This is a genomic window from Bacillus sp. GbtcB14 (assembly GCF_019091205.1).
In the GTDB taxonomy this organism is placed as follows: Bacteria; Bacillota; Bacilli; order Bacillales; family Bacillaceae_G; genus Bacillus_A; species Bacillus_A cereus_AG.
In genome coordinates, this window is sequence record NZ_JAGXJT010000009.1 from 1 (window position 1) to 57671 (window position 57671).

Genomic DNA, 57671 nt, shown 5'->3' on the forward strand with positions numbered 1-57671 from the left:
TCCGCAGTAGCTCAGTGGTAGAGCTATCGGCTGTTAACCGATCGGTCGTAGGTTCGAGTCCTACCTGCGGAGCCATATTATAGAGAAGTACCCAAGTGGCTCAAGGGGCTCCCCTGCTAAGGGAGTAGATCGCGAACGCGGTGCGAGGGTTCGAATCCCTTCTTCTCTGCCAGAACTGGCCCGTTGGTCAAGTGGTTAAGACACCGCCCTTTCACGGCGGTAACACGGGTTCGAATCCCGTACGGGTCATACTAAAAGAGATAGCATAATCTGCTATCTCTTTTTTGTTGTGTATAGATATAGAAGAAGCTATAACAGATTATAAATAATAAATTTTAAAAAGTTATATTAATTTAAATAGGATTACCTCTTCTTATGTATAAGAAGAGGTAATCCTATTTTTTGAATATGTTTTAACTCTCTGCTGAATGCCCATCCGGTTTCATAACAGCATGACTATATGCGGATTGAAGAGTTTTGTATCCTAAAAGTGCAATAGTTAAGGCAAGGCCTCCTGCTATAATAGCCACACTAAATCCTGCCCGAGCTCCAAAGGTATCAATAACTAAACCAGCTATCGCTGACCCTAGGGAGACTCCAATACCAAGTCCTGTAATTGCCCAAGTCATTCCTTCGGTTATTTTTGATTCAGGTACGATTTTTTCCACAAGCCCCATAGTAATGATCATAGTAGGAGCGACAGATAACCCTGCAAAGAAAACAATGACTACTAGCCAAGTAATAGTGTTTACGAAAACTAGTGGCAGCATTGTTATCATGGAAAGTGTGACCGCTATTAAAAATTGATTATATGGTGGAGTACGGAGTTTAAGAGTACCGAAAGTTAGACCTGCCAGGCAGGAACCAATTGCATAGATGGAAAGCACAAAGCTAGCAGCTACTGTGTTTCCTTGATGTTCAGCAAAAGCTACACTAACGACATCTATTGTGCCAAATATAGTACCTATGGCGATGAGTGTGAATACAAGCACTCGTAATGTACCAATTTTAAATACTGTTCCTTTGTTTGTAATGTCGTGAGGGTGTACAGGTGGTTCTGTGCTTTTTTGCATGGTGAATAGGCATACCCCGATTGTAAGAAAAACAGATGATAAAAGTGGTCCTGCTTCTGGGAAGAACATAACACTTAAACTGACGGATAATACAGGACCAATGATGAAGCAAATTTCATCGACGACCGATTCGAAGGAAAATGCTGCATGCAATTTATGGGATCCACGGTATAGTTTAGCCCAACGTGCACGCACCATGGCCGACATGTTTGGCATACAACCTGCACATAAGGCGGATAGAAATAGGGTCCAATAAGGAGCCTCATATTTCGTACATAGAAGTAAGAGGATTGTAAAGAAAATACTGATACCTGTAGCTGGAAGAAGTATACGTGATTGCCCTAATTGATCAGCCATACGAGAAATATGAGGAGCTAGTAAAGCTGATGATAATGTGAAGGTGGCTGCAACGGCTCCGGCAAGCCAATAGTCACCACGTAACTGAGATAACATTGTAACAATACCAATGCCCATCATTGATATGGGCATCCGAGCTATAAATCCTGCTAATGAGAATCCTTTTGTACCAGGAGCATTGAAAATCTCACGGTAGGAATTAAACATAATAATCACCAAAGTATTTGACGTTTACATATACATTCTTCATGCTTTTAACTCCTCCTTTGTTCATTAATACCTTCTATAAAAATGGGCAGTGAGTCAATGTAGGATATAGGTAAGCAGTTATATTATCTTGTAAGCTAGAAATAATTGACATACGCACCGTATGCCAATATCATATTAACATACGGTGCGTATGTCAATGAGAAAGTTTTATCGTTGGATAGAGAGCTAACGATAAAAGGAGTTATTCTTTTACATAGAGAACGATACTATAATAGGATTCATTTTGAATAAAGGGAATGAATAGAAGTAGGAGGAAAAGATGGGTAGAAAAACAAGAGAAGAAATGATCATTGAAACACGTGCAAAATTGCTGAGTGCAGCAAGAGAGGCTTTTGGTACAGTTGGATATGTAAACACGTCTATGGATGATTTTACAGCATCTGTCGGTTTAACACGTGGTGCAATTTATCATCATTTTGGTGATAAAAAAGGATTGTTAGAAGCGGTTGTAAAAGAAATTGATATGGAAATGGATAATAAATTAAGAAAAGTATCAGATGAGGCGGAAGGAAAATGGGAAGGGTTTGTTGGGCGTTGTCGTGCGTATTTATCAATGGCACTTAATCCAGAAATTCAGCGAATTGTACTTCGTGATGCACCAGCAGTATTAGGGACTAGTTATTATCAATCATCACAGTCACAATGTTTAGTGACGATGGCGGAGATGCTTCAGCAACTAATGAAGGACTGTATTATTGAAAACACGGATTGTGAAGCATTAGCAAGATTCATAAATGGTGGACTAGTGGACCTTGCTTGTTGGATTGCGAATTCTGAAGATGCAGAGATGCATTTGTCTAAAGCTTTGCGTAGCCTATCACTTATATTGAATGGTTTATTACTAGAAAAGAATGCATGATTTTAACTGATATTTTTTATTAATATACGGTAATGGTTAAAAGGGAGGTGTTAAAGAATATGCTAATCGATTTATTTCACTGTATTCTATATAGGCCAACTAACATCCATTTTGTAAGGGGATAATGTGTTAGTTTAATCTTATAATACGATTTCTTTTTCGACTATTAGGATTTGGATTATAAAAAATGAATGTAGTTACAGGGAGTAATCGAATCACACTATTTTTATTCACAATCTAAAGAAAACGCCTCCATTGAAATTGATTCCACACCTATTCCAATAACTTTACACTTTATGTGAAAAAGTTCACAAATAGGTCATAATTTGTGAAGTAATTCACAATGATACATGCTACAATATGAGTGTAAAGAAGTTAAACAACATTAAATTAGTATTTTAATTAATTACTTAAACAATCATAAAAAATAGATGTGAACAATAGAGAGGGGAAATTAACATGAAAAAAGGTATCAATCGTGTAGTATTAGTAGGAACAGGAGCTGTAGGTTGTAGTTATGCTTACTCAATGATTAACCAAGGTGTAGCTGAAGAATTTGTACTTGTAGATGTTAATGAAGCAAAAGCAGAAGGAGAAGCAATGGACTTAAGCCATGCGGTACCATTTTCTCCAGCAGCAACAAAAGTTTGGAGCGGTAGCTATGCAGATTGTAAAGATGCAGATTTAGTTGTTATCACTGCTGGATTACCACAAAAGCCAGGTGAAACTCGTCTAGACTTAGTTGAGAAAAATACAAAGATCTTTAAACAAATCGTTCGCGGTATTATGGATAGCGGATTCGATGGAATCTTCTTAATCGCAACAAACCCAGTTGACATTTTAACTTACGTAACTTGGAAAGAATCTGGATTACCAAAAGAGCGCGTAATCGGTTCTGGTACTACTTTAGACTCTGCTCGTTTCCGTTACATGTTAGGTGACTACTTAGATGTAGATCCACGTAACGTTCATGCTTACATCGTTGGTGAGCACGGTGACACTGAACTTCCAGTATGGAGCCACGCTACTGTAGGTGTACAAAAACTAGAAACAATCTTAGCTAACAACGAGCAGTACAATCAAGAAGACTTAGATAAAATCTTCGAAAATGTTCGTGATGCAGCTTACCATATCATCGAGCGTAAAGGCGCAACTTACTACGGAATCGGTATGTCACTACTTCGTGTAACTAAAGCAATCTTAAGCAACGAGAACAGCGTATTAACTGTATCTGCATACCTTGAAGGTCAGTATGGTGAGAAAGATGCTTACGTAGGTGTTCCAGCTGTTATTAACCGCCAAGGTGTACGTGAAATCGTAGAACTTGAGCTAAATGAAGAAGAAAAAGTGAAATTCGCTCATTCTGTAAAAGTATTAAAAGAAACAATGGCACCAGTACTATAATAATCGCTAAATAATTCAGAGGCGGGAAACTGCTTCCTACCTCTGAGTTTTTATATAATTTAATATAAATTCCTTTTCCGGTTTCCCTTGTATATCCCCAATATACCCCTTTTGCTGGATAAGGGTCGTTTATAGAAAAGAGCACTCTACTTTATATAGAGTGCTCTTTATTATTATCATTTTTTAGGAGTTAATCCTAATTTCTTTAAAATATCTGCAAGTGTACCGCTTTTTGATTTTTCAACAGGTGTTTGTGATTTAGATGCATCAGGACCTTTCTTCAAGAAGTTCTTTTCAACGAAGCGAATATCTTTTTCGTCAACAATGCCATCTTTGTTAAGGTCGCCGTCTTTTACAGATAGTCCTTTTTTACCATAGTTGCTAGCAATAATTTCTGCATCTTTCATATCAATTACTTTATCACCATTTACATCACCTGCAAGGTTTTCATCAAAGCGTGCATAATAATATTGGCCAAGTAGCTTACCATCTTTCTCAGTACCTAATTTCGTTGTTAGTCGGCTTGTTAAATGTCCTGGAACCTCTACGTATAAGTTGTAGTCGCGTTTATTAACAGGTAGTCCATTTAGTTTAAAGTAACCGTATTTATCAAGTGAGCCTTCAAACTTATGACGGTAAGAATCAGTCGCATATACTTTTACGCCAAGCTTTGTATAATCGAACTTTTCATCTAAATATCCACGTTCATTTAAGAATGCACCAGGTTTAATATTTCCTTCTACTAGTGAGTTTAAGGACATTACTGAGAATGATTGATCTTGAAGGACACGCATTCTATTTGGCTCTGTTTCTCCTGGTTTCCAGTATACAAACACTGCTGACTCTAATTGAGCATTTGCTTCATAAAACTCATCGTTTTCTACTTTGAACGTTACATCAATGAACGGGAAATCACCATCTAATCCAGCAAAGTTTTTGTCATCGATAGCACCGCCAACCGTAACAGAGCCTGCTTCTAGTTTCGGTTCATTTACTTTTGCCGTTATCCCTTTTTCAGAAAGGAGCTTTTCAAAAGTAGGATTCAATTTCGCATTTGCAAATTTGAAGTTCTTCTCTAGGAATTTCACGTTAAATTCCCCAGCAACAAATTGTTTCACATGTTTGGCGTTTAGCGTCACAGTGAATTCATCACCTTTATATACTTCTTTTTTATCATAACTAGTTTTCGCATATTGAGCTCCTTGCGGGATAAACCAATAGTTATTTACACCACTTGGATAGTCAGCTCCTGCAGTTGCATAATCGAAAATATATACGCCTGTGTTCATTGGGCCTTCCACTTTAAAGGATTCAGGAGTAATGCCAACCTTAAAGTCACCATTTGCATTAATAGGTAAAAACTTATGCAAGTATGGAGAATAGTCATAATACATAACTCCATTCGCTTCTTGCGTAATATTTAGCCCTTTTCCTTTTAAGTAGTCAACGTTCGAATCATACACATTTCCTTTAATCCATAACGCTTTTTTACCATCTTCTACTGTATAATTTTCTTCATTTAATTCATAAATGCCAGGTTTTAATCCAGTTAATTTCACTTCTGGCGGTGTATTATCAATTACGACATAATCACCTTTCACACGTGCTTTCCCAGCTTTATCATAGCCAACAAACTCAATTGTGTAGTCTCCTTCTGGTAAGTTGATTTTCTCATCACCGATTGGTTTCGCAGGATCATTTGTGAAAGGATACACTCTGCCGTTAAAGAATGAATCTAAGTAGTAATACACATCCGTTTTTAGGCCACTTGTGTTTAACGTTCCAATGAAGCCGAGTGCTTTATTTGTTTTGGAATCTTTCACGATAAGATCTAACGTTTCAAGTTCGCTATTTAATTGGAATGCCCCGTGAACATATGATTCACCGTATGGATTAAATTTCGATGTATCAGTTGAAATTGCTTTTCTTGATAATATCGCATTTTCAATACCAGGCTCTGATACGCGAATAGAGAACGGAATTTGATACGTTTCCTCTTTGTTTTTCGTATTTGTAATATGAATATATCCTTCATATGGGCCTTGCTTTGCACCGGCTGGAACATTAATTTTTGCTTCAATTTCATCCGCTTTGCCAGCATCAAGCGTAATTGTTTCTGGAACAGAAACTTTTACACCGTTTGCGGTAGCATCGTTAATAGCAGAAGATGCTGGTGTATAAGAAATTTCTGTTTTAAATTCTTTTTTCTCTTGTTTATTATGATTTTCCACTTTTATATTTCGTTTTTGTTCAAGAGCTTCACCGTCTTTTTGATAAAACTTCCCGAATGCAATGGATCCAGTTTCTTCTGGTACTTCAATTACTTCATCATTCACAACTGTTTTTGTTGTATCTAGCACTTTAAAACTTGCTTCTGTATGAACAGCGTTGTACGCATCTACTCGTCCAGCTCCAACTTCATATACAGAATACTTTTCTTTTAAATCATCAGCTGTGTTCATTAGAGATGCTTTTACATCGAACGGAGAGTATTCTGGATGTTCTTGTAAAATAAGTGCAGCAACACCCGCGATATGAGGGGATGCCATAGATGTTCCTTGCATACGCTCATAGGAAACGTCATAGTTTTCGCCTTCTTGTGGATCGTTAATATATTCAGGTACTGTTGAAAGGACAGCAACACCAGGCGCTGTAATATCAGGTTTAATATCATCATTTGATGTAACAGGGCCGCGTGAGCTAAAGTCTGCAAGATGGTCGCCTTCTGTTTGAATGTAGCTGATTTCATCGAAAGTTAAAGAGGTACTGCCTTGTTCAATTTGAGCTTTTAGTTTTTCCCCGTCTTCTTTCGTTAGGCGGAATGCTGGAATGTATTTTGTGCTTTCGCCAACGTAGAAAGGAATTTCTCCATCCACATTGTTATAAATAATAACGGCTTTTGCACCTGCTTGTTTTGCGTTAGCAATTTTTTCATCAAATGAGAGTGTACCACGTGCAACGAGAGCGATTTTTCCTTTTACATCTTTTTTACTAAACTCGTCAGGAGTACCGATTCCTACAGATTCAATAGGTAAAGATTGTCCTTTGAAATCCTCTATTTTATCAGTGAAGTTTTTTCCGAATAAAATTAGGTTAGGGAATTGTAATTGTCCAGCATGACCTGATAGTTTCGGTAAGGAAATAGAGCTGTCACTTGCTCCAACTGTAATAGCAAAGGGAGAAGCACCTGGTGATCCGAGTGTCGCTGGATTTGGACCAGAGTTTCCAGCAGCAACGACTGTAACAACACCGGAAAGCATCGCGTTATTGACAGCGATAGACGTTGGATCAAGCGGATTGTTGCTATCGTCACCTAGCGATAAGTTAATGACGTTCATACCGTCAGAAATAGATTTATCGATCGCAGCGATAATACCAGAACTATCTCCGCTTCCATAAGGACCGAGTACACGATAGTTATACAGTTCAATGTCAGGTGCAACACCTTTTACTGCAGAATCTGATTTGTTTTTCTTTTGAGCAGAAACGATACCTGCTACGTGAGTACCATGTGCCGTGTAGAAGGAAGAACCACGATCATCAAATTCAGGAGCACCAGATTGTTGCCATTCTGAATAAGTAGTCTCCATCGGATCGGCATCGTTATTAATAAAGTCCCAACCTTTTACTGAGTTTGGATCTACCTTACTAGAATCTTCGCCAGATTTTGCGCGATAGCCTTTATATACGTCTTTTAAGTCAGGATGATTGTAATCAATACCTGTATCTAATACACCAACTTTGATTCCTTTTCCAGTAATGCCTTCGCTATGTAACTTATCTACTCCAATTTGCGGAATGCTATCTGTTAGTTTTTGAGGTGCTTTTTGCTCCGCTTGTTTTGGTAAATTTAATTTCACTTCGTAATCTTTCCAAATACGTTTTACAACGCCAATTCGTAACAATTCTTCCACTGTATTTGCAGGTAACGTTAGAGCAACCCCATTTATAGCATGTTTATAAGAACGTTTAATTTGTACAGACTGGAAATTCCCTGATTTTACTGATGGGCTGAATTGGTGAAGACGTTTTAATCCTTCTTGGAATTCTTTATGCTCTTGATCAATACGTGCTTTTATATTTTCAGGAGCAGCCTGCAATCCTTTTTCTTTTTGTTTCAATTCATTAATTTTTACTGGTGCAGTTTGAAATTCTACAATGATATTTACTGGCGCAGAACTACTCGTATTAATATCTGGCGAAATAGTAAAACCAGGATTGGCATCTAACGTTTGTAATGCCTGACGCTGTTCTTTAGAGAGCTTTGATAGTAAAGATTGAGCGTTTGATGAGTCAATTTGATTAATAGGATTTTCAGCAAGTACATTGAACGGAAGGGCAGTTGAAAATAGAACGCCAGCCGTTACAATTCCGGTAACAAAACGATTTTTCTTTTTCATATATAGGCCTCCGATAATTTATATTTTAAATTTTATTTCTCCACGCCTGGTGTTTGCTCTGCGTGGAATGTCCAGTTTAGCTGTAAGGAATCACCCTGGAATTTATTTTGATCTTGGTCGTTATCTTTAAAGGAGAAGAGAACGTGTAAGTAATCTGTTTCACCAGATTTAATGCCATCAATTAAGTTATGACGTTCTAGAGAAGTAGCTACATCCTCAGGTTTCATAGTTTTTAATTCTGATAGTTTTGTTTCCCACAAAATTTCGTGATCATCGTTTGGATTAGATGGCTTTCCATCATTCACTAAAAATTTGACGATGATGTGATCGCCTAAATCTTCACCATCATTATTTTGCTTTGCATCTGTAACTTCATAGGATGTTTCAAGTGCTACTTTTGCAATATCCAATGTCCCTTTGTTTTCAAGCTTGAAGTTTCTTTCAATAAAGTCACCTGGCTTTAAATCTTTCACATTAACGATTACACTTGGATTAATAGAAAGATCTAGTGTACCAGCTTGAAAGGAGTTACTAGATGTTTCAGAATCACTGAAATAGGCGAATACACCGCCGAATGTAAGGGATAAGCCAAGTGAAGCTGTGACAACTCCCATCCCAACCTTTTGTTTTAATGACATAAGAAAGCCCCCTAATTTAATTTTTATCAAACGTTCGCCTAGAGTATGGATAGAGTAAACATAGTGTTTCAGTATGAATTATATTTGCGAAGGTTCGGTGTTCTTTATTGAGAACAAGTATATGCTTATGAATTTTCCATTTCAATAAAATTATGACAAAAAATGTTGAGAAACATTTTTTTATGACAGATTATTTTGTTGCGCTTTTAAGTGATAAATAGCGAGTAAAATAGGATAGATCTAATGAAATAAAGGTTGAGAAATAAATAATAGGATGAAAGACTAGTAGGAAATGAAGCGTTTGCAATGAATATTCGTCAAAATTCGATATTTTACACAGTAAATTTGAATATTTTAAGAGAAAATAAAGAAAAAAACGAATATTTTTTAAAATATAACAAGGATATTTCAGTTTTTCGCAGAAATGATAAAGAGTAAAAAATTTCTGTCATCTTAGTGAGGTGAACATATTGGATGTAATAAATTGTGAAGAAGTGAAACGAGATGAGTTTCATACAGAAAAGTACTATGACAGTTATAACATCTTTGGGGCACATATTGTGACGGAAGATGGGATGCGAGGTGTACGATTCACAGTATGGGCTCCTCATGCGAAAGCAATGAGTGTTGTTGGAGATTTTAATGAATGGGATTATGAGCAACATAAGATGCTACAAGTGACAGAAGAGGGGATTTGGTCCTTGTTTGTACCGCATATTGAAGAGAATGAGATATATAAGTATGCGATTGAAACGATGGACGGTGATGTGATTTTAAAAGCAGATCCTTACGCAGTATATGCAGAAATAAGACCAAATACGGCATCGGTAGTTTTTGATATAGAGGGATATGAATGGAATGATAAAAACTGGATTCGTAAGAGAAAGAAAAAATCGATCTATAAAGAAGCGATGACAGTTTATGAATTACATTTCGGTTCTTGGAAAAAGAAAGAAGATGGCGCTCTGTATTCTTACAGAGAAATGGCCGAGGAGCTCATTCCGTATGTGGTGGAACATCAATTTACACATATTGAAATTATGCCGCTTGTTGAGCATCCATATGATCGTTCTTGGGGATATCAAGGAACGGGATATTATGCAGCGACAAGTAGATTCGGCACGCCACATGATTTGATGTATTTTGTCGATGAATGTCATAAATATGGAATCGGTGTCATTTTAGATTGGGTGCCGGGGCATTTTTGTAAAGATGCTCACGGTTTATATTTGTTTGATGGGACACCGACTTATGAATATAAAGATATAGATGTACAAGAAAACCTAGTATGGGGAACTGTTAATTTTGATTTAGGCAAGAGGGAAGTACGTAATTTTTTAATTTCAAATGCGTTATTTTGGATGAGATATTTCCATATTGATGGTTTTAGGGTGGATGCAGTTGCGAACATGCTGTACTGGAATAAAGAAGGACAGGAGCAAAGTAATGAGCACGCTGTTTCATTTTTACGAGAGTTAAATGAAGCGGTGTTTGCAGAAGATGAAGATTTTCTTATGACAGCAGAAGATTCAACAGCTTGGCCACTTGTAACAGCTCCAACGTATGAAGGTGGGCTTGGGTTCAATTACAAATGGAATATGGGCTGGATGAATGATGTGCTGAAATATATGGAGTGTGCGCCTGAGTACAGGAAGTATATTCATGAGAAAATGACGTTCTCTTTAATATATGCTTACTCTGAAAATTTCATATTACCGCTTTCTCATGATGAAGTCGTTCATGGGAAAAAGTCGTTATTAAATAAAATGCCAGGAGATTACTGGGATAAGTTTGCTCAACTTCGTTTATTATATGGATATTTCTTTACTCACCCAGGAAAGAAATTACTTTTCATGGGAGGAGAATTTGGGCAGTTTGATGAGTGGAAAGACCTTGAAGATTTGGATTGGAATTTACATGACTTTGAAATGCATCGTTATATGCATGATTACTTTAAAGAGCTCATAGCATTGTATAAGCGCTCCAAACCACTTTGGCAGCTTGACCATTCACCTGAAGGATTTCAGTGGATAGATGCTAATAATCATGAGCAAAGTATTTTCTCGTTTATCCGTCAAGGGGATAAAAAAGAGGATGCGTTAGTTGTCGTATGTAATTTTACGAAAGCTACATATGAAAACTATAAAGTAGGTTTGCCAGATTTCGAGTATTATAACGAGGTTTTAAACAGTGACGCTGAGCAATATGGCGGATCGGGTCAAGTGAATAAGAAACGTCTCAAGACGATTCAAGAACCGTATCATAATCAAGCGGCACATGTAGAAATTACAATTCCACCATTTGGCGTATCCATATTACGACCAGTGAAGACGAGAAAGGGGAGCAAAAAACAAGATGGCTCAAAAACAAAAGTGCGTAGCAATGTTACTAGCAGGGGGAAAAGGTAGTCGATTAAGTGCATTAACAAAAAATTTAGCCAAGCCAGCTGTTCCATTTGGTGGTAAATATCGCATTATTGATTTTACGCTAAGCAACTGTGCGAATTCTGGTATTGAAACGGTGGGGATTTTAACGCAATACCAACCACTCGAACTTCATAATTATATCGGAATCGGCAATGCTTGGGATTTAGACCGAGTAAGCGGTGGAGTCACAGTATTACCTCCTTATGCGGAGTCTTCAGGTGTGAAGTGGTACACAGGTACGGCAAGTGCCATTTATCAAAACTTAAACTATTTAAGTCAATATGAACCAGAGTATGTCCTGATTTTATCTGGCGACCATATTTATAAAATGGATTACAGTAAAATGCTAGATTACCATATTGAGAAAGAAGCAGACGTTTCGATTTCTGTTATTGAAGTGCCTTGGGATGAAGCGAGTCGTTTCGGTATTATGAATACGAACGAAGAGATGGAAATTGTTGAATTTGAAGAGAAACCGCAATTTCCGAGAAGTAATCTTGCATCAATGGGAATTTATATTTTTAACTGGGCAATTTTGAAAGAGTATTTAGAGATGGATGCAAGAAATCCTGAATCTAGTAATGATTTCGGAAAAGATGTACTTCCGCTTTTATTAGATGAAGGGAAAAAGCTAATGGCGTATCCATTTGAAGGATATTGGAAAGATGTTGGAACGGTGAAAAGCTTATGGGAAGCGAATATGGATTTACTTCGTGATGAAACATCGCTGAATTTAAACGATCGTAATTGGCGTATTTATTCTGTAAATCCAAATGAGCCACCTCAATATATTGCTGAAAAGGCAAAAGTAGAAGAATCACTTATTAACGAAGGATGCGTCATTGAAGGGGACGTGAAGCATTCTGTATTATTCCAAGGGGTGACGGTGGAAGAAGGTAGTATGGTTATTGATTCTGTCGTTATGCCAGGAGCGAAGATTGGTAAAAATGTTGTGATTGAAAGGGCGATTGTTGGATCGGAAATGGTTATTGAAGATGGAACAATTATTCGTCCAGAAAAAAATGTCGACGATGTAGTACTAATTGCTGAAGGGAAATAGAAAAGGGGGATGAAATGAATGGGAGAAAAAATGTTAGGAATTATTAATGCAACGGGAAGTTTTCCTTCCTTAAAGAAAGTAACAGGGCATCGCTCACTAGCGGCGTTACCGTTTGGGGGCCGTTATCGACTCATTGATTTCATGCTTTCAAATATGGTGAATTCTAATATTCATAGTGTAGCGGTTTTTACAAGTCATAAAAACCGTTCGCTAATGGACCATGTTGGTTCAGGAAAACAGTGGGATTTAGATAGAAAAAGAGATGGACTGTTTTTATTCCCACCAAATTGCCAATGTGACCAAGATGAATTTGGGTCTTTTGCACATTTTAGAAGACATATTGATTATTTTCTAAGAGCCAGAGAAGAGTATGTCGTTATTACGAATAGCCATCTCGTAACAGCATTAAATTTTCAAGCGGTGTTAGAGCGACATATACATACGGAAGCTGATATTACTGAAGTTTGTCATGAAGGGGTTTCGCTTCAAACATACGTGTTAAAGAAACAATTATTGTTAGATTTATTCGAGACATATAAAGATGTGGAACAATACAGTTTATTTGATGTAGTGAGAGAAAAGCGCGGAAAATCACTGCATATTGCTACGTATGAGCATACAGGATATGTAGCTATTATTGATTCGATTGAAAGTTACTATAAACATAGCTTAGAAATTTTGCAGCCTGCTATTTGGAAGCAATTATTTAAGAAAGAAGCACCAATCTTTACGAAAGTAAAAGATGAACCACCAACTCGTTACCTGAAGGGTGCAGCCGTGAAAAATACAATGATTGCAAACGGCAGTATTATCGAAGGTGAAGTAGAAAATAGTGTTGTCTCCCGTTCTGTTAAAATTGGGAAAGGTTCAATTGTCCGTAATAGCATTATTATGCAAAAGAGCAAAATTGGAGATAACTGTATAATAGACGGTGTTATTATTGATAAAGACGTGAACATTGGTGATGGTGTTGTCTTAAAAGGAAACGTGGATGAGCCATACGTTGTAGAAAAAGGTAGCATTCAAAACAGTACGATTAATAGTTATTCTTAAAAGAATCAGTGGGGGTTTTTCCTCCACTGATTAAAGCATTCATTCAAATGAAAACTCGAAGGGAGGAAGCTGCAAGGGAAGTCGTATAAGCTTTTCGTGCAGTGGGACAACAAGTGAATATTTTATTTGCAGTATCAGAATGTGTACCATTTGTTAAATCGGGAGGATTAGCTGATGTAGCAGGTGCGCTCCCAAAAGAGCTGAAAAAATTAGGTGTGGACGTTCGCATTATACTCCCAAATTATAGTCTTATTCCGCAAAAATTAAGGGATGGATGTACGTTACATAAAGTAATTAACGTCCCGCTTGGGTGGAGAAATCAATATTGCGGAATTTTAAAAGGTGAGCAAGACGGGATTACGTATTACTTAATAGATAATGAATATTATTTTAAGAGAGATTCTCTATATGGTCATTATGATGATGGAGAGCGTTTTTCTTATTTTTCGAAAGCAGTTTTAGAGTGTATTCCTCATCTTGATTTCGAAGTGGATGTTCTTCATAGCCATGATTGGCATACAGCTATGGTGAATTTCTTACTGCGTGAAAAGTATCAAGATAATCCATTATATGAGCATATTAAAACGGTGTATACGATTCATAACTTGCAGTTCCAAGGTGTATTTCCTCCTGAAGTGATGTACGACTTATTAGAACTTGGTGATGAATATTTTCATAGTGAGCAGCTAGAGTTTTATGGAAATGTGAACTTTATGAAGGGTGGTATTATCGCTTCTGATCAAATTACAGCGGTTAGCCCTACATACAAAGAGGAAATTCAATATGAGTTTTTCGGTGAGAAGTTGGATGGGTTGTTACGCAAATATAATGGGAAGCTTAGCGGCATCGTAAATGGAATTGATACAAGCGTATATAATCCAGAAACGGATTCGTATATTACTGCTCAGTATGATGCAGAGTCATTAGAGGAAAAGAATGAAAATAAACGTGCATTGCAGCGTTATTTTGGTTTGCCTGAAAAAGAAGATACACCAATTATTTCGATGGTAACGAGATTAACGAAGCAAAAAGGTCTTGATTTAGTACGTACTGTATTCCGTGAAATAATGGAGAAAGATGTACAATGTATTATTTTAGGGTCAGGTGATTCGGAATATGAACAATTCTTTGAGTGGATGGCATACGAATATCCTGAGAAGGTAAAAGTGTATATCGGATTTAATGAAGAGTTAGCTCACCAAGTGTATGCGGGAAGTGATTTATTCTTAATGCCATCACTATTTGAACCGTGTGGACTGGGACAACTTATCGCATTAGCGTACGGTACAATTCCGATTGTAAGAGAGACAGGCGGATTAAATGATACTGTACAATCTTATGACGAAGAAACTGGAGAAGGAAATGGTTTCAGTTTTACGAACTTTAATGCACATGACATGTTGCACACAGTTCATCGTGCAATTGAATTTTATCATGATAAACCGGTATGGGAGCAGCTTGTAAAGCAAGCGATGACTGAAGATTATAGCTGGGAGAAATCAGCTCTTGCCTATAAGAAATTGTATAAAAGTCTCATGGAATAACATGTAGGTGGTGAAGAAATGTTTACTCATGTTGAAAGCTTCAAATCAGCTTTTCTAGAAAAGTTAGAGACGATGTATGGGAAAAGTTTCAAAGATTCTACAACTCGTGATCAATACAATACGCTTGGATACATGGTACGTGAGTATATGAATAGTCAATGGATTACAACGAACGAAAGCTATCGATCTGGAGAGCGAAAGCAAATGTATTACTTATCCATTGAGTTTTTACTTGGACGTTTGCTTGGAAGTAATATATTAAATTTAGGCATCAGGGATGTATGTGAGCAAGGACTTTCTGAGCTTGGTATTTCGTTGCAACAACTAGAAGAGGTGGAAGCAGATGCAGGTCTTGGAAATGGTGGACTTGGACGATTAGCAGCCTGTTTCCTTGATTCGCTTGCATCTTTAAACTTGCCAGGTCATGGCTGTGGAATTCGCTACAAGCACGGCTTATTTGATCAAAAAATTGTTGATGGTTATCAAGTCGAATTTCCAGAACAGTGGCTTCTTCATGAAAACGTATGGGAAGTAAGAAGGCATGATCAAGCTGTAGAAGTAAGTTATTTCGGCAATGTTGAATCGCTATACATTGATGGACGTTTAGAGTTCAGGCATACGAATGCAGAAGTGATTATGGCAGTACCATATGACGTTCCAGTAGTAGGTTATGAGACGAATACTGTAAATACACTCAGACTTTGGAATGCTGAACCAGTTCCTTTCCCGCAAAATTGCAAAGATATTTTGAAATATAAGCGTGAAACAGAGGCGGTATCGGAGTTTTTATATCCAGATGATACGCATGATGAGGGGAAAATACTTCGTTTGAAACAACAGTATTTCCTCGTATCAGCAAGTTTGCAAAATATCGTTCGTCTGCATAGAGACAGATATGGTGACCTTCGCCAATTGCATGAGAAAATTGCGATTCATATTAATGATACACATCCAGTTTTGGCGATTCCAGAACTGATGCGTATTTTATTAGATGAAGAAAAACTAGCATGGGAAGAAGCTTGGTACATAACGACGCAAACGATTTCTTATACGAATCATACGACGTTATCAGAAGCACTTGAGAAGTGGCCAATTCACATTTTTAAACCGTTATTACCGAGAATTTATATGATTATTGAAGAGATTAATGAACGTTTCTGTCATGAACTTTGGGAACGTTATCCATATGAATGGCATCGTATTGAGGAGATGGCGATTATTGCGCATGATCTTGTGAAAATGGCTCATTTAGCAATTGTCGGTAGCCATAGTGTTAATGGTGTAGCGAAAATTCATACGGAAATTTTAAAGCAACGTGAAATGCGATTGTTTTATGAGTTTTATCCAGATAAGTTTAATAATAAAACGAATGGAATTGCTCATAGACGCTGGTTAATGAAGGCGAATCCGCAGCTGACGAACCTTATTTCAGAGGCGATTGGAACAGAGTGGAAGAAAGAACCGATTAAGCTTCAAGCGCTACAATTAGTTCAACACGATGCGAGTTTCCAAGAGAAATTTGCAGAGGTAAAACAAGAGCGTAAAGAGATTTTAGCGGAGCGTATTCATAATAAAATGGGGATTACAATTGATCCTAATTCTATTTTTGATGTGCAAGTAAAAAGATTGCATGCTTACAAGCGACAATTATTAAATGTTCTTCATATTTTATATTTGTATAATCGTTTGAAAGAGGATGCTAGTTTTACATTTTATCCGCGTACTTTTATTTTTGGAGCGAAAGCATCACCTGGCTATTACTATGCGAAAAAAATTATTAAATTAATCAATGAACTCGCAAGGAAAGTGAATAATGATCCGTACGTAAGCCAATATATGAAAGTTATCTTTCTAGAAAACTATCGAGTGTCTCTAGCGGAAGATATATTCCCAGCGGCCGATGTAAGTGAACAAATTTCAACTGCGAGTAAAGAAGCATCAGGAACAGGTAATATGAAATTTATGATGAATGGTGCGATTACACTCGGCACGTTAGACGGAGCTAATATTGAAATAAAAGACAGAGTCGGTGATGATAACTGTTTCATTTTCGGTTTAACGGCGGAAGAGGTTCTTCATTACTATCAAAATGGTGGATATCGTGCAAGTGATTATTATCATCATAATATGCATATTAAAAAAGTAGTAGATCAGTTAACGAATGGTTTCTTTGCACAGTCGGGAGCTGAATTTGAAGCGATTTACGATTCTCTCGTTATTCAAAATGATGAATACTTCGTTCTGCGAGATTTTGGTCCATATGCGGAAAGGCAAGAAGCTGTTGGTAGAGCTTATGAGAACCGAACGAAGTGGCTAGAAATGTCGATTTTAAATATTGCACAATCTGGTCATTTTGCGAGCGATCGAACAATTTTACAGTATAGTGATGAAATTTGGGGTATTGGTAATGCGGTTACACAGTATTAAGTGAAAGTCCCTTTTGAAGGGGCTTTTATTCATGAATACAAAGTGTATTCACTTTTAAAAGAGGAATATAATTGCTTAAAAAACCGAGCTTAATTTCATTAAGCTCGGTTTTCTTTTTTTGCTTAAGAAAGAAATGGGATGGCAGTATACATGATACCTGTTCCACCATATTCTCCTGTCGCAAAGTATGAAAATGTAAAGAAACCCGTAAACGTAAAAATTACAATGAGAAAAAGTGCAAAGATAAATTTTAGCATGTAAGGTCCCCTCATCCAAAAATAATTTCATATATTATTATAGTATAAGGATATGTAATTTCCAAATGTTTACTGGTTAAAAATGAGAAGTCAGACATGTTTTGTATGTTGTAATGGAATGATTATTTATAACGGATTTTGTATTTTTCGTAAAGGTCATGTTGTGATGAACGTGTGCATATTCCCAATCACGATCATTAAAATTTATGTTTCGGGGAGGGAGAAGTGGAACGACATCGAATAAGTTGACGAAACGAAAGCTACTAGCTACTTGTAGTTTATAATAATTTCGAAAGGCGATATCTCCAACTTTTGGAGAGGCAAATGTATAAAGACCGTACTGTGAGAAGGCAGTATTTATACGTGCATCTAGTATGTGTAATGTAGCGAGTGCCCCTCCTAAGCTATGACCTGTTGCAAGAAGTTTTTTATGGGCTGGTAGTGATACGAGCATATCCATAATAGAATCCCGGCAAGATTCATAAATAGAAAGAAAGCCGTTATGGACATTTCCACTGTTTAAAGCATATGGATATGGTTTTTGATTGACGAGTGAGTCGATAATCCAGTCTGTATCTGTTTGTGTCCCGCGAAAAGCTACAATAATTGTATCCTCAGATTCTAGTATGAATCCGAACCATTCTGTCGTTTGAATGGTTTTTCCTTGAAAGCCTTGTACATATTGAAAACCATCTGGTATTTCGAAAATCCCATTTTGTTTATATTGTTCATACGTTAACTCACAACAAGAAGCTAACAATATGGCAGTATCTTTATCGAAGGATAAAGGAGTACGCATTAAGGAAGCCCTCCTTAAGAAAAGGTATAGTTCAATATATGCAGTGAGGGACTTGATTCATTCTTTTGAGAAAGTTTGAAAAGTAGGCTTGAACCTTTATAAATATGAATTTGAAGCGCGGCTAAATGAGGTTATGGAATCCAATATGATTCCAAGTGGTTTATACAGTCAAAAAAAAGATAGTTCCCTATGAAGGGAACTATCTTTTTTTGTTTTATCCCGCTTTAATGGGCAGTAAGACCCCCACCTCAAAATTCAGCGAAAGCAAAGAAGTTAGGTGGGGGATCAATTGCCCATAAAAGTCCGATTGGTTCAACTAATAATCAGTGGGGGATGAAGAAAACCCCCACTGATTAAAGTTTCACTTTATTCTTTCCCATCTAAAAGACGTCCAAGGCCGCCTAAAACGCTGCCTTCACCGCTGTTTTGAGCTGCTGGGCTTGTAAGACGTGCTGCTAAACGGCTAAGTGTTAAGGACTGAATCCAAACCGTTCCAGGACCTTCTAACGTTGCGAAGAATAAACCTTCGCCGCCGAATAGGGCTGTTTTTACTTTTCCAACGAATTGAATATCGTAGTTAACGTCTTTTGTCATGGCAACGAGACAACCTGTATCGATGCGAAGTCTTTCGCCAGGTTTTAATTCACGCTTATATACAGTTCCTCCTGCATGCATGAAAGCGAGCCCATCACCTTCAAGTTTCTGCATGATGAAACCTTCACCACCGAAGAAACCAGTTCCAATTTTTTTCGTAAACTCAATCCCGATAGAAACGCCCTTTGCTGCACAAAGAAACGCGTCTTTTTGACAAACTACTTTCCCTTGATATTCTGTTAAATCAACAGGAATAATTTTTCCGGGATAAGGAGCGGCGAACGATACGTGGCGCTTGCCATGACCTGTATTTGTAAAGACAGTCATAAACATACTTTCACCTGTAACAAGACGCTTACCTGCGCCCATTAATTTACCGAATAGACCACTAGATTGGCCAGAACCATCACCGAAAATGGTTTCCATTTCGATATGATCTTCCATCATCATCATTGCGCCAGCTTCTGCGATAACGCTTTCTTCTGGATCTAATTCAATTTCAACAAACTGCATATCATCGCCATATAATTTATACTCGATTTCATGTGCTTGCATTTTTTCACCTCATCATATGTAGTAATTATATTGTACAGAAATCAAAGAAATTAGAATACTGTAGATTTGTTAATTTTTGAATAAAAATAGAATGAAAATTTAAGGTTATACTAGAATTATAAAAAACGATGGGTTGAAAGTGTTCTCATTTGACGTTTTTGATATAGCATGATATAGTGAAAACACTATTGAGCTACATAATGTGGTACGGAAATAAAGCACGTTGTATTAAAGGCTGTAAGCTTGTTATACATTCATGTCCTTTATATCCACCTTTTCATGTGGATTCATAGTTTCATTTTTATTTAGGAGGTACATGACATGCAAACAGGTAAAGTTAAATGGTTTAACGGCGAAAAAGGTTTTGGCTTCATCGAAGTTGAAGGCGGAGAAGACGTATTCGTACATTTCTCAGCTATCCAAGGCGACGGCTTCAAAACTTTAGAAGAAGGTCAAGAAGTTTCTTTCGAAATCGTTGAAGGAAACCGCGGACCACAAGCAGCTAACGTTACAAAAAACTAATTAGCTAGCGAAAAAAAGCATTCCGAATTTCGGAATGCTTTTTTTATTCTTTGGAGCTAGATTCATTTGAAGATAACTCGCCTTTGAAAGTACGCTCTTCAAAGTCATCAAGCATTTGTTCATACTCTTCATGTTCTTCTGTGGCGAAAACTTGCGGATTTTTGCCATACATGTCTGTTCCTATAAAGTTTTCGAAATCCTCTACATACCCAACATTTTCCTCACTATTTACGTACATGCCATTATAGTTTTTGGAATCCTGTCTTTCTAAATCAGACGGTGTTTCTGATGTCCCGTAATTTGCGACATCTTGCCATGCATCTTCAGCATCGTATTCTACAGAATGATCTTCGTCGTTCTTTTGAAAAGAAGGAGCCAACACTTCTTCTTCAACTGGTCGCGTGTTCATATTTAATTTATTTGTCGTGTGCTGAATACACGTTGTAGCAGTCGGCATTGCTTCTAATCTTTCAAGCGGAATTTCTTCACCAGATACTTCGCAAATTCCATACGTACCTGCTTCAATTTTTTGCAGGGCATGTTGCGTATCTTCTAGCTGCTTATGCCAAAATTCGATGAGCCCGAAATCTTTCTCACGTTCGTACAATTCTGTAGCCATATCACCTGGATGATTGTCATAGCTAGATAATTCTCCAACAGAATCGCGTTCAGAAGCGCGATCTGTATTCTCATGAGTTTGTATTGTTTGTTCAACTTCTTGCTGTTGTTTTTCTAAAATAGATTTAAATTGATTTATTTGTTGTGGAGTTAACATAGTCGTCCACCTTCCTACAATTCAGTTTCTTTACATAGTATGAGCGTTGCGGGTAGGAATTATGAGATGAAATTGGTATATGAAAAAGGAGCCGCGTCAGCAGCTCCTTTTTATCCCGCATTAACGGGCAGTTGATTAAAGTTTCACTTTATAGGAAATATCCAAGTAATAATCCGATTCCCATGAGGAGACCGAAGATTGTATTTGTTTTTGCTGTGGCAATCATTGCAGGTACCATTTCCATTGGAATGCTTTTGCCGATAAAGCCTTTCGTCGCTTTCAATGCTTTCGGTGCACTTAAAAATACGATAAGCATCCATGGTGATACGATGTTAACGATAATTAGAGCGATTGTCCAAATATAAGAAACGATGAACATAGAAGCGAGTACACCAACGGCTCTTTCGCGTCCGACGAGAATTGCTAACGTTTTACGGCCGTTTTCTTTATCGCCATCCAAGTCGCGAATGTTATTAGCTAATAAAATGGCACCAATTAAAATGGAGCTTGGAATAGATAATAAAATGACTTCTGATGTTACAGTTCCAGTTTGAATAAAGAATGAAATCCCAATAATAATGACACCCATAAATAATCCGGCTGTTAACTCTCCGAATGGTGTATAGGCAATTGGAAGTGGACCACCTGTATAAAGGTAAGCAACAGTCATACAAACAAGACCGATTGCAGCAAGCCACCAGCTAGAATTCATACAAATATAAACACCTAATAGTATTGCGATGCCGAAAAATCCAAATGCTAAGTTAAGCACTGTTTTTGGCTGAATGCCATCACGAACGATAGCGCCACCGATACCAACTGACCCTTCGTGATCGAGTCCTCTTTTATAATCAAAGTATTCATTAAACATGTTTGTTGCTGCTTGAATGAGAAGACAAGCAAGAAGCATCATAAGAAAAAGAGGGAGATGTATTTGATTTATACCTCCGACCTGCATTGCATAGGCTGTTCCGATAAAAACAGGAACGAAAGCTGCTGTTAATGTATGGGGACGTAGTAAACTCCACCAAATGCGCCAGCCTGTTTGCTTACTTGGCTTTGGCGCCGTAGGAGAGGAATTCGTTTCGACGTTCATTTCCATGTTGAATCCTCCTTTGGTCACATATTGTACACAACTAAGTGTAGAAAAAGCATCATTTAGTGTCAACGTTTATTTTCTAGGAAGAGAAGGTGAATTTCTCAGAATTGCTAAACGTTGACAGGCCTTTCGTTTGAGGTGTATCTTAAAATCAAGCGTAATTATGACTATTTTTCGCCCATAGGGGGGAGACAATTGTGATTCAAACGAAACAAATAGGCTTGCAAGAAGTTCTTGCTGCAGCCATTAAGCGTGCAACTGATGAAAAAATATTGGTTAGCTTCGTAAAACAAATAGACTGGATGGATCCGCTTCTGTTTTATGCAGCAGGAAAAAGGATTGCATTCGAAAATAGATGTTATTTTGCAGACCCAGCTCAGCATGTAATATTTGCTGGAATTGGCTCTGTTTTCACTATAGCAACTTCTTCTCACAAACGCTTTCAAATGGCTCGTGACGAGTGGGATAAAGTAAAAGAGAAAGCATTGGTACAAAGAGAAAGATACGAATTTGGAACAGGTCCTCTTTTATTTGGTGGATTTTCATTTGACCAAGAAAAAGAGAAAACGGACTTATGGAAAGAATTTGATGATACTACATTTTCACTACCGGCATTTTTATTAACTGTAAAAAATGAAAAAGCATGGTTAACAATGAATACATTCGTTTCAGCAACAGATTGTGCAGAAACTCTTTATAACGAAATTGTTTCTTTAGAAGAGAAAATTTTTGAGGAGAGTAAATGTGCACTAGAAGGATCGAAATTAACAATTACTTCTAAAGTAGAAGTAGATCCAAAAGGCTGGATGAAGGCTATTGAGAAAGTGCAAGATGAGATGAAGCAGGGGAACGTGCAGAAGGTTGTATTAGCGAGGGAGTTAAAAGTAGAAATGGATCATCATATTGATTCTGCTCTTGTTTTAGAAGCACTTCGCATTGGACAACCGGATTGTTACGTATTTTCTTTTGATTATAAAGGAGCATGCTTCTTAGGAGCGACGCCAGAGAGATTAATTCGCAAAGAAGATGAGAAGTTTACTTCGATGTGTCTTGCTGGCTCAACTGGTCATGGTCAATCTATAGAAGAAAGTAAACGAAATAGTAATACGCTTCTTCATGATGAAAAGAATTTAGCTGAACACGGTTATGTTGTGAACATGATTCGTGGAGTACTAAATGAGCACTGCGAATCTGTTAATATTCCGGAAAGTCCGGGCTTATTAACAACGAAGAACTTAATTCATTTATATACGCCTGTAGAGGCAAAAGGCGATGCGAGTCTTTTAACAATGGTAGAAGAATTACATCCAACACCAGCTCTTGGCGGGACACCTCGTTTGGAAGCGATGAAGCTGATTCGTGATGTTGAATTGTTAGACAGAGGATTATATGGTGCACCAATTGGCTGGATAGATGATAAAGGAAATGGTGAATTTGCGGTTGCACTTCGTTGCGGATTATTAAATGGCGAGAAAGCATCCTTATTTGCCGGCTGCGGGATTGTAATTGATTCAGTACCGCAACTTGAATATGAAGAAACAAGTTTGAAGTTTAGACCGATGCTTGGTGCTTTGGAGGAATTAATGAAATGAACAATCATATAGAAGCATTGTCATATTATTTAGGCGCGTTCGTGGATGAACTGACGCGTCTAAATGTATGTGATGTTGTCATTAGTCCAGGCTCACGGTCAACGCCGATTGCTCTACTAATGGAACAACATGAAGGAATGAACACATATTTACATGTAGATGAAAGGTCAGCAGGATTTTTTGCGCTCGGTATCGCAAAGGCGAAAAAACGTCCTGTTGCATTATTATGTACGTCAGGAACAGCAGCAGCGAACTACTATCCAGCTGTATGTGAAGCTTTTCATTCACGAGTGCCGCTTATCGTCTTAACGGCAGATAGACCGCATGAATTAAGAGATGTTGGTGCACCACAAGCAATGAATCAATTCAATTTATACGGTACATTTGTGAAGCAATTTACAGAGATGGCACTTCCAGAAGCGAGTGAAGCGATGTATCATTATGCCCGCATGACGACGCAGCGCACGATAGCAAGCGCACTTCTAGCGCCGCAAGGACCTGTTCATCTTAATTTTCCAGTTCGTGAGCCGCTTATTCCAGATTTCTCATTAGAAAGTTTATGGGATAAAGGACGCGGGGAATATACAGGAGTAGTTCAGCAAGGGGACGTGATGATGCCGAGTGAATATGTAGATTCTCTTGTAGGGCGCCTTTCACATATGGAAAAGGGGCTTATTATTTGTGGAGATGATAGTCATTCGGAAATCGCAGCGTTTGCGGCAGAACTAGCTGAAAAAACGGGATATCCAATATTAGCGGATCCACTTTCTAACATTCGTAGCGGACATCACGATAAAACGATGGTAATCGACTGTTACGATACATTTTTACGAAATGAATTGTTAAAAGAAACGTGGAAGCCAGAAGTTATAATTCGCTTTGGTGGTATGCCTGTTTCGAAAGCATTAACGCAGTTCATCAAAAAACAAAAGAAAGCCGTTCATATCGTTGTTGAAGAATCTGGGCAATGGAGAGATCCAGCTCTCGTTGCGACAGAAGTTGTACAGGCAAATGATATTGTATTTTGTAGGGCATTATTAGAAAAAATGCCAGTTATGAAGAAGAATGATTGGTTCGGAATGTGGCAACATATAAACGAAAAAACGAAGGAAACGCTTCGTGAAATGGAAACATATGATACTGCATTTGAAGGGAAAGTTATTACGGATATTGTCCGTGTATTACCAGAAGGGGCAACGTTATTTGCGAGTAATAGTATGCCAATTCGTGATACAGATTCATTCTTCTTCACGTCGGATAAAAATATTCAAGTGATGGCAAACCGTGGTGTAAACGGGATTGATGGAATCATTTCAACAGCTTTAGGAGCGAGTATTATTTGCGATCCGCTCGTATTAGTTATTGGTGATTTATCATTTTATCACGATTTAAACGGATTATTAGCCGCAAAATTACATGAATTAAATATAACGATTGTCGTTGTAAACAATGATGGCGGCGGTATTTTCTCATTCTTACCACAATATGAGAAAAAGGAACATTTCGAATCATTATTTGGAACGCCAATTGGACTTGATTACGAGCATGTTGTCAAAATGTACGGCGGTTCATTTAGCCGTGTAAATGGTTGGGAGCAATTCCGAGAAGAGGTACAAAAAGGAACGACGACGGAAGGTTTATACGTTGTAGAAATTTGTACGAACCGTGATGAAAACTTAACGTTGCACCGTGAACTATGGGCAAAAACGCAGGACGTAATTACTACATCGTTGCAAGGTGAATCAAAATGAACGTAACCCTGCAAGGTGTATCGTATGAATATGAAGTAGTCGGAAGCGGGGAACCACTTCTACTTCTTCATGGTTTTACGGGAAGCATGGAAACATGGCGTTCTTTCGTTCCTTCTTGGAGCGAGCAATTTCAAGTCATTGTAGTAGACATTGTTGGGCACGGAAAAACGGAAAGTCCTGAAGACGTGACGCATTATGATATTCGAAATGCGGCATTGCAAATGAAAGAACTACTGGATTACCTTCATATTGAAAAAGCGCACATACTTGGCTATTCAATGGGCGGTAGACTGGCGATTACGATGGCATGTCTATATCCAGAATATGTACGTTCTCTTTTGTTAGAAAATTGTACAGCTGGACTTGAACGAGAAGAGGACAGAAAAGAACGTCGTGAAAAAGATGAGCGACTTGCTCAGAAAATTGAGCGAGAAGGCATTCGAAGTTTTGTATCGATGTGGGAAAATATTCCGCTGTTCGAAACGCAAAAAAGTCTAGTAAAAAACGTACAAGAAGCAGTGCGAAAAGAAAGGCTTGCTAACAATCCAAAAGGGCTCGCAAACAGCCTCCGTGGCATGGGAACAGGAGCTCAGCCTTCATGGTGGGATGAGCTGCAAAACTTAAAAATACCTGTTCTTTTAATGAACGGGGAGCATGATAAAAAGTTCTTTCGCATATTAAAAAACATCGAAAAATGCGTCTCTGGCGCGAAATTTGTCAAAATTGATGGTGCTGGCCATGCAATTCATGTGGAACAACCGGAAAAGTTTGATACAATAGTAAAGGGATTTCTAAAAACTATGCAGTGATGCTTTTTTCATCTAAGAAGGAAGACGCACTTATAGAGGAAATCAGAAATATACAAGGAGGTAGTTGTAATGGCTATTGAATGGGTAACAGAAGGCAATTACGAAGATATTATTTATTCAACATACAATGGTATCGCAAAGATTTCGATTAACCGCCCTGAAGTACATAACGCATTCCGTCCAAAAACGGTAATGGAGTTAATCAACGCTTTTGCACACGCTCGTGATGATGCAAATGTTGGCGTTATCATTTTAACAGGTGAAGGTGGACGTGCATTCTGTTCTGGCGGCGACCAAAAAGTTCGCGGTCATGGTGGATATGTAGGTGACGACCAAATCCCTCGTCTAAACGTATTAGACTTACAACGTCTAATTCGCGCAATTCCTAAACCAGTTATTGCAATGGTAGCAGGTTATGCAATCGGTGGAGGACACGTACTTCATATCGTATGTGACTTAACAATCGCTGCAGACAACGCTGTATTCGGACAAACAGGTCCTAAAGTAGGAAGCTTTGACGGTGGATACGGAGCTGGTTACTTAGCTCGTATGGTAGGCCACAAGAAAGCTCGTGAAATTTGGTACCTATGCCGTCAATACAACGCACAGGAAGCGCTTGATATGGGCTTAGTAAACACAGTAGTACCATTAGAAGAGCTTGAAGCAGAAACAGTACAATGGGCACAAGAAATTTTAGCAAACAGCCCAATGGCACTTCGTTTCCTAAAAGCTGCATTCAACGCAGACACAGACGGTCTAGCTGGTATTCAACAATTAGCTGGAGATGCAACGTTATTGTACTACACAACTGACGAAGCAAAAGAAGGTCGCGACGCGTTCAAAGAAAAACGCAGTCCGGACTTCGGTCAATTCCCTCGTTTCCCTTGATCAAAAGCGAAGCCGACTGTTTAGCCCCGTTGGCTAAGGTTCTTTCGCACAGAAAGTGTTTTTTACTTTCTCGTGCGGAAGGTTCTTAGACGGAAGGGGCTAGGAGGCGCAGCTAGATGAGATCAAAAGCGAAAGCAGCTCGTTCAGAATGTGAGGGGGATGGAGCTTCTGACGTAGAGGGGCTTTTTGCCTCGTAGGAAGAAGTGAAGCCACCGACTGTTCTAGCCGCTATAGCTAGATGAGATCAAACCGGAAACAACTAAGAGACTTGATGTCATATCAAGTCTCTTTCTTTCATGAAAGGAGAATGAGTTATGGAGACGATGCCGAATTGGTTAAAGCAGCGCGCATTTTTAACACCAGATCGCACTGCAATTGAAATAGAGGAAGAGAAAGTTACTTTTATGGAGCTGCATGAAAAAGTAGTATCTGTTTGTGAACAGCTTTCACATGTTGGAGTGAAGCAGGGGCAAAAGGTGGCTGTTCTGATGAAAAATGGTATGGAGATGATTTCAGTTATTCACGCCCTATCTTACGTAGGTGCAGTAGCTGTACTTTTAAATACGCGTCTTTCAAGAGAAGAGCTACTTTGGCAAATGGATGATGCTGAAGTTGTTTGTTTAGTGACGGATCAAGATTTTGAGGCTAAGGGTGTTCCTGTCTATTCGTTCACTGAAGTGATGAATGGGCCAAAGGCAGAAGCCTCTATACAAGAAGAATTCTCTTTAGAAGAAGCGATGACAATTATTTATACGTCTGGGACGACAGGGAAACCGAAAGGCGTTATTTTAACGTACGGTAATCACTGGGCAAGTGCAGTCGGTTCTTCGCTTAACTTAGGGCTTCGTGATGATGATTGTTGGTTAGCTTGTATGCCGATGTTCCACGTTGGCGGGCTATCTCTTTTAATGAAAAATATTATGTACGGAATGCGCATTTTACTCGTTCCGAAATATGATGCCGATTTTATTCATAAAGCACTTCAAACGAGAGGCGTAACGATTATTTCAGTCGTATCAAAAATGCTAACTGATTTATTAGAGAGACTTGGAGAAAGAACATATCCATCTTCTTTACGATGCATGTTACTTGGCGGAGGACCAGCGCCAAAACCGTTATTAGAAATATGTGTAGATAAAGGAATTCCTGTGTATCAAACGTACGGTATGACAGAGACGTCGTCGCAAATTTGTACGTTATCCGCAGATTACATGTTAACGAAAGTAGGATCAGCCGGGAAACCACTATTTCAGTGCCAACTTCGTATTGAAAAAGAGGGCGTCGTAGTACCACCGTTTGCGGAAGGAGAGATTGTAGTAAAAGGACCAAACGTAACAGGCGGTTACTTTAACCGTGAAGATGCGACACGCGAAACAATTCAAAACGGATGGCTTCACACTGGTGACCTAGGTTATTTAGATGAAGAAGGATTTTTATACGTATTAGATCGCCGCAGTGATTTAATTATTTCTGGCGGAGAAAATATATATCCGGCTCAAATTGAAGAAGTGTTGCTTTCTCATCCAATGGTAGCCGAAGCCGGTGTTGTCGGTATGACTGACGATAAATGGGGACAAGTACCCGCTGCTTTTATTGTAAAAAGCGGGGCGGTAACAGAAGAAGAAATTCTTCATTTTTGCGAGGAGAAATTAGCAAAATATAAAGTGCCGAAGAAAGCGTGTTTCTTAGAGGAATTACCACGAAATGCTTCGAAAAAATTGTTAAGACGAGAGTTAAGACAATTAGTGGAGGAGATGTAAGTGGAGATAAAAAAAGCGACACTTCATATAACGGAAATGCCACTCGTAATCCCGTTTGCTGCGAGCTACGGGACTTACGAAAAGCGTGAGAGTATCGTCATTGAATTAGAAGATACAGACGGGCACATTGGATTTGGCGAAGTCGTTGCATTCTCTGAGCCATGGTATACGGAAGAAACAGTGAAGACAGCGCTGCATGTACTACAAGATTTTTTATTACCTGATTTATTAAAGGCGGAGATTTCTCATCCGAATGAAGTGCCATGTTTGTTCCAGCATATAAAGAGAAACAGAATGGCGAAGGCCGGAATTGAAGGGGCTGTTTGGGACTTATATGCAAAGTGTCAAAAGAAGTCATTAGCGACATTGCTTGGCGGAACTAGGACTGAAATTGAAGTTGGTGTTGTGGTTGGTATCAATACAATTCCAGTTATGTTAAAACAAATCGAGAAGTACGCAGAAGAAGGATACGAGCGTTTTAAAGTGAAAATAAAGCCAGAGCATGACTACGAATTATTAAAAGAGATTCGTAAAGAGTTCCCGCACATCCCGTTAATGGCTGATGCAAATTCAGCCTATACATTAGCGGATACGGAGAAACTGAAACGACTAGATGAATTTCAATTGATGATGATTGAGCAACCGTTAGCGGATGACGATTTTCTTGATCATGCACAACTACAAAAGAAAATTGAGACACCGATTTGTTTAGACGAAAGTATCCATAGTTTAGAAGACGCGCGCGTTGCGATTACGCTTGGTAGTTGCCAAATCGTTAACATTAAACCAGGGCGAGTGGGCGGATTAACAGAATCCATTCAAATTCATGATTACTGCATGGAGCATAATATACCCGTGTGGTGCGGCGGTATGGTGGAGATGGGGATTTCACGAGCGCAAAATGTTGCTCTCGCCTCATTGCCGAACTTTACGATTCCTGGCGATATATCTGCCTCTAGTAGACATTGGGAGAGGGATATTATTTCACCGGAAGTAATGCTTGAGGGCGGGAAAGTAATGGTTCCGCAAAGCATTGAAGCTGAGTATGAGGTAGATCGCGGGAGACTAGCAGAAATCACGAAGCAACGGATTGTTTTGGAGCGGTAGGCTGAGTCTTTAAAATAGCGGGCGAATTTCGTCGTTAACTGTCGGTAAGTCGATATATTTAGAAAATCGCCGATATAATTTTATTTACCAAGGTTACTCTAACGGGTAACCTTTTCGTATTGTACAAATTGGATAGACTAGTTTACAATCGATCGTATAAAAAGGGGGAGTAAAATGAAGCGCATTTCAATTTTAATAGTGGATGATGAGGCAGAAATTGCTGATTTAATTGAGATACATTTAGAAAAAGAAGGGTACCACGTTGTGAAGGCAGCGGATGGGGAAGAGGCCGTTCATATTATTGAAAAGCAGCCAATCGACTTAGTGGTTTTAGATATTATGATGCCAAAAATGGATGGGTATGAAGTGACGCGTCAAATTCGCGTGAAGCATCATATGCCAATCATTTTTTTAAGCGCGAAAACATCTGATTTTGATAAGGTGACAGGTCTTGTATTAGGTGCAGATGATTATATGACGAAACCTTTTACACCGATTGAATTAGTCGCACGTGTAAATGCACAATTACGCCGATTTCTTACGTTAAATCAGCCGAAAGTAGCAGAGAATAAATCTGCTTTAGAGGTAGGGGGAGTCGTTATTGATCCTGAGAGAAGAACAGTGAACGTGTATGGAGAGCAAATTGAGTTAACGCCGAAAGAGTTTGATATTTTATATTTATTAGCGAGTCACCCGAAGAAAGTGTACAATGTGGAAAATATTTTTCAGCAAGTATGGGCAGATGATTATTATGAAAGCGGAAATACAGTTATGGTACATATTCGCACATTGCGGAAAAAACTTGGGGAAGATAAAAGAAAGGATAAGTTAATAAAAACAGTGTGGGGAGTAGGGTATACTTTCAATGGCTAAAAAGATGAGAAGTTTTCGCTCGAAGATGGTTATGCTATTTTCGTTAAGTATGATATTAGCTGCTGGCATAACGTATTTCATTTATGAAGGATTAAGGATTTATTATAAATTAGTCGTTCGCTATGAGGATCCATTAGCTCAATTTCGTTCCATGGTAAGACAAATTGGAGATGTTAATTTCTTTTTAATTATTTTCATCCCTCTGTCCATTATGTTTTTCTTCTTTCTTACTAGGCCTTATGTAAAATATTTTGATGAGATTTCAAATGGAATTCATCATTTGGCGAACGGCGATTTTACAAATCAAGTGCGCGTTTCATCAAATGATGAGTTTGGATATATCGCAAGCGAAATGAATGTAGCGAGTGAGAAATTAAAGGAAGCAGTGGAGCGAGGAGACTTCGCGGAAAGTAGTAAGGACCAGCTTATTGTTAACTTGGCTCACGATTTAAGAACGCCGTTAACATCTGTTTTAGGTTATTTAGACTTAATTCTTAAAGATGAGAATTTGACGAAGGAACAAATTAAACATTTTTCCACGATTGCTTTTACGAAATCACAAAGGCTTGAAAGCTTAATTGATGAGCTATTTGAAATTACACGTATGAACTATGGCATGTTACAACTAAATAAAAAGCCAATTGATATAAGTGAGCTGCTTATACAGCTAGATGAAGAATTATATCCGCTATTAGAGAAACAGCATTTAGAAGCTAGATTGAATGTTGATCCACATTTACCGATTAATGGTGACGGGAAATTGTTAGCTAGAGTATTTGAAAACTTGTTAACAAATGCCGTTCGATACGGATATGATGGGCAATTTGTTGATCTGAATGGGTATATCGATAATGAAGAAGTTGTCGTACAAGTTATGAATTACGGAGATAGCATTCCAGAAGAAGATTTACCGTATCTTTTTGATATGTTTTATACAGGTGATAAGGCGAGAACAGAGCAGCAAGGTGGTACAGGCCTTGGACTATTTATTGCGAAAAACATTGTCGAGCAACATAACGGTACGATTTCTGCTGAGAGTAATGTAGTTAGAACGATATTTGAAGTACGATTGCCAAAAGACGAGAATGTAACAATTTAATAAAAATTTAAACTTTACCCCACTTTTTATTTTAATAGTTTTTTCTATTCTATACGTAAGTTACGTTAAGGAGGAACTAGAAATGAAAAAGTGGGTATTTATTTCTTTTTTTATTGCATGCACAATCTGTGTAGGCGTTTATATATCACCGTTATTTCAAAAAGAAATTGATGTGAAAATTGGCGGAGAAAATAGTGCAGTAAAGACTGCAAATATGGAAAAGATAGAGATTACAAAAGAACAAATTTATAAAGGGGATCTGTTATTAGTTAATAAAGATTATCCAGTAAAAAAAGATAGTATTAGGTCTGATATTATAAATGTAAATCATAATAGTGAATTAGTGAGAGGCTATGTAATATTTGATAGAAATCTTCGTTTATCAAAGGATGTTGTAAAAAAGTTTTTGAACGTTGTCGATGCGGCTGGAAAAGAAAGTGTTAACCATTTTTTGATTAGTAGTGGCTATAGAGATTTCCAAGAGCAAAAACAGCTATATGAAAAAATGGGATCTGATTATGCACTTCCAGCAGGATACAGTGAACATAATTTAGGATTATCACTAGACGTTGGTTCTACGCAAAAGAAAATGGAGAAAGCACCTGAAGGAAAATGGATTGAAGAGAACGTATGGAAGCACGGCTTTGTATTACGTTATCCGAAAAATAAAAGTAACATTACAGGCATTCAATATGAGCCGTGGCATATACGTTATGTCGGTTTACCTCATAGTGCAATTATGCAAAAAGAGAAAATTACATTAGAGGAATACTTAGACTTTTTAAAAGAGAAAAAAGAAATTTCAACGAATGTAGAAGGTAAGAAATATACGGTTTCTTATTATAAAGTTTCCGGGAACAGGAAAGTGAATGTTCCGGCGAATAAGCAGTATGAAATTTCGGGGAATAATATGGATGGGGTTATTGTGACGGTACAGGAATAGATAATCTTGATTCTCCCATAATAGTGCTCTACTACGGGAGAATCAAATAGGGGAACGGATACAAATTTTTATCCCGCTTTAATGGGCAGTAAGACCCCTACCTCAAAATTCAGCGAAAGCAAAGAAGTTAGGTGGGGGTCGAGCTGCCCATAAAAGTCCGATTGGTGAGGGCTAATAATCAGTGGGGGATGAAGAAAACCCCCACTGATTAAAGTTTCACTTTATATGATGAGGATTGTAATGAACACATTTTCAATGACATTCATTCCGAGTAAAAAAGATTGGAGCCTCATCAACATTTTTCAGCCATATATGCTCTTGACTATGTAAGCTATCCTTCATCCAGACATCGCCTTTATATACATTTGTTTTCTTGCGAAGCCAAGTAAGATAAGGTCCAATAACTTGAGGGGCTTCATCACGTTCATTCTGTTTTGGGAACGAGATTTGTTTCTGTTCTTCTGTTTTTATATTGATCATATAAAGTGTTGTAAACATCGTCGGAACAGGACCTTCTTTCCATACCTTATTTTCTGTTGCACGAGCCACAACCACTTTGTTTGGTGAAAACCATTCTAAATCAAGGTCTACATAACCGACAGGTGTGTAGACCTTTTGTTGTTTTGCTGTTACCATGTCTGCAACTGTGAATTTTTTATTTTCTACAAAGAACCTTCCTTCTCCTGAAATATAGGCGAGTTGATTAGCTGATGGAGCCCACTTCATCCAATCTTTGAACCATAGCATGTTACCAATCGTTCGAAAGTATTTCCCTTTTGATGAGATAACACATAATGTATTGCTATCCATTGCCAAAGAAGCAGTAGGACTAGCCAAAAAGCTAATCCACTTTCCATCAGAACTCCACTTGAAATAGTTAGCGTTAATCGCAAATAAATCAGTTTCATTTGTTTGAATCGTATAAAAAGGCTTTATTTTATCTTTAGCAAGATTTGCATCGACTGGTATTTTATAAAGTGGAATTGTACCCCATCCGGTCGGACGCAAGCAAGATTGTGAGGAGACGATAAATTCCTTTCCGTTCGGGAACCATTCGAAATCACTAACCCCAAGTGATATATTTTCAAAACCTTGTGGGCGACCGTTTTTAATTTTTGTAACGTTTAATAAACCTTGATCAGTGTAAGCCAATTGATTTTTATTTGGTGACCACTTAAAGTCAGATGTTACGACTCTTACATAAGGCTGATAGTTTATTTTCTCTTCCGTATCATAAATGAATAAGTTAGATTCTTTACCCGCTTCATCACTATCAATATAGCCAATAAACCTACCGTCATAAGACCATTTTGGAGAATACACATATCGATTTTTTGTGATTTGTATTTCTTGATTTCCTGTCTTTATCCATAGCTGATGGTCCCGGATAAATGCAGCCGTGAGTGATGGAGGGGCTGCGCTAACCGTTGTTGGTACATACAAAGTGATTAAAATTATAAATAATAAAATTCGAAATCCCAAGAATATCCCTCCTGCTTATAGGGTGTCCGAATATGTAATGGAAACTCATATTTTAATATAAAATTAAACATTATAACGTTATATTTACTTCTCCCTTTTTTTGTGTTACGCTAAACGTGTGAAAGAGATATAAAAAATGAAATTTTAATGTAAGCGTATTCTTATGGCTTCTTATAGAAAAGGGTGGAAATACAATGACAGAACGATTCGTACTACGTAATGTGAAACGTGTGAACGGGGAAGAGATTGACATTGTAATTGAAAATAATAAAATCGCACAGGTGACGAAAGCTGGTGCTGGTGAAGGTGGAAAGGTTCTTGATTACTCAGGTACTTACGTATCGAGTGGTTGGATTGACTTGCACGTTCATGCTTTTCCAGAGTTTGATCCTTATGGCGATGAGGTAGACGAAATCGGCGTTAAGCAAGGGGTAACGACAATTGTTGATGCTGGTAGCTGCGGAGCTGATCGCATTGCAGATTTAGTCAAAAGTAGAGAGCAGGCGAAAACGAATTTATTTGCCTTTTTAAATATTTCTCGCATCGGTTTGAAACGAATTGATGAACTATCCAATATGGAATGGATAGATAAAGAGAAAGTAATAGAAGCAGTAGAAAAGTATAAAGATGTAATCGTCGGATTAAAGGCGAGAATGAGTAAGAGCGTCGTGTGTGATAGTGGAATTGAACCGCTTCATGTTGCGCGCTCTTTATCCCGTGAAACATCATTGCCAATTATGGTACATATCGGTTCAGCACCTCCTCGCATAGAGGAAGTTGTACCTCTTTTAGAAAAAGATGATGTGATTACACATTACTTAAACGGGAAAGAAAATAATTTATTTGATGAAGAAGGCAAACCGCTACCTGTATTACTAGATGCAGTGAAACGCGGCGTACATTTAGATGTTGGTCACGGTAATGCTAGTTTTTCTTTTAAAGTAGCAGAAGCAGCGAAGCGTCACGATATTGCCTTTCATACAATTAGTACAGATATTTACCGGAAGAATCGTATACACGGTCCAGTGTATAGTATGGCTCACGTTCTTTCGAAATTCCTTTACTTAGGTTATCCGCTAGAAGAAGTAATTGATGCGGTTACGAAAAATGCGGCAGAGTGGCTAAAAAAACCAGAGCTTGGTCGTATTCAAGAAGGCGATATTGCAAACTTAACTTTATTTACGGTGAAAGATGAGAAGGTTACGTTAATTGATTCAGAAGGGGATCAGCGCGTTGCTGAAAGAAGAATTGATACGAAAGGGGTTGTAATTAATGGGTCATTCATTGAATGCTAAGTACGGATTAAAAAGAGTGATTAATGCGAGCGGTAGAATGAGTATTTTAGGTGTATCCGCTCCGACAGATACAGTTATGGATGCGATGAAACATGGTGGACAAAATTATGTGGAAATTGCTGATTTAGTAGATAAAGCGGGAGACCATATTGCGAGAATTCTAGATTCAGAGGCAGCGGTCGTTGTAAATTCAGCATCGAGCGGAATTGCGCTTTCTATCGCTGGTATCGTTACAGAAGGAAACCGTCGTAAAAGTGAAAGACTTCATCAAGAGGTCATCGCGAAAAACGAAGTGATTATGTTAAAAGGTCATAACGTTCAATACGGTGCTCCTGTTGAAACGATGATTTATTTAGGCGGCGGTAAGCTTGTTGAAGTGGGTTACGCAAACGAAGGGAAAGCAGAGCATATTGAAGATGCGATTGGTGAAAATACAGCAGCGATTCTGTATGTGAAATCCCATCATGCCGTGCAAAAAAATATGATTTCTGTTGAAGAAGCATGGGAAGTAGCGCAGCGAAATAACGTACCACTAATCGTCGATGCGGCAGCTGAAGAAGATATTCAAAAATATGTGAAGTATTCAGACCTTGCCATTTATAGCGGTTCAAAGGCAATTGAAGGGCCTACTTCTGGTATTGTTGGCGGTAAACGAAAATATGTTGAGTGGCTGAAAGTGCAATTACATTGCAGCGGTAGAAGTATGAAAGTTGGGAAAGAAACAACTTTCGGTTTACTTCAAGCGCTTGATGAGTACGGAGTAAAAGAAGATAAGAGTGAACAAGAAAAAGAGCTATTACAAGTACTTATGCCGCTAAAAGAATTAAATGGTGTAAATGTAACGATTGTTCAAGATGAAGCAGGAAGAGCAATCTTTAGAGCGCGTATTCATATTAACGAGAACGAGTTAAATAAATCAGCAAAAGACGTTGTAAAAGCATTACGCGAAGGGGAAATTGCCATTTACACACGTGATTACGGCGTAAGACAAGGATTCTTTGATATTGATCCACGTCCACTTCAAGGTGATGACATACATGTAATTGAAGAAAAAATGAGAGAAATTGTAGGGGGAAACTAAAATGACAAACATTCAAAAACGTTTTTATAAAGGCCGCGTAGCATTAAATGTATTAGCGAACAATATCGAAAATGCGAAAGATATTTTTGAAGCAGCAGAAGGGTATGTAGTAGTGGGAGTGTTATCAAAAGACTACCCAACAGTAGAAGAAGCAGTTACAGCGATGAAAGCATACGGAAAAGAAATTGATGACGCGGTATCGATCGGACTAGGAGCAGGAGATAATCGCCAAGCAGCAGTTGTAGCTGAAATCGCGAAGCATTATCCTGGTAGTCATATTAACCAAGTGTTCCCTTCAGTTGGAGCGACACGTGCAAATCTTGGCGGAAAAGATAGCTGGATTAATAGTTTAGTATCACCAACAGGAAAAGTAGGGTACGTAAATATTTCTACTGGTCCAATTAGTGCAGCTGGAGAAGAAAAAGCAATCGTTCCAATTAAAACAGCGATCGCACTTGTACGTGATATGGGCGGAAATTCATTGAAATACTTCCCAATGAAAGGTTTAGCTCATGAAGAAGAATATCGCGCAGTTGCGAAAGCATGTGCGGAAGAAGGATTTGCATTAGAACCAACGGGCGGAATTGATAAAGAAAACTTCGAAACAATTGTACGTATTGCGCTTGAAGCAAACGTAGAGCAAGTTATCCCGCACGTATACTCTTCTATTATTGATAAAGAAACTGGTAATACGAAAGTAGAAGATGTTCGTGAATTATTAGCAGTAGTGAAGAAGTTAGTTGATCAATATGCGTAAGAAAATTGCAGCATTTGGCGAAGTAATGATGCGCCTGCAAGTACCGGGATATGAATTGTTATCGCAAGCTAACACATTAAATTATTCCTTTTCTGGTACAGGTGTGAATGTTGCAGCCGCGCTTTCTCATCTAGGGCATGAAGGGCTTCTTATTTCAACTTTACCGGAAAATTCGGTTGGAGATGCGGCATTATCGTACATTCAAAAGTTGGGTGTGCAAACCTCGCTTGTTTCAAGAGGCGGTAAATATGTCGGCATGTACTTTTTAGAAAATGGATTTGGTGCACGTGCAAGCCGCGTTACATATTCAAATCGATTAGAAAGTAGCTTCAATACGGCATGTGAAGAAATGTATCAATTTGAAGAAATCGCAAAGGAAATTGATATCGTTCATTTTTGCGGGATTACACTTGCGATGAATGATACTGTACGCCATCATATGAAATCTTTAGCGAAAGCAGTTAAAGAAAACGGAGGCACTGTCGTTTTTGATTGCAATTATCGTCCATCTCTTTGGGGAGAAGATGGATATGAGCAGGCGAAACCGCATTATGAAGAAATGCTAGCTCTTGCTGATATCGTTATGATGAACGAAAAAGATGCGATGTTTGTTTTAGGAATGAAAACGGAAGAAACGGATCGAGAAGCACAACTTGTTGATCTGATTCCAAAAGTAGCTGAAACATATCATATCGCTACAATTGCTGGCACACATCGCTCTATTAATAGCGATAATACACATTCGCTTCGCGGGTTTATATGTAAAGATGGTGCGTTCACTTTTGCAAAAACACTTACGTTTTCTGTATATGATAGAATAGGTGCTGGAGATGCTTATACGAGCGGGATTATTCATGGCGAGATAGAAGAGTTTGCACCAGAGAAAGCTGTTTCATTTGCGTCAGCAGCTGGAATGCTTGCACATACAATCGTCGGTGATACGCCAATGTCATCAGAGAAGGATATACTTCGGGCAATGACGGCATCAGTAGGTGATGTAGAAAGGTAGTGGGTGTAACGGTGAACGTAACGAGAAAAAAAGGACCATTATATTTACAAATAAAAAATATTATTCGTGATCGAATATTGCATGGTGTATATGCGATTCATACGAATATTCCTTCCGAACCGCAGTTAGAAGAAGAGTTCAAAGTAAGTAAAATTACAGTGCGTAATGCGATTAAAGAACTTGCTCAAGAAGGATATTTGGAAAAGAAAAGCGGTAAAGGAACGAAAGTCATCCGTAACACTTCTGCGACAAAACTGTCAAAGGGTAAGAAATTTACTGAAGTGTTAGTGGAAGAAGGATATAAAGTACAGAAGAAATTACTAAAAGCAGAAATCGTTCAGAATGAAGAAGGAACAGTGCCATTTCGATTATTCGGTAAAGAGAGTTTTCGTATTGAACGTTTATATGCGTTAAATGATGCACCGTACATTCATTATACGCACTATTTCTCAGCACATATGGCAAGTACAGATTTATCGGACTTTGATTTACAATCGCTTTACGATTTAGTCGAGGACCGAGGTATTCATTTAGAAAATTTCAGGGATGAATTCGCTGTTGGACTTGCGCCTAGTTTCGTTGCAGAAGCATTAGGTGAAAAAGAGGGCACAGCGTTATTAAAGCGAATGCGCTATTCTTACGATGAAGTTGGCGAAGTAATTGAATATAGCGAAGGCTACTATAACACAGAAATGCAGCATTATGTAGTGAATTATGACGTATAAAAAAGAGGGGATTTTCCCTCTTTTTTTATAAAGTAAGGGGAATGAGAGATGGATATATACTTATTAATCGTCACGTTACTTGCAATCGCGATTGTTATTTTAGGGGTATCATGGTGGAAATGGCATGCATTTATTAGTTTAACAGTTGCTAGTTTATTTTTAGCCATCATGTCTGGACTGAATTTAACGAAGATAGTGGCTGCCTATGAAACTGGTGTTGGTAGTGTACTAGGGCATTTAGTTGGTATTTTAGCTCTCGGAACAATTTTAGGGAAAATGATGTCCGATTCAGGGGCTGGCATGCAAGTAGCAGATTTCTTTATTCGATTTTTCGGTGTGAAGAAACTACCATGGGCTATGTTATTTGCAGGATTTGTTATAGGGATTCCAGTATTTTTTGAAGTGGGAATTGTCATCTTATTACCTCTCGTTATTTCCATTCGAAAAACGACGAAGCAAAACATATTATTAATCGCATTACCTGTTATTGCGGGATTATCTATCGTACATGGGCTCGTACCACCACATCCAGGGGCGATGACAGCAATCGGTATTTATAACGCGAACTTAGGAAAGGTACTTTTATATTCATTAATTATTGCGTTACCAACAGCCATTATCGCAGGACCGATATTTGCACAGTGGGTACATAAAAGAGTTATACCTGAAAATGAACCAGAGCTAGTTCGAGTTACGACTGTATCAACTGATTTACCGAGTCGTAAAGTTTCATTCTTTATTATTTTATTGCCAGTTGTATTAATGATTTTATCAGTAGTGGCACCGTATATTTCATTACCGAAAAAGATAACTGAATTTTTCGTGTTTATAGGAAGTCCAGTAATTGCTTTACTTATTTCATGTTTCGCAGCATTTTATTTACTTGGAATAAGACAAGGAATTAATAAAAAGGTCATTAAAAAATTAACGGACGAAAGTTTACTACCGGTCGGTTCCATTATTTTAATTATCGGTGCAGGCGGTGGATTTAAACAAATATTAATTGAAAGCGGCGTTGGAACGGCGATTGCACAAATGGCAGAACATATATCGTTATCACCAATTGTATTAGCTTTCATGGTAGCTGGATTAATTCGAATTGCAACAGGTTCAGCGACAGTAGCATTAACGACAGCGGCAGGAATTGTTTCACCTGTTATTCAGCATATGTCTGGAGTGAATTTAGAATTGCTCGTTATTGCAACAGGTGCAGGATCATTAATGTTTTCTCACGTAAATGATGCGGGGTTCTGGCTTGTAAAAGAGTATTTAGGTTTGACAGTGAAGGAAACATTTAAGACGTGGACGGTACTGGAGACATTATTATCATTTATCGCATTTGGTTTTGCACTTTTATTGAATATGTTTATTTAGAAGATACCTTAACAGGTATCTTTTTTTGATGAAGCCCATTTCCAAAAACAAGCCCGTTTTTAATAAGGTCAAGCTTCCTATTCGCCCTGAAAACATACTATAAATGGAATCCCCTCATTTAGAGCAAGGAGAACTTGTTATGAATGATACTAAAGGAGGAATAGAGTAATGAGCGAAAAGTGTGAACACAGACATGATGATTGTAACCGCAGAAATGGGTGCGGCGGCGGTTTTGCGCTTCTAATCGTATTGTTTATTTTATTAATCATCATCGGTGCTAGCTGCTTCGGCGGAGGCGGAGGCGGTTGTGGCTATGGTGGTTACGGCGGTTACGCAGGCGGCTATGGTGGATATTGCTGCTAATTATTAAAAACTATTGAAAATGGCCTTGTGCAATACGCACAAGGCCATTTTATTCATATTTTGATATGCTGTGATAATTTATTAATGTACAGAGAACGGATTAAGAAGAAGAAAATGATCTCGATAATCCCGAACAACGTAAGTATAATGATTAATTCTTTTAATAAAGAGAAAGCAAACATGTTTTGTAAAAACTGAATCGCAAATATTGTATGAATACCAGCAACGATATAAGGAATGAAAAATAAAATTCCTAATTGAATCGTTGCAGAACGAAACATTTCCGATTCTGTTAGACCGATTTTTGTAATCGTAATGTATTTTTGTTTTTCAATCGTTAAGTCATTATACATACGGAAGTATAAAACACTTGCTGCCCCGATAAAGAACATAAAGCCAAGAAATGTCCAAATAAAGAAAGTAGCAATTGAATTTCCTTTACTGTAGTATAGATCATCAGCTGCTGTATAAAGAGCAAATGGGATGTCTGTATTTTTATGTGCCTCACGGAAGCTATCCGTATCATTCCCAATATGTTTTAACATATTTTTTGTCGGAACAATTGAATTTTCCCAATTCTCAACGAAGTAGTTATACACTATAGTCGTTTCAATATGAGGAATCATATTATCAAATACGTAATCTTGTACAACAATTATATGTCGGAAAAGAAAGGCGGGTCCGATTCCTTTATTAATAAATCCTTTAATATGAAACTCTTTTTTATTTGATCCGATTGTAATTGTATTTTGTTTTGCAAATGGATTTGATACAAGATTTAAGAGTTCTGGTGAGTATCGAGAAATAATATAAACTTGTGTAGAATCAAGGGTTATTTCCGGTCTTTTTAATTGTTTCGCAAGTGTATTGTAGTCACTCATTTTCATAAGAGTAATATCTTCTTTTAAAGCTGTATCTTGTAACATTGTAACTGTATGCTTATTGTATTGAAAATTAGCATTTGTAAGTTCCATTTCAATTGTAGCAATGTGCTTTTGTTCCAATGGATTTTCCCCTTTGGACGTATATGTGAAGGGGAAAGGATATCGTTCTAATACTGAAGCTTTTGTATTGTTATTAGCGGCGAATAATCCGATGATAATTGTAAATGCAAGTGCTGACAACATAGAAACGATAAAGAGCACATTAATATTGCTACGTGTACGGCTAGCTAAATCTGAAATCCATAACATATTTATTTGTTTCATATAAAACTTTCTTCGTCTTTTTAAAATGAAGATAAAGAGAAGAAATGTTTGCGAAAAGAATAAGTATGTCCCGACTACTACGAGTGGCAAAATAGATAACATGATAAAGAATACAGATCCATTTTGTGCATTTTTTTCTGTTATATAGCCTTGCGGATAACCAGCGATATAATAGCACAGCCCTAAACAAATTAAGGCAAACAATGAAACGAGTATAGATGGCCTTTTTTCGTCTTTTTTATTTTTATTATTTTTAATTAATCGTGTTGTTTTCCGAGTACGAATAAACATCGGTGTAAACGTAGAAACGATGAAAAACAAAATAATAAAAGTTATTGTAGTAACGATAATTGCTTCTGTTGGCCAATATAAATAGAGGCCTTTTGCATTTGTTAATTTAGAAGTAACGAGTAAGAAAAAGTTAGAAAATACAAGCCCACCTTGAATACCAGCAAAGATAGCTAGTATTCCAATAATCATATTTTCAGTAAACAAAAGCCGTTTTAATTGTTTGTGTGAAATACCGAGAACAGTTAAAACGCCAAATTGTTGTTTCCGTACATTTAAAAATGTCCCAATAGAATATAAGAGAAAGAAGAACGAGAACAAAACGATAACAACCTGTGCCATGCCAGCCAAGTTCATGAGCGGATCTTGTTCCTGCAATTTATTCATAATTTGTAAGCGTGGATGATACGCGTATACAGTAAATGAAAAGAAAACCATGATAGAAAACGCACTACTTACAAAATAAGCGAAATATGCTTTCGAATTACGCGAGACATTTTTAAATGCGAATTGCCAAAATGTCATCCACGTCTTCCTCCTAATAATGCTAAAACATCTAATATTTCTTGATAAAATTTCTCACGATATAGTCCGCGGTGTAGTTCGTTGTAAAGCTCGCCATCTTTAATGAAAATGACGCGGTTACAATAACTTGCTGCAAACGGATCGTGCGTAACCATTAAAATTGTTGCATCTTCTTCTTTGTTTAACTTCGTAAATAACTCCATTACATCAATAGCTGCTTTTGAATCCAAGTTTCCTGTCGGTTCATCAGCTAGTAAAAGAGACGGATGATGAATAACAGCGCGTGCTACTGCGGTACGCTGTGCTTGTCCCCCAGAAACTTCAAAAATACGTTTGTCCAAAATATGATCAATTCCAAGCTTTTTTGAAATGTTATCAAGCTTTTCGTCCATTTCCTTTAATGGAACATTATCTAATGTTAAAGGTAGTACGATATTTTCACCGATTGTGAGTGTATCTAGTAGGTTAAAGTTTTGGAAAACAAATCCTAACTCTTGTCGGCGGAAAATAGCTAACTTCTCTCTACGAAATGTGTGTGGTTTTTTGCCGTTAATAACGACGTCACCAGAAGTAGGAGAATCAATTGTAGAAATAACGTTTAAAAATGTAGATTTTCCGCTACCAGATGGTCCCATAATGGCAACGAATTCACCTTTATCTACGTGTAAATTTATATTTTTTAAAGCAGTATGAGGGACTTTTCCCTCATACACTTTTGAGACATTTTTTATGTGTAATACTTCTTCCATAGTAATCACCTTTCTAATTTTAAAACTTAATATGTTGTGATAATTTTTGCATATAAAAGGAACGAATTAAAAGGAAAAATAAAATTTCAACTGTTCCAAAAATCATAAGTACGACTGTAATTTCAGCGAAGAACGAGAGATGTAATATGTCTTGTAGCATCTTTGTGGCAAACATCGTATGGATCGATGCCATAATGTATGGAACAAAGAATAAAATAGCAAGCTGAATTGTCGCTGAACGTTTCATCTCAGCTGCTGTTAAACCAATTTTTGTAATCGTTACATACTTTTCTTGCTCATTTGTTAAATCTGTATACATTCGGAAGTAAAGAACACTACCAGCACCGATAAAGAAAATAACTCCTAGGAAAGTACCAATTAAGAAGAACGAAGCGACATTTAATTTTGCTTTATATAGAGAATCACTCGCTTCACTTGCGTGGAAAGGAGGATGCTCTGCTTTGATCGCGTCACTTTCATTATAAATTTTTGTTGTAAATGCCGAACCGATGTTATGTGCTTTTTCCCAATCGTAAACTTTAAAGCTATATACACTCATTTGTTTTGAAACGGTGGATAATGCTTCTACATTTTCATCAGATAGTATGAGCAATTGGTATATTAAGCGATTTGGGAATGGGTTATAACCTTTATATTCTTTCACTTGTAGTTGTAAATTGTTTTGAGTAAGTGTAAGAGTATTTTTCTTTTCTTGATTATGAAGCGTTCCAATAACCTGATCATCTAAGTCTTTCATAAGAATATAAGATTCATTCTTATTCACCGTGAGTGTTTCCCAATTTAAAGCCTTAGCAAGTACATTATAGTCACTTTGTTTAATGGCATAATAGAGCTGCGTGGTATCTTCAGCTGAAGATACTTCATATATATCCGTTTTAAATTTTGTATAAGTAAAGTGCTCTTCATTAAATTTTTGTTCTAACCAGTTTAAATGTTCATCAGCTAACGTATTTTCAGTATGAGATAAATAAGTAAACGGGAAAGGGTTTTTCCTAATTTCATCAAATTTTGTAAACTTACCGAATCCATATAAGAATGTAATCATTGTAAAAGCGAGCGTCGATAGCATCGCTACAATAAAAAGCATGTTAATGTTTGTCCGAATGCGCGCTGCTAAATCCGAAATCCAAAGCATATTAATTCGTTTCATATAAAACTTTCTTCGAGTTTTTAAAATACGAATAAGTAAAAAACTAATTTGTGAAAAGAAAAAGTATGTTCCAGCTGCAATAAGCGATGGAATGACAAATATACTAGAGACGGCATATAAAAGCCCAATGATGTCACCTAGCGACATAAAATACAGCGGATTTGCGGCTAACGCATATCCAGATATTAAACACGTCGCACCAAATAGAGAGATGAGCACGGATGCTTTTCTTTCTTTTTGTTGTTTTCCTTCTTTTAAAAGTCGTACAGCTTTTCTCGTACGAATGAGCATCGGTGTAAAAGATGATACGAGAATGAAGAGCCCAAGAAAGATGATGATAGTTAAAACGATAGCACTTGTAGGCGGATATAAATATAAACCAGGTACGTGTGTAATTTTGGCGGTAACTAATAAAAAGAACTGTGAAAAGACGACTCCAAGTTGAATGCCAAAAAATATAGAAAGAGCACCAATTAACATATTTTCTATAAATATGAGTCGTTTTAATTGTTTTTGAGATATGCCAAGTACTGTTAAAATCCCGAACTGTTTTTTTCGTACTTTTAAAAACGTACCGATTGAATACAGTAAAAAGAAAAATGAAAAGAACACAATGACAACTTCTGAAATTGTCATTAATATGTTCAGAGAATAATTCACGTCTGTCATATGCAATTTAGGATGAAATAAATAAACTGCAAATGAGAAAAAGATTGCGATGGAGAACGCACTGCTTACAAAATAGGCGAAATAAGCTCTGGCGTTCCGCGTCACGTTTTTAAATGCAAACTGCCAAAATGTCATTCACCTAGCCTCCTAATGGGGTGAAGATGAGAAAAGCATAAGAAATACTCTTTTCATCAAGTTTGTTTTAAATATTTTGTCCACTCGTGTACTGTGATAATTTTTGCATATAAAGTGAACGAATAAATAAGAAAAATACGATTTCAACGAATCCAAAAATAATAAGAACGGCTGAAACTTCTTTGAACAGAGATAAACCAATTACATCTTGTAGCATTTTTGTTGCGAACATTGTATGAATGGATGCCATAATGTACGGAACGAAAAATAAAATACTAAGTTGAATGGTTGCAGATCGTTTCATCTCTGCATCTGTTACACCAATTTTTGAAATTGCTACATATTTTTCTTGTTCGTTCGTTAAATCCGTATACATTCTGAAATAAAGAACGCTACCTGCTCCAATAAAGAAAATGACACCTAAGAATGTCCCGATTAGGAAGTATGCAGCACTTCCTGATGTAATTCTATATAATGAGTCTGCTGATTCATAGGAGCGTATAAGGGGGCCTTCGTATTGGAATGCCTCTCGATCTTTTTGTATTTTTTTCATAAAACCATTAGCAATTTCATACGTCTTTTCCCAGTTTTGTACGTTATAATTGTACGCTGATACACGCTTTGTTGTACTTGGTAAGTTGTTTACAACAACATCAGGTAAAACTAAAGTTTGATATGAAAAGTTAGAGGGAATGGCCCCTACTTGTTCATAGCCCTTTACTTGTAATATCGTATTTGTGCTAGAAAGTGTAATAGACTTTCTATTGTAACTTGGCTCAAACTCGCTGAATAAGGTTATATAAGCATTACCTGTTAAGACATATGCTTCATTTTCGTCCATGAATAGTTGTTTCATTCGTAAGGAAGCTGCAAGTTTGTTATAGTCACTTTGCTTAATTGCGTATACATCATTAAAAATGGCTACATCTTTATCTTCTTTCAGTGGTGTTTCATATAAATCAGCCTTTATTTTTTTATAAGAGAAATTCTCTTTTTGCAATTGTTGTTCAAGCCAGTTTAAATGATCGTCCACAAAAGGATTTGCGTCATAAGAAAAATAAGAGAATGGAAAAGGTGAGCTTCGCGTAACCTCTAGCTTTGTAAACTTTCCGACTCCATATAGGAACGTAATCATTGTGAAAGCAATTGTAGATAGCATCGCTACAATAAATAGCATATTAATATTCGTTCGGATGCGGCTTGCTAAATCCGAAATCCAAAGCATATTAATCCGTTTCATATAAAATTTTCTTCTTTTCTTTAGAATATAAATGAGTAAGAAGCTAATTTGAGAAAAGAAAAAATATGTTCCGATTGTAACAAGCGTTGGGATAACGAAAATACTTGAAACCATATATATAACACCTATTTGCGGGCTTATTGATACGAAATATTTAGGATTTCCAGCTAACGCATAACCACCTAATAAACAAATCGCACCAAAGAAAGAAACCAGTATGGATGGTTTTCTTTCTTTTTGTTTTCCAACATTTGTTTTTAAAAGGTGTACCGCTTTTTTTGTACGAATAAGCATTGGTGTGAATGCAGATACAATGATAAAAAGACTAAGGAAAACAATGGTTGTTAAAATGAAAGCATTCGTAGGGGGATATAAATATATCCCTGGTAGATGTGTAATTTTCGCTGTTACTAATAAGAAAAACTGCGAAAAGACAAGTCCAAATTGCATACCGAAAAAGATAGATAAAATACCAATTAACATATTTTCAGTGAAAACGAGTCGGTGTAATTGTTTTTTTGATATACCTAAAATAGTTAAAATACCAAATTGCTTTTTACGAACTTTTAAAAACGATCCAATTGAATAGAGTAGAAAAAAGAACGAGAACAAAACAATAACAACTTCTGAAAACATCATTAATCCTGAAACTTCAGAGATCATACTGAAATTTTGTAATTTCGGATGAAACAAATAAACAGCGAACGAAAAGAAAACAGCAATCGAAAAGGAACTGCTTATAAAGTAAGCAAAATAAGCTCTTGAGTTGCGCGTTACATTTTTAAATGCAAATTGCCAAAATGTCATAGATTATACCTCCGGCTAGAAGATATAGAAGTAGTTGTATTGCAAAAAATGTATGAGAGTAAGTTCTCATACATTTTGCTAGCATATGTCACGATCATGCTTCGGTCACCTTCTCCGCATGTTCTACTTGATTATTTGCAGCGTTGTGGAAGATGATTTTAATCGTCGTTCCTTTCCCAACTTCAGAATCTAGTTTGACAGAGTGTCCTAAATAGTCACAAATTTTACTTACAATATAAAGCCCCATACCAGTGGATTCTCCGAATGCACGACCGTTTTTTCCAGTGTAAAATGGTTCAAATACTCTTCGAATATCTTCTTGCGGAATACCTACGCCTTCATCACGAACTTCTAAAATAATATCTTTTCCATTTCGATAAGCAGATAAGAAGACTTTCTTTCCACGCTCACCTGAGTAACGAACGGCATTTGTCATTAACTGATAGATGATAAATTTTAGCCATTTTGCATCAGAAGCAACCTTTAAATCAGAATGTACTTCTAAAACAGGGAAGACTCCGTTTCGAATGAATAGTTCTTTTAACCCATTAATATTTTTTGTTACCGTATCTTTTAATGAAATCGTCTCGACATGGAAGTCTTCATGGAAGTTATTTAATCTTGCCATGTATAAAGCCATATCAAGCCCTTGGTTCAGACGATCTAATTCCTGCTTAAACTTTGGAATTAAATGTTCATCTTCCATTTCGAGCACCATAAGTTGCATAACAGAAACAGGTGTCTTCATTTGATGCACCCAGTGATTAATAAACAATTGATGTTCTTGTTGTTTTACTTCATACGATTGTAGCTCTTTTTGGAAAAGGCGGTACTGCGTACGCACGAGTTCATTTACACCGTGAGGCATCGGAGCAGTTGCTCTTTCAATAAACGCATCTTCCATTTTTTCTGGTTGCTCACTTAATCTATGGTACATTCTACGATTGCGAACGTAACGATAAGCGAGGAAACAAATGAATAAATATAAACTTAAAACGACGAAGTAAAATTTATTGTTTTGGAATCCATCTACTGCATCATAAAGAACGAAGATGATACCGAAGTTTAATACGTACAGTAGAAAAAATGCAAAATGATCACGTAAAAATAGCTTCATGCTTATTCACTCCAAGTTGCGTTAAAACGATACCCAAGTCCACGTACTGTTTCAATAGCATTTTCAATACCAAGCTCATTGAATTTTTTACGAAGACGCGTGATGTTTACGTTTAATGTATTTTCTTCAACGAAGCTCTCGTCATCCCAAAGGGCAGCTAATAAATCTTCACGGCTCGCCGTACGCGGGAATTTAGATAATAACATTTCTGCTAAAATAGCTTCTTTCTTCGTTAAAAGAACTTGCTCAGATCCAAAATGAATTTCTGGACGTTCTGGGAATAATTTTAGTCCTTCTACTTCAACGATACGTTCAGAAATATTTGGCGCATAATCACCGTAAATACGACGTAATTGACCTTTAATTTTTGCCATTACAACGTCATAGTGGAACGGTTTTGTAATATAATCATCCGCACCGCTTTCAATCGCCATAATCTGTTCCATCTCACCAGCACGAGCTGAAATGAAAATAATAGGACAAGTAGATTCATGACGAATTTGGCGGCACCAGTAGAACCCATCGAATTTCGGTAAGTTTACATCAAGTAAAACAAGATGTGGCTTTACAGCGTTAAACGATTCCATAATATCATCGAAGTTCTCTGCAACAACAGCTTCATAGCCATACTTTTGAATGTGAGATTGTAGTAATGATGAAATATTTGGATCGTCTTCAACGATTAAAATTTTATACATATGTATATTCCTCCTAAAAAAACAATTGTAGCTATAGTGTATCATGTGTTTCAAGTCTTTTCATTATGTTGAAAGATAAGCTAGTAAACAGTATAGGTCAAAAGCGTGAAAAGTAAAAAGGGCGTATGTATAATTGACAATTAACTGAAATCACTTTAAGATTTAGATAAATATCTAAATGTCTAATTAGTGAAAGGAAGAAAGACATTGAATCAAGCATTCAAAGCATTAGCAGATCCAACAAGGCGAAAAATTTTAGATTTATTAAAAGAAAGTGATTTAACCGCTGGGGAAATTGCTGAACATTTCAATATGACAAAGCCAAGTATTTCACACCACTTAAATGCACTTAAAAATGCTGAACTTATTCAAGATGAAAAGAAAGGGCAATTCGTTATGTACTCTTTGAATACAACTGTATTTCAAGATTTGTTGACTTGGGTGTTTACGTTTACGAATAAGGGGGAAGAGGGGAAATGAGAAAACATCTTTTTGCAATCTTATTAATTATTATAACTTGTTTAGCTTGGGCATTTGCCTGGCCGAATTTGCCTGGCACAATGGCAGTTCATTGGGGGACTGAAGGTGTGAATGGCTTTGCTTCCAAATTTAATGCAATGCTGTTGCTACTTGGAATTATGATTTTCACTTATGTTTTATTGACAGTTACCCCTAAAATTGATCCTAAGAAAAAGAATTACGATAAGTTTTCTAGAAGTTATATGATAATGAATTATAGCGTATTAGTGGTATTATTTTTAGTAAACATGCTTGTGATTGGGGTAGGATTAGGTTATGACATTCCGATGAATAGTACACCGTATATTCTTGTTGGCCTTTTATTTATAGTCATCGGAAACTATTTACCACAATGTAAACCAAATTACTTTGTAGGTATAAAAACACCGTGGACGTTAAGTAACGAAGAAGTGTGGAGAAAGACGCACCGTTTTAGTGGAAAGGTGTTTGTTGTATTAGGCGTTATTATGATTTTAAGTATTTTTGCACCGGCAGCATGGAAAGCCTTCTTAATGATAGGAATTATTATTGGGGCGGTAGGATTAACGATGGGCTATTCATATGTTGCTTATAAAAAAGAATTAAAAATGTAAATAAAAGCAGCTTTTCCTTTCATGGAAAAGCTGCTTTTATTTTTATCACTTCTTTAAAATTAATTTCGTGTGTAAGTTTATCTTCAATATACTGCATTGCAGCATTCGTATTTGTAAGTGAATCCATATTATGACCTCCTCTGTACATAGAATAGCAGGAACGAAATAGCTCCATCCGACATTTCGTGTACAACTTTGTAGGGGACATTTTGTACCTTACAAAATTGTAATGTTCCTGTAAGGAGAATGAATGGATGGCATGATATCCCAATGTTATAGTAACAAAGTACTTTGATACATTACGTTAACTTTTTGATGTCTTTACTTATGTGCCTTACATAACTGTCATGTTTGTGTAAGAAACATCGATAGTGGCAAGAGTAGAGAGTGTATATAGTTGAAGATAGAGAATAGAAGAAATGAGGGATGTCGAGATGAAAACAGTGTTAGAAGCAAAAAATATTGAAAAAGTATATGACACGGGTGGTAATAAATTTGCAGCGTTAAAAGGTATTAACTTACAAGTAAAAGAAGGTGAGTTTGTTGGAATTATGGGACCTTCTGGTTCGGGTAAGACGACGTTACTAAACGTTCTTTCTACAATTGATAATGCGACGAACGGTGAAATTTTAATTGATGGAAAAGATATCGTGAAAATGAATGATGATAAGTTAGCGTTATTCCGCCGCGATCATTTAGGTTTCATTTTCCAAGATTATAACTTATTAGATACGTTAACGGTAAAAGAGAACATTGCGTTACCTCTTGCGTTATCGAAAGTAAAGGCAAATGAAATTGATCGCCGCGTTCTTGAAATCTCAAAGAAATTTGGTATTGATCATATTTTGAGTCAGTTTCCATATCAAGTATCTGGTGGACAGAAGCAAAGATGCGCGGCATCACGTGCAATCGTTACGAATCCAAGTATGATTTTCGGGGACGAGCCAACTGGAGCGCTTGATTCTAAATCTGCAACAGATTTACTTGAAAGTATGAAGTCGTTAAATGAATATGATAATTCTACAATTTTAATGGTAACGCATGATGCGTTTGCGGCGAGTTATTGTAAACGAGTTATTTTCATTAAAGATGGTGAGTTATATAAAGAATTGCACCGCGGCGAGTTAACGCGTAAACAGTTCTTCCAACAAGTCGTTGATGTAATGTCTTCTATTTCTGGAGGTATGGCTGATGACCTTATCTAGCATTGCCCTCCGCAACATACAGCGGAATTTTAAAGACTACTTTGTATATTTTGCATCTATGATCTTTAGTATCGTTATTTATTTTACATTTAAGGCGTTGCAGTATAATTCACAAATGGAAAAAGCTGCAGAAGCTTCTAAAAAAATTAGCGGTGCATTTCAAGTTTCAAGTGTCATGCTAATTATTTTCGTGGCAGTGTTCATTATATATTCAAACGGTTTCTTTACAAGGAAGCGTAAAAAAGAAGTTGGATTATATTCCTTATTAGGTATTCGAAAAAGACAGATCGGTAAAATGCTCTTTTATGAAAATATGTTAATGGGATTAATGTCATTAGTAATCGGGATTGCGATTGGTAGTGTCCTTTCAAAATTATTCCTTGAATTATTAGTAAATATGATGGGATTAAACTTAAATGTTCATTTTGAAGTACCGATGGCTGCCATTATCGATACAGCACTTATTTTCTTTGTGATTATTTTGTATACATCACTTCAAGGATATCGTTTAATTTATCGATTTAAGTTAATTGAACTTTTCCGTGCAGAACGTGAAGGAGAAGCAATGCCGAAAGGGTCAGTAGTGATGGCATTAATTTCAGTTGTCTTAATCGGTTCAGGTTATTTCTTAGCATTAATGTTCATGAAGGCAGTTAAATATGCAGACTTTATGGCAGTTGCACTTTATATTTTACTGGCGACAGTATTAGGTACGTACTTACTATTTATGTTCTTTACAGTATTCGTATTGAAACGTGCCAGAACTAATAAATCATCGTTTTATAACGGTATGAATATGGTAACGACGTCACAGCTACTATATCGTATTAAAGGAAATGCAAAGTCACTTGCGACAATTTCTATTTTAAGCGCGGTAACATTAACAGCGGTTGGTACGTCAGTTACGATGTATTACAACACATTTACGCAATCAAAAGCAGTTGCACCATATAGCTATTCTTATGAGAAAAAAGATGCAGCGCTTGATAAGAAAGTAAATGCGATTTTTGCAGAAGAGAAGAAAAATCACCCGATCAAAGATCAATTTGAAATTGAGACAGTTCCTGTAAAAGGGAAGTTTGACGGAGAAAAAGTTGATTTCATTCTAAATATGAACTATACGATTTCAGAGAAATATCAGTTTATGTCTCAGTCAGAATTTAATAAACTTGCTAAAAAAATCGACGCAGAAACAGTAAATGTAGCTGCTGGTGAAGCATTTATATATGATAGTTCATATATTGAAGGGCATGAGTTTAGTCCACAATATAAAGGAAACAAAGCAGTATTCCAAATTGGAAACGAAACGAAGCAATTAAAAATCCAAGGCGCAAATGACGTTGCGATGACAAATTTAGGTGAATTAGTTGTTGTCGTTTCAGATGAAATGTATGAGCAAGCGAAGCAAGCATTTGGAACACGCGTTGTAAAAAATATTGATGTGAAAAATGAAAAAGATAGTAAAGTGTTAACAGAAAAATTAACAAGAGTGATGCCAGCTGGTGAATCAGAAATGGTGCCATCATTTAGAGATTTCTACACTGGTTTCCATATGGGGCTTGAAGGAACAGGATTAATGATGTTTATTGGAATGTTCTTAGGTCTTGTATTCTTACTAGCAACAGGTTCCATCATTTACTTTAAACAATTAACAGAAGCAAATGCTGATCGTGAGCGTTATGTTGTCCTTCACAAAATAGGGGTCACAAAACAAGAAATGAAAAAAGCTATTGCAAAACAAGTAAGCTTTATCTTTGCGATTCCATTAGTAATCGGAATCCTGCACAGCTTGTTTGCATTAAAAGGTTTAGGGAACATACTACCATTTGAAATTATGATTCCCCTTCTAATTAGTATCGGAGTATATAGTGTTATTTATATTGGATATTACTTTATCACAGTTCGTTCTTATTATAAGATTGTGAGTGCGAAATAATAAGTGAAGCTGTAAGGAAATAAAATAGCCATTTACCTCATTTTTTATGAGGTAAATGGCTATTTTTAGTTTTATAGAAATAATTAACGCGCATCAATTATATCTATAAAACTAAAAGTATGTTTCCGGTCAAAGGCATCTATGCATATTAAAGAACGTTTCAAAGGATTTAATTCAATTACAGTCATATAGATTGTAGGGAAATAACCATCTTTATAATAAGTGATCAATATTTCTTTTTCTGAAATGAATGAGCGTAATAAAGTATCTTCAATTCTTTCTCTATCATCGTATGGTGATACTTTTCGCGATTCTTTCATGTCAGCAGGTTTAGACATAATAGTCATTTGAGCCGGTTTTGATATATTTGTACTACTCATACTTTCTATTCTCCTAACAATATATTTTCTATATAGGAAGGTTAATCACTATGGAAGTAGGTACTACTGATCATGCAGAAGTACCTTATGTTCGTTTTATTATGTATGATAGGGAGTCAAATTTGCTTAGTACTAAAAAATTACCAAAGTTAATAACTTATTTATAGTAATTATTTGTCATTCTTGTACTTTTTTGAATGGGATTAAAACTTTATTAAGGTGAATTTGAAGAAGGTGAGATAGTATGACAACTATCTCACCTTCTATTAGGAAAGCGTTTTTATATTACAGTATGATTTTCACGATATTGTCTAGGCGTCATACTAGTAATTTTTTTAAAGACTCTTGTGAAATAACTTTGATCATTAAAATTAAGCCAGGCACAAATATCTGATAATGGATAGGTCGTTAATGTTAATAATTTTTTAGCTTCTTCTACTCGTTCTCTCTGAATGTATTCAATGAAAGGAATTCCCACTTCTTTTTTAAATAATTTGGATAAATAAGTAGGGGAAATATGTAAAAGGTTAGCAAGGTCATTAAGCGATATTTCATCGTAAATATGTTTGTGAATATGATTTAGGCACGTAGTAATGGAATTAGAATATGCTTGATTACTATATTCTTTTACACGTTCTGCAAAAGTACATAATGCATCTTCAATTAATCTATTTACGGAATACATGTTATCTAACTTTTCAATCGTTTGTATATATAAAGTACCGAGTGAAAAAGCAATATGTGATGGAAGATTACCGTCTATCGCATATCGAATAGCTAGCGTAATTGCGATAATACCGTTATTTTTTTGGTTTCTCAGTTGATCGCCTTTGGATGAAATTGCCGCATCTTCTTGAGGGAATGAATATGCATATTGTATGACCTTTTCTTTATTGCCTTCTTTAATGGCTGAAAAAAATTTACGTTCCAATGATATGTCATAATTTTGCGGATCATGCCGGCGACGTTTAGAAATATATAGATCAGGATTTACGATTTTATAAGAAACGTCTTCGAGTAATTTATTTTTCTCCCAGACAATATCGCGATCTAATTTTTCATTGAAAATTACGTAATGTAACCAAATACTTATATCAATTAGCGTACTTTTCTTTATCTCGGGTAGAAATTGATAGTAGTCTACTCCTTGTTGCATTTTATTATTACAGTTGAAATATTTCATAAGTTTAATCGCCATTTCATCTGATACTTTTGGATAGGTAGTAGGTCCGATTATAATTGTTCCTTTTATATGTTCATGATCTGTTATATGGATGCTAATGAAATTCTCAAGATACTTATTCCCCTTGAAGACTGGAAAATTACAAGGAGCGTTTTCTTGATAAAGTTCATTCAGATGTTCTTCTTTAGAAGAATAAAACGGACTACCACTCGTATGAGAAGTAGATTCATACACAATTTTTCTATCAGTAGATAAAAATTGAACAGGTACATGAAAAGTGCTATGTACAAGGTCACATAAGTGCTGTAGGTCGATGGAGTTATTCATTACCTTCTCCTTTTAAATAGTTTTAAAATACTAAATATTAATATTTAAATATATATTCGTCTCTATAAGGTGTACATTCCTTATTATTTGAATTTTCTCGTGCACATGAAAATGATTACATATATTGGATAAGAGTGAAAGGTGATTTACAGATTAATTTCCACAGATGTTGTATGAAAATAGATGTGGTGATGGTACCTTACATAAAATTTCTTTTATATCTATTATACCGAATTAATAAATATATAAGGGTAGATGATACATTCTTCATAAAATCTTAAGAAATCTCCTCAATTTTTGTTAAGAAACGATAGTTATACTTAGACACAAGTTAAAAACTATTGAACGAATGGGGAGAGATTTACATGCAGCTCATAACATTCTTACATGAATTTATTAAACATCCGAAACATACTGGTGCAATTGCGCCAAGTTCAAAAATATTAGCAAAGAAAATGGTAGATGTAATTGATTTTCATAGAGCGAAATGCATTGTAGAGTTAGGGCCTGGTACAGGAGTTTTTACGAAAGAAATTATGAAGAGAAAGAAGAAGGAGACAATATTTCTTCTTATTGAAATTAATGAAGTGTTTTGCAAAGAGTTAACAAGAAAGTTTAAAGATGAACAGAACGTCATTGTTGTACACGGTTCAGCTGAAAATATAAAGAAGTATATGGAAGAATTCCATATAGAATGCGTGGATTACGTCTTATCAGGATTACCTTTTACTTCTTTACCAGAAGAAGTTTCAAAGCGTATTTTAAACAATGTAATGGAAGCGATACATGAGAAAGGAGAATTTATTACATTTCAATATTCACTTGTGAAAAAAGGATTTATACAGCATTTCTTCCCTGAAATTACACTAGAAAAAGTGTGGCTTAATTTCCCACCAGCTTATGTCTTTAGTTGTAAAAAAGAACTAAGGAGAGCGTATGCATAATGGAATTACATGAATTATTATCGTACATTCAGCAATACGGTTATTGGGCATTATTCTTTTGTTTATGGCTAGGAATCGTCGGTATGCCGATTCCTGATGAAATGATTGTTATGAGTGGTGGGTTTGTATCATCGATGGGTATATTAAGTGTGATTCCAGCTTTTTTATTAACATATTTAGGTGTTGTATCAGGTCTTTCTTTAGGGTATATACTAGGGAAAATATTTGGCATAAAAGTAATTGAAAAATTGATGAAAAAGAAAAAGGCGAAGTACCTTTTAAAATCACAAGAGATAGTAGGGAAATATGGTCATTATGCATTAGTAATAAGTTATTTTATCCCCGTTGTGAGACATATCGTACCGTATTTAGTAGGAATGAATAACATGTCATTTAAAACGTATGCGATTTATTCATATGTGACAGGATTTGTTTGGACGTTAGTTTACTTTGTACTAGGCTCTATATTTGGAAAGCACATAGAAATGATAGTAACCCTTGTGACCGAGTATGGTATATATTTTGGTGGCATCGTTATCATAGTTTCTAGTATTTCTTATGTGTATATGCATAAGAAGAATGCAGTAGTGAGTGAAGTAAAGCAACATTCATAGTTTGGTAAATGATGCTGGAGGAGATTTTGTGAGTAAAGAAACGATACTTATCGTGGACGATGAGAAGGAAATTAGAAAACTTATCGCCATCTATTTGAAGAATGAAGGGTACGAAGTATTACAAGCTGGAGATGGTGAAGAGGGGTTAGAAATAGTAAGGAAAAGAGACGTGCATCTAATTGTACTTGATATTATGATGCCGAAAATAGATGGTATTCATATGTGTATGAAAGTGAGAGAAATAGCGGAAATGCCCATTATTATGCTATCGGCAAAAACGCAAGATATGGACAAGATTTTAGGGGTAACAACTGGAGCAGACGATTACGTAGCAAAACCATTT

The 57671-nt window shown here is 36.7% G+C and carries 48 protein-coding genes, 3 tRNA genes and 1 pseudogene (1 of these 52 running past the window's edge); 34 read left to right on the forward strand and 18 right to left on the reverse strand.

Translation table 11 applies throughout. The features are described 5' to 3' along the window. The 3 genes from KVT31_RS22450 to KVT31_RS22460 all read left to right on the forward strand — a co-directional run bounded on the left by KVT31_RS22450 (position 1) and on the right by KVT31_RS22460 (position 249). Positions 1-75 (forward strand) — tRNA-Asn (locus KVT31_RS22450). A gap of 6 nt (positions 76-81) precedes the next feature. Continuing rightward, positions 82-172 (forward strand) — tRNA-Ser (locus tag KVT31_RS22455). Between the two features lie 5 nt (positions 173-177). Beyond that, positions 178-249 (forward strand) — tRNA-Glu (locus tag KVT31_RS22460). A gap of 164 nt (positions 250-413) precedes the next feature. Here the strand turns inward: KVT31_RS22460 and KVT31_RS22465 are convergent. Beyond that, positions 414-1637 (reverse strand): MFS transporter, encoded by a 1224-nt coding sequence (locus tag KVT31_RS22465; RefSeq protein WP_088098179.1) that lies wholly within the window; start codon positions 1635-1637, stop codon positions 414-416. 322 nt (positions 1638-1959) lie between these two features. Between KVT31_RS22465 and KVT31_RS22470 the strand changes: the two genes are divergently transcribed. Next, positions 1960-2559 (forward strand): TetR/AcrR family transcriptional regulator, encoded by a 600-nt coding sequence (locus KVT31_RS22470; protein WP_088098178.1) that lies wholly within the window; start codon positions 1960-1962, stop codon positions 2557-2559. 459 nt (positions 2560-3018) lie between these two features. Continuing rightward, positions 3019-3963: an L-lactate dehydrogenase gene (locus KVT31_RS22475; protein WP_044737443.1), complete on the forward strand. Its 945-nt coding sequence runs from the start codon at positions 3019-3021 to the stop codon at positions 3961-3963. A gap of 176 nt (positions 3964-4139) precedes the next feature. Here KVT31_RS22475 and KVT31_RS22480 read toward each other — a convergent pair whose 3' ends face one another. After that, on the reverse strand, positions 4140-8363 hold the full coding sequence (locus KVT31_RS22480) for a S8 family serine peptidase (protein ID WP_088098177.1): 4224 nt from the start codon (positions 8361-8363) through the stop codon (positions 4140-4142). A 32-nt stretch (positions 8364-8395) separates the two neighbouring features. Beyond that, on the reverse strand, positions 8396-9001 hold the full coding sequence (locus tag KVT31_RS22485; protein ID WP_088098176.1) for a CalY family protein: 606 nt from the start codon (positions 8999-9001) through the stop codon (positions 8396-8398). A gap of 470 nt (positions 9002-9471) precedes the next feature. Between KVT31_RS22485 and glgB the strand changes: the two genes are divergently transcribed. The 5 genes from glgB (at position 9472) to glgP (ending at position 17511) form a co-directional block, all read left to right on the forward strand. Continuing rightward, positions 9472-11409: a 1,4-alpha-glucan branching protein GlgB gene (glgB, locus tag KVT31_RS22490; RefSeq protein ID WP_088098175.1), complete on the forward strand. Its 1938-nt coding sequence runs from the start codon at positions 9472-9474 to the stop codon at positions 11407-11409. Beyond that, positions 11357-12487: a glucose-1-phosphate adenylyltransferase gene (gene glgC, locus KVT31_RS22495; protein WP_000057613.1), complete on the forward strand. Its 1131-nt coding sequence runs from the start codon at positions 11357-11359 to the stop codon at positions 12485-12487. The genes glgB and glgC overlap by 53 nt, the downstream gene beginning before the upstream one ends. A gap of 18 nt (positions 12488-12505) precedes the next feature. After that, complete coding sequence (gene glgD, locus KVT31_RS22500) at positions 12506-13540, forward strand: glucose-1-phosphate adenylyltransferase subunit GlgD (protein ID WP_088098174.1); 1035 nt, start codon at positions 12506-12508, stop codon at positions 13538-13540. A gap of 113 nt (positions 13541-13653) precedes the next feature. Next, positions 13654-15084: a glycogen synthase GlgA gene (glgA, locus tag KVT31_RS22505; protein WP_088098207.1), complete on the forward strand. Its 1431-nt coding sequence runs from the start codon at positions 13654-13656 to the stop codon at positions 15082-15084. Between the two features lie 18 nt (positions 15085-15102). Continuing rightward, complete coding sequence (glgP, locus tag KVT31_RS22510; RefSeq protein ID WP_088098173.1) at positions 15103-17511, forward strand: glycogen phosphorylase; 2409 nt, start codon at positions 15103-15105, stop codon at positions 17509-17511. A gap of 122 nt (positions 17512-17633) precedes the next feature. On the opposite strand, the gene KVT31_RS30625 is transcribed toward glgP, so the two are convergent. The 3 genes from KVT31_RS30625 to KVT31_RS22520 all read right to left on the reverse strand — a co-directional run bounded on the left by KVT31_RS30625 (position 17634) and on the right by KVT31_RS22520 (position 19716). Continuing rightward, entirely contained in the window at positions 17634-17768 is a 135-nt protein-coding gene (locus KVT31_RS30625; RefSeq protein ID WP_002015803.1) for a hypothetical protein, read from the reverse strand. A gap of 76 nt (positions 17769-17844) precedes the next feature. Further along, complete coding sequence (locus tag KVT31_RS22515) at positions 17845-18567, reverse strand: lipase family protein (protein WP_088098172.1); 723 nt, start codon at positions 18565-18567, stop codon at positions 17845-17847. Between the two features lie 366 nt (positions 18568-18933). Next, entirely contained in the window at positions 18934-19716 is a 783-nt protein-coding gene (locus KVT31_RS22520) for a TIGR00266 family protein (protein ID WP_088098171.1), read from the reverse strand. 321 nt (positions 19717-20037) lie between these two features. Between KVT31_RS22520 and cspD the strand changes: the two genes are divergently transcribed. After that, positions 20038-20238, forward strand: coding sequence for a cold-shock protein CspD (cspD, locus tag KVT31_RS22525; protein WP_001193052.1), 201 nt, complete (start codon positions 20038-20040; stop codon positions 20236-20238). A 43-nt stretch (positions 20239-20281) separates the two neighbouring features. Here the strand turns inward: cspD and KVT31_RS22530 are convergent, their stop codons facing one another. Together KVT31_RS22530 and KVT31_RS22535 are read right to left on the reverse strand one after the other, a co-directional pair. After that, entirely contained in the window at positions 20282-21013 is a 732-nt protein-coding gene (locus tag KVT31_RS22530; RefSeq protein ID WP_088098170.1) for a yteA family sporulation protein, read from the reverse strand. Positions 21014-21161: 148 nt separating this feature from the next. Next, positions 21162-22115: a 1,4-dihydroxy-2-naphthoate polyprenyltransferase gene (locus tag KVT31_RS22535; protein WP_088098169.1), complete on the reverse strand. Its 954-nt coding sequence runs from the start codon at positions 22113-22115 to the stop codon at positions 21162-21164. A 194-nt stretch (positions 22116-22309) separates the two neighbouring features. Here KVT31_RS22535 and KVT31_RS22540 point away from each other — a divergent pair, with 194 nt between their 5' ends. The 9 genes from KVT31_RS22540 (at position 22310) to KVT31_RS22580 (ending at position 32934) form a co-directional block, all read left to right on the forward strand. After that, positions 22310-23704 (forward strand): isochorismate synthase, encoded by a 1395-nt coding sequence (locus KVT31_RS22540; RefSeq protein ID WP_088098168.1) that lies wholly within the window; start codon positions 22310-22312, stop codon positions 23702-23704. Next, positions 23701-25455, forward strand: coding sequence for a 2-succinyl-5-enolpyruvyl-6-hydroxy-3-cyclohexene-1-carboxylic-acid synthase (gene menD, locus KVT31_RS22545; protein ID WP_088098167.1), 1755 nt, complete (start codon positions 23701-23703; stop codon positions 25453-25455). The genes KVT31_RS22540 and menD overlap by 4 nt, the downstream gene beginning before the upstream one ends. Next, positions 25452-26264 carry a 2-succinyl-6-hydroxy-2,4-cyclohexadiene-1-carboxylate synthase gene (menH, locus tag KVT31_RS22550; RefSeq protein ID WP_088098166.1) on the forward strand — a complete coding sequence of 271 codons (813 nt, stop codon included), beginning with the start codon at positions 25452-25454 and terminating at the stop codon, positions 26262-26264. Before menD ends, menH begins: the two co-directional genes overlap by 4 nt. A gap of 69 nt (positions 26265-26333) precedes the next feature. After that, complete coding sequence (menB, locus tag KVT31_RS22555; protein ID WP_000963892.1) at positions 26334-27152, forward strand: 1,4-dihydroxy-2-naphthoyl-CoA synthase; 819 nt, start codon at positions 26334-26336, stop codon at positions 27150-27152. Positions 27153-27466: 314 nt separating this feature from the next. Beyond that, complete coding sequence (locus tag KVT31_RS22560) at positions 27467-28912, forward strand: o-succinylbenzoate--CoA ligase (RefSeq protein WP_088098165.1); 1446 nt, start codon at positions 27467-27469, stop codon at positions 28910-28912. Continuing rightward, the gene (gene menC, locus KVT31_RS22565) at positions 28913-30019 is read left to right on the forward strand and encodes an o-succinylbenzoate synthase (protein ID WP_088098164.1); all 1107 of its coding nucleotides are present in this window, start codon (positions 28913-28915) and stop codon (positions 30017-30019) included. A 174-nt stretch (positions 30020-30193) separates the two neighbouring features. Further along, positions 30194-30892: a response regulator transcription factor gene (locus KVT31_RS22570; protein ID WP_088098163.1), complete on the forward strand. Its 699-nt coding sequence runs from the start codon at positions 30194-30196 to the stop codon at positions 30890-30892. Further along, the gene (locus KVT31_RS22575; RefSeq protein WP_088098162.1) at positions 30885-31991 is read left to right on the forward strand and encodes a sensor histidine kinase; all 1107 of its coding nucleotides are present in this window, start codon (positions 30885-30887) and stop codon (positions 31989-31991) included. Before KVT31_RS22570 ends, KVT31_RS22575 begins: the two co-directional genes overlap by 8 nt. Positions 31992-32073: 82 nt before the next feature. Continuing rightward, positions 32074-32934 (forward strand): M15 family metallopeptidase, encoded by an 861-nt coding sequence (locus KVT31_RS22580; protein WP_088098161.1) that lies wholly within the window; start codon positions 32074-32076, stop codon positions 32932-32934. Positions 32935-33186: 252 nt separating this feature from the next. On the opposite strand, the gene KVT31_RS22585 is transcribed toward KVT31_RS22580, so the two are convergent. Continuing rightward, positions 33187-34416 carry a translocation protein TolB gene (locus KVT31_RS22585; RefSeq protein ID WP_088098160.1) on the reverse strand — a complete coding sequence of 410 codons (1230 nt, stop codon included), beginning with the start codon at positions 34414-34416 and terminating at the stop codon, positions 33187-33189. A gap of 194 nt (positions 34417-34610) precedes the next feature. On the opposite strand from KVT31_RS22585, the gene KVT31_RS22590 reads away from it, so the two are divergent. The 7 genes from KVT31_RS22590 (at position 34611) to KVT31_RS22620 (ending at position 41020) form a co-directional block, all read left to right on the forward strand. Then, complete coding sequence (locus tag KVT31_RS22590) at positions 34611-35711, forward strand: amidohydrolase/deacetylase family metallohydrolase (protein WP_088098159.1); 1101 nt, start codon at positions 34611-34613, stop codon at positions 35709-35711. Next, positions 35689-36792 (forward strand): DgaE family pyridoxal phosphate-dependent ammonia lyase, encoded by a 1104-nt coding sequence (locus KVT31_RS22595; RefSeq protein ID WP_088098158.1) that lies wholly within the window; start codon positions 35689-35691, stop codon positions 36790-36792. Before KVT31_RS22590 ends, KVT31_RS22595 begins: the two co-directional genes overlap by 23 nt. A gap of 1 nt (position 36793) precedes the next feature. Further along, positions 36794-37549: a 2-dehydro-3-deoxy-phosphogluconate aldolase gene (gene dagF, locus KVT31_RS22600; protein WP_044793624.1), complete on the forward strand. Its 756-nt coding sequence runs from the start codon at positions 36794-36796 to the stop codon at positions 37547-37549. Continuing rightward, on the forward strand, positions 37542-38558 hold the full coding sequence (locus KVT31_RS22605; RefSeq protein WP_088098157.1) for a sugar kinase: 1017 nt from the start codon (positions 37542-37544) through the stop codon (positions 38556-38558). The genes dagF and KVT31_RS22605 overlap by 8 nt, the downstream gene beginning before the upstream one ends. After that, positions 38558-39283 carry a GntR family transcriptional regulator gene (locus KVT31_RS22610; RefSeq protein ID WP_060632688.1) on the forward strand — a complete coding sequence of 242 codons (726 nt, stop codon included), beginning with the start codon at positions 38558-38560 and terminating at the stop codon, positions 39281-39283. The genes KVT31_RS22605 and KVT31_RS22610 overlap by 1 nt, the downstream gene beginning before the upstream one ends. A 48-nt stretch (positions 39284-39331) precedes the next feature. Beyond that, positions 39332-40657, forward strand: coding sequence for a gluconate permease GntP (gene gntP / locus KVT31_RS22615; RefSeq protein ID WP_088098156.1), 1326 nt, complete (start codon positions 39332-39334; stop codon positions 40655-40657). A gap of 168 nt (positions 40658-40825) precedes the next feature. Further along, positions 40826-41020, forward strand: a complete 195-nt coding sequence (locus tag KVT31_RS22620) for a YjcZ family sporulation protein (RefSeq protein WP_088098155.1) — start codon at positions 40826-40828, stop codon at positions 41018-41020. 53 nt (positions 41021-41073) lie between these two features. Here KVT31_RS22620 and KVT31_RS22625 read toward each other — a convergent pair whose 3' ends face one another. The 6 genes from KVT31_RS22625 to KVT31_RS22650 all read right to left on the reverse strand — a co-directional run bounded on the left by KVT31_RS22625 (position 41074) and on the right by KVT31_RS22650 (position 49627). Next, the gene (locus tag KVT31_RS22625) at positions 41074-43041 is read right to left on the reverse strand and encodes an FtsX-like permease family protein (RefSeq protein ID WP_088098154.1); all 1968 of its coding nucleotides are present in this window, start codon (positions 43039-43041) and stop codon (positions 41074-41076) included. Continuing rightward, entirely contained in the window at positions 43038-43790 is a 753-nt protein-coding gene (locus KVT31_RS22630; protein ID WP_000393250.1) for an ABC transporter ATP-binding protein, read from the reverse strand. The genes KVT31_RS22625 and KVT31_RS22630 overlap by 4 nt, the downstream gene beginning before the upstream one ends. Before the next feature lie 19 nt (positions 43791-43809). Then, positions 43810-45765, reverse strand: coding sequence for an ABC transporter permease (locus KVT31_RS22635; RefSeq protein ID WP_088098153.1), 1956 nt, complete (start codon positions 45763-45765; stop codon positions 43810-43812). Positions 45766-45832: 67 nt separating this feature from the next. After that, positions 45833-47812 carry an FtsX-like permease family protein gene (locus tag KVT31_RS22640; protein ID WP_088098152.1) on the reverse strand — a complete coding sequence of 660 codons (1980 nt, stop codon included), beginning with the start codon at positions 47810-47812 and terminating at the stop codon, positions 45833-45835. Between the two features lie 94 nt (positions 47813-47906). Continuing rightward, a complete protein-coding gene (locus tag KVT31_RS22645) occupies positions 47907-48929 on the reverse strand; it encodes a sensor histidine kinase (protein ID WP_088098151.1) in 1023 nt (340 codons plus the stop codon). A 2-nt stretch (positions 48930-48931) separates the two neighbouring features. Beyond that, entirely contained in the window at positions 48932-49627 is a 696-nt protein-coding gene (locus tag KVT31_RS22650; protein WP_000276737.1) for a response regulator transcription factor, read from the reverse strand. 207 nt (positions 49628-49834) lie between these two features. Here KVT31_RS22650 and KVT31_RS22655 point away from each other — a divergent pair, with 207 nt between their 5' ends. Both KVT31_RS22655 and KVT31_RS22660 read left to right on the forward strand, forming a co-directional pair. Further along, positions 49835-50107 carry an autorepressor SdpR family transcription factor gene (locus KVT31_RS22655; protein ID WP_064056391.1) on the forward strand — a complete coding sequence of 91 codons (273 nt, stop codon included), beginning with the start codon at positions 49835-49837 and terminating at the stop codon, positions 50105-50107. Further along, the gene (locus tag KVT31_RS22660) at positions 50104-50739 is read left to right on the forward strand and encodes an SdpI family protein (protein WP_088098150.1); all 636 of its coding nucleotides are present in this window, start codon (positions 50104-50106) and stop codon (positions 50737-50739) included. The genes KVT31_RS22655 and KVT31_RS22660 overlap by 4 nt, the downstream gene beginning before the upstream one ends. Before the next feature lie 37 nt (positions 50740-50776). On the opposite strand, the pseudogene KVT31_RS22665 reads toward KVT31_RS22660, so the two are convergent. Next, a pseudogene (locus tag KVT31_RS22665) lies at positions 50777-50887 on the reverse strand (AraC family transcriptional regulator); the annotation flags it as partial. A 286-nt stretch (positions 50888-51173) separates the two neighbouring features. On the opposite strand from KVT31_RS22665, the gene KVT31_RS22670 reads away from it, so the two are divergent. Together KVT31_RS22670 and KVT31_RS22675 are read left to right on the forward strand one after the other, a co-directional pair. Beyond that, positions 51174-51944: an ABC transporter ATP-binding protein gene (locus KVT31_RS22670; protein WP_000859653.1), complete on the forward strand. Its 771-nt coding sequence runs from the start codon at positions 51174-51176 to the stop codon at positions 51942-51944. Further along, the gene (locus KVT31_RS22675; RefSeq protein WP_088098148.1) at positions 51931-53880 is read left to right on the forward strand and encodes an ABC transporter permease; all 1950 of its coding nucleotides are present in this window, start codon (positions 51931-51933) and stop codon (positions 53878-53880) included. The genes KVT31_RS22670 and KVT31_RS22675 overlap by 14 nt, the downstream gene beginning before the upstream one ends. Positions 53881-53963: 83 nt before the next feature. Here the strand turns inward: KVT31_RS22675 and KVT31_RS22680 are convergent, their stop codons facing one another. Together KVT31_RS22680 and KVT31_RS22685 are read right to left on the reverse strand one after the other, a co-directional pair. Beyond that, entirely contained in the window at positions 53964-54260 is a 297-nt protein-coding gene (locus KVT31_RS22680; RefSeq protein ID WP_088098147.1) for a YolD-like family protein, read from the reverse strand. A gap of 280 nt (positions 54261-54540) precedes the next feature. Then, positions 54541-55770 (reverse strand): helix-turn-helix domain-containing protein, encoded by a 1230-nt coding sequence (locus tag KVT31_RS22685; RefSeq protein ID WP_088098146.1) that lies wholly within the window; start codon positions 55768-55770, stop codon positions 54541-54543. A gap of 365 nt (positions 55771-56135) precedes the next feature. Between KVT31_RS22685 and KVT31_RS22690 the strand changes: the two genes are divergently transcribed. The 3 genes in view from KVT31_RS22690 to KVT31_RS22700 are tightly spaced (at most 28 nt apart) and all read left to right on the forward strand, a layout consistent with a single transcriptional unit that may run on beyond the window. After that, positions 56136-56714 carry a class I SAM-dependent methyltransferase gene (locus tag KVT31_RS22690; protein WP_088098145.1) on the forward strand — a complete coding sequence of 193 codons (579 nt, stop codon included), beginning with the start codon at positions 56136-56138 and terminating at the stop codon, positions 56712-56714. Next, positions 56714-57328 carry a DedA family protein gene (locus KVT31_RS22695; RefSeq protein ID WP_088098144.1) on the forward strand — a complete coding sequence of 205 codons (615 nt, stop codon included), beginning with the start codon at positions 56714-56716 and terminating at the stop codon, positions 57326-57328. Before KVT31_RS22690 ends, KVT31_RS22695 begins: the two co-directional genes overlap by 1 nt. A 28-nt stretch (positions 57329-57356) precedes the next feature. Beyond that, positions 57357-57671 carry the 5' end (the start) of a response regulator transcription factor gene (locus tag KVT31_RS22700; protein ID WP_088098143.1) on the forward strand. Its footprint extends 387 nt past the window's final position, so 315 of the gene's 702 nt are visible here — the first part of the coding sequence; the start codon lies at positions 57357-57359; its stop codon lies beyond the right edge, outside the window.

Bases quoted from the DNA above. Each gene is read 5' to 3' on its own strand.
- KVT31_RS22590 (WP_088098159.1), top strand. From the start codon at position 34,611: ATGACAGAACGATTCGTACTACGTAATGTGAAACGTGTGAACGGGGAA.
- glgP (WP_088098173.1), top strand. From the start codon at position 15,103: ATGTTTACTCATGTTGAAAGCTTCAAATCAGCTTTTCTAGAAAAGTTA.
- KVT31_RS22515 (WP_088098172.1), bottom strand. From the start codon at position 18,567: ATGCGTACTCCTTTATCCTTCGATAAAGATACTGCCATATTGTTAGCT.
- KVT31_RS22670 (WP_000859653.1), top strand. From the start codon at position 51,174: ATGAAAACAGTGTTAGAAGCAAAAAATATTGAAAAAGTATATGACACG.
- KVT31_RS22485 (WP_088098176.1), bottom strand. From the start codon at position 9,001: ATGTCATTAAAACAAAAGGTTGGGATGGGAGTTGTCACAGCTTCACTT.
- KVT31_RS22560 (WP_088098165.1), top strand. From the start codon at position 27,467: ATGGAGACGATGCCGAATTGGTTAAAGCAGCGCGCATTTTTAACACCA.
- menB (WP_000963892.1), top strand. From the start codon at position 26,334: ATGGCTATTGAATGGGTAACAGAAGGCAATTACGAAGATATTATTTAT.
- KVT31_RS22645 (WP_088098151.1), bottom strand. From the start codon at position 48,929: ATGAAGCTATTTTTACGTGATCATTTTGCATTTTTTCTACTGTACGTA.
- KVT31_RS22690 (WP_088098145.1), top strand. From the start codon at position 56,136: ATGCAGCTCATAACATTCTTACATGAATTTATTAAACATCCGAAACAT.
- KVT31_RS22480 (WP_088098177.1), bottom strand. From the start codon at position 8,363: ATGAAAAAGAAAAATCGTTTTGTTACCGGAATTGTAACGGCTGGCGTT.
- KVT31_RS22630 (WP_000393250.1), bottom strand. From the start codon at position 43,790: ATGGAAGAAGTATTACACATAAAAAATGTCTCAAAAGTGTATGAGGGA.
- KVT31_RS22685 (WP_088098146.1), bottom strand. From the start codon at position 55,770: ATGAATAACTCCATCGACCTACAGCACTTATGTGACCTTGTACATAGC.
- cspD (WP_001193052.1), top strand. From the start codon at position 20,038: ATGCAAACAGGTAAAGTTAAATGGTTTAACGGCGAAAAAGGTTTTGGC.
- KVT31_RS22675 (WP_088098148.1), top strand. From the start codon at position 51,931: ATGACCTTATCTAGCATTGCCCTCCGCAACATACAGCGGAATTTTAAA.
- KVT31_RS22580 (WP_088098161.1), top strand. From the start codon at position 32,074: ATGAAAAAGTGGGTATTTATTTCTTTTTTTATTGCATGCACAATCTGT.
- gntP (WP_088098156.1), top strand. From the start codon at position 39,332: ATGGATATATACTTATTAATCGTCACGTTACTTGCAATCGCGATTGTT.
- KVT31_RS22620 (WP_088098155.1), top strand. From the start codon at position 40,826: ATGAGCGAAAAGTGTGAACACAGACATGATGATTGTAACCGCAGAAAT.
- glgC (WP_000057613.1), top strand. From the start codon at position 11,357: ATGGCTCAAAAACAAAAGTGCGTAGCAATGTTACTAGCAGGGGGAAAA.
- KVT31_RS22575 (WP_088098162.1), top strand. From the start codon at position 30,885: ATGGCTAAAAAGATGAGAAGTTTTCGCTCGAAGATGGTTATGCTATTT.
- KVT31_RS22640 (WP_088098152.1), bottom strand. From the start codon at position 47,812: ATGACATTTTGGCAATTTGCATTTAAAAATGTAACGCGCAACTCAAGA.
- dagF (WP_044793624.1), top strand. From the start codon at position 36,794: ATGACAAACATTCAAAAACGTTTTTATAAAGGCCGCGTAGCATTAAAT.
- KVT31_RS22475 (WP_044737443.1), top strand. From the start codon at position 3,019: ATGAAAAAAGGTATCAATCGTGTAGTATTAGTAGGAACAGGAGCTGTA.
- KVT31_RS22625 (WP_088098154.1), bottom strand. From the start codon at position 43,041: ATGACATTTTGGCAATTCGCATTTAAAAATGTCTCGCGTAATTCGAAA.
- KVT31_RS22635 (WP_088098153.1), bottom strand. From the start codon at position 45,765: ATGACATTTTGGCAGTTTGCATTTAAAAACGTGACGCGGAACGCCAGA.
- KVT31_RS22470 (WP_088098178.1), top strand. From the start codon at position 1,960: ATGGGTAGAAAAACAAGAGAAGAAATGATCATTGAAACACGTGCAAAA.
- KVT31_RS22680 (WP_088098147.1), bottom strand. From the start codon at position 54,260: ATGAGTAGTACAAATATATCAAAACCGGCTCAAATGACTATTATGTCT.
- KVT31_RS22595 (WP_088098158.1), top strand. From the start codon at position 35,689: ATGGGTCATTCATTGAATGCTAAGTACGGATTAAAAAGAGTGATTAAT.
- KVT31_RS22520 (WP_088098171.1), bottom strand. From the start codon at position 19,716: ATGCAAGCACATGAAATCGAGTATAAATTATATGGCGATGATATGCAG.
- KVT31_RS22650 (WP_000276737.1), bottom strand. From the start codon at position 49,627: ATGTATAAAATTTTAATCGTTGAAGACGATCCAAATATTTCATCATTA.
- KVT31_RS22535 (WP_088098169.1), bottom strand. From the start codon at position 22,115: ATGGAAATGAACGTCGAAACGAATTCCTCTCCTACGGCGCCAAAGCCA.
- KVT31_RS22465 (WP_088098179.1), bottom strand. From the start codon at position 1,637: ATGTTTAATTCCTACCGTGAGATTTTCAATGCTCCTGGTACAAAAGGA.
- KVT31_RS22570 (WP_088098163.1), top strand. From the start codon at position 30,194: ATGAAGCGCATTTCAATTTTAATAGTGGATGATGAGGCAGAAATTGCT.
- KVT31_RS22605 (WP_088098157.1), top strand. From the start codon at position 37,542: ATGCGTAAGAAAATTGCAGCATTTGGCGAAGTAATGATGCGCCTGCAA.
- menD (WP_088098167.1), top strand. From the start codon at position 23,701: ATGAACAATCATATAGAAGCATTGTCATATTATTTAGGCGCGTTCGTG.
- KVT31_RS30625 (WP_002015803.1), bottom strand. From the start codon at position 17,768: ATGCTAAAATTTATCTTTGCACTTTTTCTCATTGTAATTTTTACGTTT.
- glgD (WP_088098174.1), top strand. From the start codon at position 12,506: ATGGGAGAAAAAATGTTAGGAATTATTAATGCAACGGGAAGTTTTCCT.
- menH (WP_088098166.1), top strand. From the start codon at position 25,452: ATGAACGTAACCCTGCAAGGTGTATCGTATGAATATGAAGTAGTCGGA.
- KVT31_RS22695 (WP_088098144.1), top strand. From the start codon at position 56,714: ATGGAATTACATGAATTATTATCGTACATTCAGCAATACGGTTATTGG.
- KVT31_RS22660 (WP_088098150.1), top strand. From the start codon at position 50,104: ATGAGAAAACATCTTTTTGCAATCTTATTAATTATTATAACTTGTTTA.
- KVT31_RS22530 (WP_088098170.1), bottom strand. From the start codon at position 21,013: ATGTTAACTCCACAACAAATAAATCAATTTAAATCTATTTTAGAAAAA.